The following is a 57,351-nucleotide window of genomic DNA, read 5'->3' as shown; positions in this document are numbered from 1 at the left end:
CCATAGCTTCTGGGTCACCGGGTACTTCGAGGAAACCAAGTTGTCGGGGATTCGGGTCGGTGCCACGGCATCGATCAAGCTCATGGGGTTTGCGACGCCGCTTGAAGGGCATGTGGCGAGCATGGGCAGGGGCATCGCTGACGGCAATGAGCTGCGCAGTAGCAACGGCTTGCCTCAAGTGGCGCCAACGTTCAGCTGGATACGCCTGGCCCAACGGGTGCCGGTGCGGATTGAACTGGACAAGGTGCCGGCGGATGTGGAATTGGCCGCCGGGATGACTGCCAGCATCGAGGTCGCCGAGGCAGGGGCCGCGCCACGTTGGAGGCTGACGCAGTGGCTTCAGGCTTTCCTGTGATGGCCCGCGGGTTGCAAATGCTCGGGGCACGGCTCGGCGCATGGAACCTCCAGCCTTCGGGCTACCTGCTGCGCAGCCTCGCGGCGGCCACTCTGGCGCTATGGCTGGGCTTCCAACTGCACCTGGAGGCGCCGTTCTCGGCGGCTTCGACGGTGTTGTTGCTGATCCATCCGCTCCAGGGCGCGGTGGTCGGCAAAGGCTTCAATCGGGTGCTGGGAACCGTGGTGGGACTCGTTGTCGCGTTGCTCCTGACCGGTCTGTTCGCCCAGAAAATGCTGCTGTTCATCCTCGGGATCGGGGTATGGCTGGGGCTCTGCGTCGGCGCAATGACCCTGCTGCGGCACTACCAGGCCACGGCAGCCGTGGTTGCCGGCTACACCGTCTGCCTTGCCCTGGGGCCGGCCATCGTCGCGCCGCAGTTGGGTTTCGATCATATCGTGGCGCGGTGCACGGCGGTCGTAGTGGGGGTGTTGAGCCTGAGCCTGGTGGCCACCTTGTTCAGCCGCAAGACCGTCGAGCCGAAACTGCGCCTGGCCCTCCAGGACATCTGTTCCCGCACGCTGCAGTGGCTGGCCATGCAGCTCAAGGCGGAGCAGGGTGCGCACCCGGCGATTACGCAACGCCAGCTCGCCCTCGACATCAACAAGGTGGATGAGCTGCTCGGGGTCGGTCGAGGCGAGTCCTTTGTGATTCGCGCCAGGCAGGCGAACCTGCAGGCGGGGCTGGCGTACCTGCACGCCGTGGTCCTGGACGAATGCACGACCGATCGGTGTGTCTCACCTGCCTTCACCCAAACGGGCATGGCGTTGCAACAACTGGCCGACGCGCTACCCGGCTTTCGCGCAGCGGCCGATCGTGTCCGGGCGCTGCAAACTCGCCTGGCGCAAGCACCTGACCACACGACGAGCCAGCAGCGCTTGGAGGACCAACTGGCTGACCTGTCCAGCGCCTTGGTGAGCTTCGCCAGCCTTGAGCATGCGCCCCAGGCGCCTGCTCGCGCGGTGGGTTTCCATCGTCACTATGCAGACGCGTTGCGTAACGGCTTGCGAGCGCTGCTGGCGACGTTGGCAACCGCAGCGTTCTGGTACCTGTCTGCCTGGGACCAAGGGCCGACGCTGTTGGCGGTGTTAGGGCCGTGCTGCACGTTACTGGCCACCAGCCCGGCGCCCACCCAAGGCCTGGCGCGCTTCTTCGAGGGCACTGTCTACGGAATATTGGCGGCAGCGGCGTGCAAATTCCTGGTGCTGCCACACCTCAGCGGCCTGGCGCTGCTCACGGTGGTGATGATCGCGTTCTGGGCCGTGGGCATTCAAGCCACGACCCGCCCGCGTCACGCCCTGCAAGGCATCGCCTACCTGATTGGCTTCAACACGCTCGTCAGCACAGGCCTGGCTGCCCAGTACGATTTTGCCGACTTTGCCAACCAGGCGCTCGCGTGGCTCGTGGCGCTTGCCCTATGCGTGCTGGCCTTCCAACTGGTGCCGGGAAAACCCCACCGCCACCCACACGTGTTGAGGAAGGCGATTCACCAGGACACCCACCGACTGCTTCGTCATGGGCACCGGATTGACCTGTTCAAGTGGCAGGCCAGGCAGCAACACCGATGGGTGACCTTGCAGGCGTTGGCAGCGGCCGATGAATCGCAGACTGCCCAGGCCGACGCCACGGCCCTGCAACTGAGCCGGCAACTGATTCGGCTGCAACGCAAAACCCGCGACCTGGCTCCCGAGTCATCGACTGGTCAATGCGCGCGACGGGGCGATCGACGGATTTCGACCTCTGCCTCCGACCCGGCGATCAGCGCGGCCCAGGCCCGTCGAACCGCAAGCTCACTGACCCGCCTCGGCGCCCACGACCTGGCTGCCGATTATCGGGAGCTGGCGAGGCTGCTCGAAACGTACGCACACCTCGTCAGCGCGGATAAGCGCAAACGCTTTCGTTAACACAACCCAGGTGAAATGAAATGAAGCCACTTCTTGTTCCAATCCTATTCGGTTTGATCATGTCTGTTCCATGGAGCGTCCAGGCTTCGGACGGCGCTGATGCGCTGGAGCGTCGCCAGCAGGCCCTCAAGCAAGAGCAGACGCGCCCGGCGGGCAACGAGGACTCAACGGCCCGAGCGCCCAAGGCACAGAAACAGAAACCGTCCTTGGCGAGCTGATCACAACGCCGGCCCTGATGAATCAGGATTGCCAACGCGGGCGCCCGACCATTGCCCTTGGTTTTAATACATACAAAGCATATGCTCTTCATATACGAAACGTATGGAGTGAAACCAATGGGCATCGTGAACATCGACGACGAACTGCATGATCAACTGCGCCGCGCTACCAAAGTGTCTTGCCGTTCCATCAACGCGCAGGCGGCTTTCTGGATCAAGGTCGGACTGCTATGCGAAATGAACCCCGATCTGAGCTTCAACGAAGTCATGCGCCGTGAGCTCGGCAGCGCGGGTGTGCGGGCCCAGCCACTGGTGATGAGTTGAGCATGATCAAGAATCCGCAGCAGATCGCGCTGATGGCGGAGTCAGGGCGACTGCTGGCGTTGGTGTTCGAGCGGCTGGACCAAACCCCGCTCGCAGGAATGTCGACCCTCCAGGTCGATGCCATGGTGGAACGGTTCATCGTCGACGATCTCAAGGCCCGACCGGCGAGCAAGGGCCAGTATGGCTTTGGGTTCGTGCTCAATTGCTCGGTCAACGAGCAGGTTTGCCACGGCGTGCCATCGCCCTCCAGGATTCTGCGCGATGGCGATATCGTCAATCTCGACATCACCCTGGAAAAGAACGGCTATATCGCCGACTCCAGCAAGACCTACCTGATCGGCAATGTCAGTGCCGCTGCGCGGCAACTGGTCCAGGTCACGTACGAGGCGATGTGGCTCGGCATCCGCGCGGTACGCCCAGGCGGGCGGCTGGGTGACATTGGCGCGGCGATCGAGCAACACGCCAGGCGCAATGGTTACTCGGTGGTGCGTGAATACTGCGGCCATGGCATCGGCCAGCAAATGCACGAAGAACCCCAGGTGTTGCACTTCGGCAAGCCAGGCACCGGCCTGGTGCTGCGCGAGGGGATGGTGTTCACCATCGAGCCCATGCTCAATCAGGGCAGCAGCCACGTCAGGACCCTGGCCGATGGCTGGACGGTGGTGACCCGGGACGGCGCACTCTCCGCGCAGTTCGAACACACCGTGGCGGTGACGTCATCTGGGGTGTCGGTGCTGACGTTGCGCTCGGATGAGTTGGACGGGCGTCCGGTGCCGGCCCTGTAGTCTGGGTGCCGTTAGAGGCGCTCGCCCTGGAGGTGCTCACGAATGAGCTCGGCCAGTAGCCGTGCCGGTTTGGTCAAACCCTGGCCAGAACGATGGATCAACCCGATATCACGGTGAAAGGTGTGCACGCCGAGGTCCAGTGCTCGCACGCCCGCCGGCCAGGGCGGGTTCTGCGTCGTTTGCGGTACCAGCGCAACCCCGACGCCGTTTTCGACCAGTTTGACGATGGCCTCCAGCTCATCCAGTTCGAAGACTTCGTGCGGAGTGACGTGCATCTGGCGCAGGAAGCGATCGACCTGCCTGCCACCGAAGGAGGATCGGTCGTAGCGAATGAAAGGGTGGGTGGAAAGCAGCGCCGCCCAATCGTCCCCTGGCACCTGGCGCGGCACGATCAGGCGGTAGGGCTCAAGCGCCAGGGTCGTCCAGCGCAGATCGCTGTGCAGCGAAAAGGGCGGTCGAATGATCACGGCCAGGTCGATCTCGCCAGCGTCGACCAGGTTTACCAGTTCCATCGACAGTCCCGGGATGACACGCGTGCGGCACAGTGGACTTTGCTGGTGAAACCGGGCCAGGGCATCCGGCAGGTAGGAGCGCTGCACGGACGCGATCGCACCGATGTTCACCCGCACGCTCGCTGGTTGCCCCACCGCCGCGGAGCCCAGGTTTTCGTAGAGCTTGAGCAGTTCCTGGGCCTGCAGGAGTACCTGCTGGCCAATGGGGTTGAGATGGGCCGTGCGGCCTTTTCTTTCGAACAGCTCGAAGCCGAGCTCGGCCTCCAGGCGCTGGACCTGTGCGCTGACAGCGGCCTGCGTGAGGCCGATTCTGTTCCCGGCAGCGGCAAAGGTGCCTTCGCGCGCCACCGCAATGAGCGTCTTGAGTTCTTTGATCATTCACAAATATTAATTGTGCTTCTAAGAAATATATATTGATTTTTCTGGTTGGTTTTACCCGCTACGATGCGTTTGTTCTCCCCGACAACCGCTGCCAGGCGCCATGACGATGGCGGTGTTCGCCCATCACAACAACAGTATCGGAGCCCCTGATGAGCCTCTCGCCCTTTCACCTCGCCATTCCTGTCTACGACTTGCCCGGCGCGCGACGTTTCTATGGAGAAGTCTTTGGTCTTGAAGAAGGACGTTCCAGCAGCCAGTGGGTCGATTTCAATTTCTATGGTCACCAACTGGTGATTCACCAGCAGCCGAAGACCGCCGCCCAGGAAAGTGTTCACAGCAACCCGGTCGATGGTCACGATGTGCCTGTCCCACACTTCGGCATCATCCTGGGGTGGGAACAATGGGAGGCGTTGGCCGAGCGCTTGAAGTCGTTTGGCGTCTCCTTCGTGATCGAACCCTACGTTCGCTTCAAGGGCCAGGTCGGCGAGCAAGCCACCATGTTCCTGTTCGACCCATGCGGCAACGCCCTTGAATTCAAGGCATTCAAGGACATGAGCCAGATCTTCGCGAAATAGAGGGCACGCGCCCGGCAGATCACTGCACCGAAAGGGCCGCGGTCGTGGAGCGGGCGACGTCGATTTGCCATAACCGCCCCTGATGATCGAACAGCACGCATTCGCTGCCCACGAAACGCAGTTGCGCATGCTCCAGCGGCCAGTCCATGACGGCGCAGAGCCGGTCGCTGCTGCGGTGTATGAAGTGCCAGCGGGCCTCATCCTCGCCGACCCTGAAACCTATCACCAGCCACTGCGCGAAGGGGTAGACGTGCAACGGGTCGGCGGACTCCGTATTGAAGCCGGGCAGGCGATAGCGCTTGCTCGTGACGCCCTCGTACACCATCAGCGCGGGATCGTCGTCGACGCCGTCTTCGATCCACAATTCGACGGTTCGGCCCACCGCGTCGAACACTTGCCAGCTGTGCGCCCGACGCCGGACGGGCAGCGGTTCACGGCGCAGCAATCGGCGCTCGGGCAAGCGGTAGTGCCAGAGCAGCGCTTGCTGCGGGGTCTGCAGGAAGACCGATTCATTGTGCTCGTCATCCCGAATCGACGTGATCTGCCCAGGCAGGTCACCGACGTGCCACAGGGTTTCGAGTCGGCGACCCACGTCCACGACGCGCAACTCCGTGCCGCGGCCAACGGTCCAGGCCGTGCCGTCGAACGTCCTGGCGAAGGCGTCCAGCATCAGCACGCCCAAGTCGCTGGCGCTGCGATTGACCAGGTCCAGCTTGCAGATGCGCCAGACGTCGCCGCGCCGTGCCAGCGCCAGCGCGACCTGGCGGCTGTGGCCCAGCACAATGACCTGGGTCGGCACCGGGAAGTGGAAGGCGCACTTGCCGTGGGCTTCGACGACCGACGCACCGGCTTCGCCCAGCGCCAGCAGGTAGCGTCCATCCGTCAACGGCACGGCATCGCAGATCGCCCGAACGCCCCTGTCTGGCGCGGTGAATGACAACGGGTCGCTGACCCGCTCAAGGCCTTGGTTGAGGCGTTTGTTTCGAGGTAGGCCGTTGCCGGGCAGGTCTGCCTGGAGCAATTTGTCCTTGCTCATTTTAACCAGCGCCTGGAGCTGGTTCTGGGTCAGGTGGGCCTGTGGCCCGGCCTGGTCACAAATGATTGCCCGCACGGTCGCGGCTGCCAGCCAGGCCAGCGCTGGGCTGTAGGCCTTGTGCGCCAGCAGCGCCTGGGCGAGGGTGGCGCGGTCCATGACCCGCTCTGGGTCGCTGCGCAGTTTCTCGACCCAGGTTTCATAGGCCGTGAGCGTGTCGGGGAGCAGGATGGCGCGTTTGACCAAGGCGCCAATGGCCAGGCTGCCGCCTGCGGCCTCGGCGGCGAGCAGCCATTTTGCGGCGCGTTCGCGCTCTGCCGGCAGGCTCCAGATGACGTCCACCGCCTGCAGCCACAGGCCTTTTTCAGTCAGGGCCAGCGCCCATTCCAGGCGCAGGCGCGCAGCAGCTTCGGGCCATTTCTTTTCGAGCAGGATAACGGCATCGGCGAACGCATTGTCGCGCCGGGCGACTTGTAGCGCTCGCTGCCAATCCCCGGCCAGGCATAGCAGGCGCACGATGGTCGAGGCGGACATGTCCCAGGCCAGGGCCAGGTCGGCGGCCTGTTGATGGCGTTGGTGCTTTTCCAGGTAATCGAGCGCTTCCTGTCGTGCCCTCAACAGTTCGGCCAGCACGAACACGGCTTCCTCGATCCGCCCCTCGCGATCCAGTCGCTCGAAGGACTGCCGGTAGACCTGCTTGAGGTGGCTTTCCAGATCGGCCTCGAACAGCAAGCGGGTGCCGGGCGCTGAGTGCTGGCTGAGCGTCAGGTCCTGGCGCCGGGTGGGGGTGCCGAATGCCTGGCCGGCATCGCCCTGGCCGCCGCCCAGCGGAATGGCATGGCGCAAGGCTTCTTCCAGGTTGCCGTTCTCGAACATGTCCAGCATGCGTTGCATGTAGGCGGCCTGTCGTTTGCCATACAGCGCTGACAGTCGCGAGTGACGAGTCAGTTGGGTCAACCAGCGTCGCCACCTGGCCGGGCCTCGCGGCCGGCCCGAGGCCCGCGGTGGCACGCTCGGCTGCACGGGGCGGGCGGCATCGGCAACATGGGTGGCTTTTCCAGTCGTCGTCCTCACGCCGTCGCGCCGCACCCAGGCACGCCCGGCCATCAATGCCAACATGAAGAGTACGAAAAACACAGTCCCGATCAGCGCCCACGCCAGGGCATTGTCCAGGTCGAACCCGGAAGGATCCACCGCTCGCGGTGGCTTGACGGTTTCAGCAGGCGGCGCGGTGGTCGGGGACCGCGTACCGTTGAGGGCATTGATGGCGAAGATACCGGTGCCCACGGCCACCCCAATGAAGCCTGGCAGACCATCTTTCAACGGGCCTCGGCCCTGCGAGTGAGACGCGGAGGCGGGCGGGCGGTGGGCTGCCGTTGCCTTGTCGACGGCAGCCTGACGCTGGCGCTCCAACAGGGCCCGCATCACCCCCTCGCGCTCGGGGCTGACCGGCGCCAGTGAATCCCCGAGGATCTCCCGGATATCGGTCTGCACACCCAGCGGCTCGGCGTGGGGTTCTGGCAATGCATCGCGGCAGTCATAAGTGGCGAGCAGGGCGTACTGACTGACGTCGATCCATTGGCCGGCGGCCAATGCCGTGGCGTCGCGCAGGTGCAGCGCACTGACCTGGGTGCCGCGTACCAGCCAGACATCGGCGGGTGCCAGGTGCTGCATTTCCTCGTTGCTAAGCCGCGCCGAGCACAGCGTTCGCCCCTGGCGAATCAACGGCCAGCCGGCCAGCCCCTCGCACAGCCGTGCACAAGCCTTGGGAAAACGCAGCAGGTCGCCGTCGGCAAAGCGATAGGCCTTGGCGTCGGTTTGCCAGTGGGAGAGGATCAGCCGAGCCCGTTCATGCTCACTGAAGCGCTCGGCGGGAAACCACAATGCCTCGATCGGTTGATAGCCGCTCAGCACCGGCCGGCGGATCATGACGATATCAGGACCGGACATAGGTGCTTAGCTCCGAATATGGCTGCGGCGGATTGCACATGACCTGCAGGACCCTGCGTTCCTCTCGGACCGCATACACCACCAACTCGCGAGCCTTGGTCAGTGCAGCGACCAGCCCGCTCATCGGGCAGAAGGTAATCCTGGCAATGGGGTCCTGGGTGGTGAACAGCGCCTGCTGCTCACCCTGGCAGTACAGAGCGACCGTCTGCTGGTGAGGGCTGAGCAGGACCATGGAAAAGACTTCGTCGTCACCGATCAGCAATCCCAGGCCTTTCCAGCCAGGCGCCAGGTCGACCTGCTCGGCCTGAAGGTTGGGGGCGACCAGCTGCCACTGCTGGTGGCCGTCGACCAGGCGCATCCAGGCACAGCCGTGAAAGGCCCGGTTCCAGCATGCACTGGCCGGGAACAATACCTGAGCGACGTCGTTCGCCGTGCCCACCAGATCGCTCGCGGGCTGGCTGAGCCAGGCATTGAGCCGATGGACATACAGCCGACCGGCTTCCTGGCGCAGATAGACCAGCATGTCGCGACTGACCTGCGCCATGCCCACCACGTTATCGGCCATCGAATGCGTCATCCCCGACGCGCGCTGCGGCGGCAGCTTGCCGTTGTCGGTCACCCAGAAGGCCAGGTGTCCCTTGTTGTCGAGCAGGAAAACTGCGCCGTGGGTGCCGTTGTGCAACCAGACCATGGGCAGCAGCGTGGCCGTGCCCACGGGGATCTGCAGTTGATTACGTTCAGGCCGGGCGGCCGCCTTGACGAAGTCCATGTTCCAGAAGACCAACTGCTCGTCGAAGCTCAGGATCGCACCGGGCATGCGCCCTGGGAATGTGATCGCCAGCGGCGTGCCACGGCTGTTCCAGAGAGTCTTGCGAACCTCGAGCGGTTTTTTCTGCCGTGGCGCCGGGAGCTTGATCACCACGAGCCCGGGCTCGTCGAGCATTTTCAGGGCGACATGGGAGCCGCTGCTGGCGATGATCGGCGCCAGGGTCAGGACCACCCGGGCAATGGGGGTCTTGACCGGCGTGCGCGCCAACTGTCGAGCGGTGTCGAACTCGCCTTTGATCAGTTGCAGGGCCTGGCGTTTGTCGGGAAAGGGCAGGGCGATTTGCCGGGTGGTTGCGGCCTGCAGCGAGAACATCAGGCTGCGGCCATCGAGGCTGTCTTGAATCTGCACCCGGTGGGTGCACGAACGGCTATCGGTGGGCGGCAGGCGCTGACCGACGAGCCAGCGTTCGCCGCTGTCGTACGCCTGTTCCGACAGCCAGGCGCACCAGGTGCGCCAGTGCTCGTCACTGACGGTCTGATAGGTACGGGCGCTGAGTAACTGCTTCAAATGCGCGGCGCCCTTGAACTCGTTCAGTCGAGGCGCTTCCTGCAAAATGCCCCAGCGCAATTCGGCCCCGGCTTCGCTGGCACGGCGGGCAAGCAGGATCATCAGGGCCAGGTGCACCAGTCGCGGGCCGCCCAGTTGCAAGGGGCCGGCGTCAAAGAGCACGACAATCATGCGGTTGGCGTGATGCGTGCGGTAGCGCGGCGCCAAAAACAGATGCTCGCCCACCACCGCCCTGCGTAGAAACTCGTCGGGCAACTCATCGGCCAGCAACCATTCGCTGGTCAGCAGTCGTTCATAGGGGCCGCGCCGTTGCAGGTCGCCCAGGCCGTCGGGTTCGGGGTCGCCGCCCGGCTGCATGCCGCGTAACGGACCCAGCAACGGGTTGAGACGGGTGAACAGGTCGGTCAGCACCGGCAGTTGTTCGGGGGCAAACCATTGCAGCCAGTCCCGCCAGGGTTGCAGGGATTTGGGTAATTGCATCAGTGACCTGCCCACTCATCCTGAATACGTTGCAGATGCCGGGCCGTGACGGGCAGGCAGCGGTCCAGGGGCAGCACCGCCCTGGGCGCGTGCCACAACAGCAACGGCGCGCGGGCGAACCTGTCGAGCAGCGCCTGGCCCATCAGGTCCACCGGCATATCGGGTTCCCAACTGGTGGGCAGCCAGAGGCCGGGAGCGGCGGGCTCGCTACAGGCGTAGTCGACACCCTCGACCCACGGCAGGTCATCCACATGGCCGGTGACGATCAGCACGTCCCGGTTGGCCGTGGCTTGCAGGCGAGCGGTTTGATCCTCGGGCATGCGCAGCAGGCGTGCGTGCAGACGCGCTGCGACATCACCCCAGGCCACGGCCGCCTGGGGTTGACCGGCCTCATGCCGCGCTCGCCAATGCCAGTCGAGGGCCGGTGTGACCCTGTTCGTCATGCCTGGGCGCTCAGCAGGTGAGCCACTTTTCCGCGCACCTCATGCAGCCGCTGGGGGATGGTCTGGCTGTTGAAGTTGGCGTCGATCTCACGCAGCAGCGCTTCCAGCAAGGGGCTGGCCGGCGGCTCGCTGCGCCCCAGGTAATCCTCGGCCGTTTCCAGCAGGCGATGCAGGCGAGCCATCGGTTGCAGCGTCGCTTCTTCGACGGCACTGAACAGATGGCTGTTGTTGCACTGGGCCAAAAGGTCTTTCAGCACCTCGCGACCGTGCTGCTGGGTCTCGCGGGTCGGCAGTACGTAGAGCAGCGGCCAGAGGTCGGCTTCGCTGGCTTCGCGGTGGCCACGCAGCAACGCGGCGGCGGCGATCAGGCGCTGGGATTTGACGATACGGCGGTCGGACAGTTGGATTCCGGCCTCGCGCAACCGGCGAATGGCCTGGGCCAGCGCTGGGCGCACCCGGGACAGGTCGACGTCCTTGAGCGCCTGGCCCAGCGTGTCGAGCGGCGTCAGCCCCAGCAGTTGCGGGACCGGGCGTTGTTCGGACTGCCAGCCGCCGGCCAGCATCGCTTCGAGCTGGTTGTCGGGGACGGCATCCACGAACAGGTGCAGCAGGAATCGGTCGCCGAAGGCCGCCAGCGATTCGTCGTCGGGCAGGCCGTTCGCCGCAGCGACGCAGACGCGCAAGGGGCACTGGACCTGGGTGTGGCCACGGCGGAACCGTCGCTCATTGAGCACGCCGAGCAGGGTGTTGAGAATGGCCGTCGAGCCCAGGAACACTTCATCCAGGAACACGATGTCGGCTTCGGGCAGCATGCCGCTGGTGTCGGTTTCCACCGTGCCTTCGCGCAGTTTCTTCAGGTCCACCGTGCCAAACAGCTCCGAAGGCTCGGTGAAGCGTCCCAGCAGGTATTCGAAATAACGCCCGCCCATGGACTGGGCGACCCGACGCACCACCGCGCTTTTCGCCGTGCCGGGCGGCCCCACGACCAGGATGTGCTCCTGGGCAACCGCCGCCAGCACGATCAACTCGGCCAGTTGCTCACGGCCGACCAGGCCTTCGGTGGCGGCGCGTACGGCCTGACGGATCTGGGTGGCGGCGAGGTCGAGTGAAGCGGACATGGGGATCTTCCCTGAAGCTGAAAGGGCCTATCTTGCCTGAAGGCGAGGGCGAACTGGGAAGTTGATCGGCATGCAAGGCCCAAGCTTGAGCCTCGTGGGGGAGCCAGCCACGGAACATGCGCCGCCATTGCGTTGCACAATGGCGGCTGCGGCAGGTGTCCGTCGCTCACGCCGCCCCCCACGAAGGCACCTGCCTAGCGGATCGGCAACAACGCCCCAAACGCCACGAAAAAACCGCCACAGATGCGGTTGAAACGCCGGCCCATCCGCGCCAGCCACGGCCGGACCCGGTTCGCCGCGCTCGCCACGCCGAACTCCACGGCGAATTCGACGAATGCGTAGGTCAGCGCCATGATCGTCGCCTGCAGGATCAGATTGCGCTGGGCGTCGATGAACGGCGTGATGAATGCGGTGAACAACAGCAAGGCCTTGGGGTTGGAAATCGCCGACAGCAGCCCCTGGCGAAACAGCGACCAGTCGGCCGAGCCGCTCACGTCGTTGACCGCCAGGGTCATCGCCTCCGAACGCCACAGGCTCAGCCCCAGCCAGATCAGGTAGAGCCCTCCGATGATCTTCAGCGCGGTCAACCAATGCAGCGACGCTTGCAACAAGGCGCCCAGGCCGAGGACGCACAAGGCGATCACGATGACGAAACCGAGGACGCCGCCGGTGATGGTGAACAGTGTCTTGCGGTGGCCATGGATCGCCCCGTGGGTCAGCACCAACAGGGCATTGGGGCCGGGCACCAGGGCGATGCCACAGCAGGTCAGCAGGTAGAACAGCCAGGCGTCGAGGGACATGGGGGCTCCGGTGCACGATGACAGGCGCCGATGTTGACGCGAGAAGGCCTGGACGAAAAGCGCATATTGTGGCACTCAGGTATTCGATTATCGAATGCAGGGTTTTCCACCATGACACCCAGGGATCTTCAGATCGATTGGCTCAAGTGCTTCGTCGCCGCCGTCGATACCGGCTCGCTGTCGAGCGCCGCCCTTGAGATCAACAAGTCGCAGTCGGCCGTCAGCATGCAGCTCAAGAAACTCGAGTCGGCCTTGGGCCGCCAGGTCCTGAGCCGCGGCCCGCGACACTTCCAGCTCACCAGTGACGGCGAAGCACTGCTCGGCTACGCCCGGCGCATGCTGGCCTTGCACGCAGAAACGCTGGGGGCCTTCTGGGGCGAACAGCTGAGCGGACGGATCCGCCTCGGCGTAGCGGAGGATTACGCCGCGCCTTACCTCACGCCGGTGTTGAAACGGTTCTCGGCGCGCTACGCCAGCGTCGACATCGAGTTGACCTGTGAGCAATCCACCGCACTGATTCCCCGGGTGGCCAGCGGTGAACTGGACCTGGCCCTGGTCTCGCGCGACAGTCCGCGTCGCGGCGCCTTTCTGTTCCATGAACCCATGGTCTGGGTCGGCTCGCCGCAGTTCGAGCTCTGGCGTCGGGATCCGCTGCCGATCGCGGTCTACGACGAAGAAAGCCTGGCCCGCCGCACCGCTGTGGAAACCCTGGTCCGCCATGGGCGCCGCTATAAGGTCGTCTACAACAGTTCGAGCCTGGCCGGGCAGATCGCCGCGGTGGAAAGCGGGGTCGCGGTGGCGGTGCTGACCCGCTGCTGCACCCCGGCCAACCTTCAGGTGCTGGGCCAGGAACATGGCCTGGGCGCGCTGGAATCCATGAGCGTGGCGGTCTATCGCAGCCGGGCCTCGCAAGGATCGATCGCGGTGGATGGACTGCGCAGCTTTCTGATCAAGACCCTGGGCGCCCCTGCGCAGGCCTAGCTTGTCGGCCGGGCTAACGTGGACGGCGCCGACACCTGCCGGTTCGGGCGAAAAAGCAACACTCATTCACGCAATCTGCACGGCTATAAGTGACATCCAGGCAAAGTTAAAAAAATTACGAGCATCAAGGACTAAGCCCCTGTAAATTCCCGAAACAACTACCCAAACTATTTCTGATGGCCAAGGTCATTCATTCGCGCCGGTCGTTCTCAGTCACCGGTTTCCCCTACGTTCAGGAGCAACTCACACATGGCAGCACTGCAGAACACCACGTTCGAGGCGATGAAAGACAAACAGGCGCAGGTGCTGGGCGAATGGATCAACGGACTGGAAACCAGTGGCGCGACCCGCAACCTCAAAAGCCAGGACCTGCAGCAACAAACCAGTGAGTTCCTGCAACTGGTGATCAATGGCCTGCAAAACAACAACGGCACCAACATCAATACCCCGGGCTGGGAGTCCACGCGCCAGTTCCTCGAAAAGCTCTCCCAAAGTCGTGCCCAACTCGGGCAGGATTCGCAACAGACCGCCAGTTTCATTTTCGCCCTCAAGGGGCCGCTGTTTGCCTTGCTGCAAGCTCATTACCGTGAGCAACCGGCGCTGCTGGCCGAGCAACTGTGGGAAATCTCCGAACTGTTCGATGCGTTCGGGATGCACACCATCCGCACCTTCCAGAAATCCCGCGAGGCGGTGATCAAGCGTCAGCAGGAGGAACTGCTGGAGCTGTCCACCCCGGTCGTCAAGCTGTGGGACGGCGTACTGGCGCTGCCGATGATCGGCACCCTCGATTCGCAACGCACCCAGGTGGTGATGGAGTCGCTGTTGCAGCGTATCGTCGACACCGGTTCGGAAATCGCCATCATCGACATCACCGGTGTGCCGACCGTTGATACGCTGGTCGCCCAGCACCTGCTCAAGACCGTGACCGCCATTCGCCTGATGGGCGCCGACTGCATCATCAGCGGCGTGCGTCCGCAAATCGCCCAGACCATCGTGCACCTGGGCCTCGACCTGCAAGGCGTGGTCACCAAGGCCAACCTGGCCGACGCACTGAAACTGGCCTTGACCCGCTTGGGCGTCAGCCTTGGCAAGACGGTCTGAGCCGATGGAGCGTATCCCGATTCTACAGATGGGCGACTTTCTGCTGGTCACGATCCAGGTCGACATGCATGACCAACTGGCCCTGACCCTGCAGGACGATCTGTCCGAGCGCATCAGCAAGACGTCGGCCCGCGGGGTGTTGATCGACATTTCCGCACTGGACATGGTCGATTCGTTCATCGGCCGGATGATCGCGACCATTTCCGGCCTGTCGAAAATCATGGACGCCGAAACCATGCTGGTGGGCATGCAACCGGCCGTGGCGATCACCCTGGTTGAACTCGGCCTGACGCTGCCCGGCGTCAGCACCGCGCTGAACGTCGAGCGCGGAATGAAACTGCTGCAGGAACGAGTACGCCATTCATGACCGTGCGCAGCAGCGGCACTCAACCGATCAACATCGAACAGGACGTGGTGCTCGCCCGGCAAACGGCACGCAAACTGGCCACCGAATGCGGCATGCGCCTGATCGACCTGACCAAACTGGTGACCGCCGTCAGCGAGCTGGCGCGTAACACCATGGTCTATGGCGGTGGCGGCAACATGGATTGGCAGATCCTCGACGAGGGCGACAGGGTCGGCCTGCGCCTGGTCTTTCGCGACGAAGGGCCGGGCATCGCCGACATCAAGCTGGCGATGACCGACGGTTGGACCTCCGGCGGTGGCCTGGGGCTTGGGCTGACCGGTGCCAAGCGACTGGTCGATGAATTCGAGCTCGACACCGAGCCCGGCAAGGGCACGCGAATCACGATTACCCGATGGACATGACGATCGCTGGGTCACTGACCCAGGTGCTGCTGATCGAAGACAGCAGCCAGGTCGGCCATGCCCGGCGTACCGCGCAAAGGCTCGCCGAGCAACACGGCTTTGATGCCACCGATGCCGGACGCGTGGCCCTGGTCGCCACCGAACTGGCCAGCAATGTGCTCAAGCACGCCAGCCGCGGCGAGCTACACCTGCGCCTGTTACCTTGTCCCGACGGGTTTGGCATCGAGATGCTCGCGGTCGATCGCGCCCAGGGCTTCAATCTGGACGCCTGCCTGACGGATGGGTATTCCACCGGAGGCACCCAGGGCATCGGCCTTGGGGCCGTGGCGCGCCAGACCGAAGTGTTCGATGTGTACGCCGATGCCCGTGGTGCGGTGTTGCTGGCGCGGCTGTATCCGCGCGGCAATCGCCAGCCGGACTTGCGTTACGGCGTCAGCCAGCATTCGCTGAACGCCGATCCGGCGTGTGGCGACACCTGGCACCTGGCGTACAACGGCGCCAACATCAGTGCTCTGGTGATCGACGGCCTCGGCCACGGTGAGGATGCCGAGCGCGCGGCCAAGGCGGGGGAGCGGGCGTTCGCCCAGACCCCGTTCGCCAGTGCGGTGCTGTTGATGGAGGACATGCACCGCGACATGATTGGCACGCGTGGCGGCGCAGCCGCTTTCGCCCAGTTCAATGCCGCGCGCGATGGCCTGACGTTTACCGGTGTTGGCAACATCGGCGCCACCCTTATCAGCGCGGACAAGTCGCGGGGCCTGGTGTCGAGCCCGGGCATCGTCGGCAGCCAATACCGCAGAGCCCAGCCCTTTGACTATGCTCACGTGAACGGACATTTATTGATCATGTACAGCGATGGCTTGCAGTCCCGTTGGAATCTTCAAGACTACCCCGGCCTGGTGCACCGTCATCCCGCTGTGGTCGCCACTGTCCTGCATCGCGACTTTTGCCGTGGACGCGATGATGTGACCGTGCTGGTCGTTGCCTTGGAGGCCGCCCATGGCTGAGCCGTCTACCCTGAACCCTGCCGAGCAAGCCGCGTTGATCGCCCAGTTGCAGGGCGAGAACGCCGCCCTGCGCGACGAACTCGATGAAACCAACCAGGGCGTGCTGGCGCTCTATGCCGAACTCGACACCCAGGCTGAGCAACTGCGCCAGGCCTCGGACCTCAAGAGCCGCTTCCTGTCGTACATGAGCCATGAGTTCCGCACGCCGCTGGGTTCGATCCTGAGCATCAACAGCCTGCTCGCCGATGAACTCGACGGCCCGCTCAGCCCCGAGCAGCACAAGCAGGTGGCGTTCGTCAGCAGCGCTGCCCGCGAACTCAGCGACATGGTCGATGACTTGCTCGACCTGGCGAAAATCGAAGCCGGACGGATCTCCATTTCCCCGGCATGGTTCGACATGTTCGACCTGTTCTCGGCCCTGCGCGGGATGTTCCGACCGATCGTCGATGCGTCCGCGGTGGACCTGATCTTCGAAGAACCCGTCGGCCTTCCGCGCCTGTACACCGATGACAAGAAACTCGCGCAGATTCTGCGCAACTTCATTTCCAACTCATTGAAGTTCACCACCCGCGGCGAAGTGCGGATCTCGGCCCGCCTGGAAGGACCGGACCGGGTGCGCTTCGCTGTCAGCGACACCGGAATAGGCATCGCGCCGGAACTGCACGGTGCATTGTTCGAGGACTTCATCCAGGTCGACTCGCCCTTGCAGAAACGCCTGCGCGGAACCGGCCTGGGCCTGTCGTTGTGCAAACGCTTCGCGGCGTTGCTGGGGGGCGAGGTCGGGATGGACAGTACACCGGGGGTCGGCTCGAACTTCTTCGTGACCATTCCATTGGCGCTCGCCTTGGAGAACGCCGATGAATCGTGACATTCGTCTGTTGATCGTCGACGACAACATCGCCACCCGCTATGCCTTGCGCCGGCGACTGGAGAGCCACGGCTACGTGGTGCTGGAGGCCGGTACCGGCAGCGAGGGTCTGGCGCGGATCGCCGGCGAGCCCATCGACGCACTGATCCTGGACGTCAACCTGCCGGACATGAGCGGCTTCGACATCGTACGTACCTTGCGCGCCGATGCACGCACCGCGTTGCTGCCGGTGATCCACGTATCGGCCGCGTCGATCCAGACCGGCGACATCATCACCGGCCTCAACGCCGGTGCCGATGCCTACCTGATTCACCCGGTGGACCCGGACGTGCTGCTGGCGACCCTGCGCACCTTGCTGCGGGTGCGCGACACCGAAAACGCGCTGCGCGAGAGCGAGGCGCGCTTTCGCGAGATTTTCGTCAACGTCTCGGCGCCAATTGCGGTGCTTGATGCTCATCTGAAAGTGCACGAGTGCAACCATGCTTTCGCGCAGATGATCCAGGACAACCATGCCCCGGAAACCCTCAGCGAATGCTTCGACGAGGACCAGGGCGCGGTTCTCGACGAGTTGCGCCAACGCCTGGCCGATGGCGAACGCTGGAAGGGCACGTTGAACATGCGCGTGCAGGGTGAGATTCGTGAGACCGAGTGGCAGATATCACCGTACCGCACGCCGCAACTGAGCCTGGTGTTCATCGAGGACGTCACCGAACACCGCCACCGTGAGCGTTCTCACCTGGCACGGCTGGACGACACCACCACGCAACTGGCCAAGGAAGTCGCCGAGCGGGCGCGCGCCGAATCACAATTGCTGCAAGTGCAGAAAATGGACGCACTGGGCAAGCTCACCGGCGGCATCGCCCATGACTTCAACAACCTGTTGACCGGCATCATCACCAGCCTGGAACTGATCCAGAAACGCATGGCCGATGCGCGTCCGGACAAGGTTCAGTTTTACGCCGAGGCGGCACTGAATTCGGCAATGAGCGCGGCCTCCCTCACGCATCGACTGCTGGCCTTCGCTCGCCAGCAGCCCCTCGACACCCGTCCGGTGGACATCAACGAGCAAGTGCGCTCGCTGGAAGAGCTGCTGATGCGCACCATTGGCGAACGCATCAACCTCAAGCTCGAGTTGACTACCAAACCGGCGATTGCGCTGGTCGACCCGGTGCAACTGGAAAGCGCGGTACTGAACCTGGTGATCAACGCCCGGGATGCACTGCCCAAGGGCGGTAACATTTGGCTCAACACCTATGCGGCGCATTCCCATGGCGCCCCCAACCTGGCCGATGGCGCGTATGTCGCGTTGTCGGTGCGCGACGACGGCACCGGCATCGATCACAGTGTGATCGACAAGGTATTCGAGCCCTTCTTCACCACCAAGCCGCTGGGGCAGGGCACCGGGTTGGGGCTGTCGATGATCTACGGCTTCGCCCGTCAGTCTGGCGGCGATGCGCACATCCGCAGCGTGGCGCGGTGCGGCACTGAAGTGACGATCATGCTGCCGGCCACCAGCGACTCGACACAGGCTTACGTCGCCCCGCTCATTGTCGATCCGCAGGCTTCTGGCGAGCATGTGCTGATTGTCGAGGACATGCCTTCGGTGCGCCTGTTCGTGACCGAAGTGCTGGAGGATGCGGGCTATCGCTGCACCCAGGCACCGGATATCGAAACCGCGTTGGAGCGCTTGCAGAATGATCCGACCATTAACCTGCTGCTGACCGACGTCGGCCTGCCACGCATGAGCGGCCGGGAACTGGCCGATGTGGCGCGAGGCTGGCGTGAAGGTTTGCCCATCCTGTTCATGACGGGCTACGCCGAAACCGCGCTCAACCGCCAGGTGTTCCTGGGCAGCGGCATGGAAATGCTGGTCAAGCCCTTCCAGATCAGCGAGTTGCTGGAAAAAGTTCGCCTCACGCTGGATGCTCAGTAACCCCCCGACATCGGCGGGGTCCCGGTAGACCAGGCATTCAATTGTGCCTACAGGAGCGAGCCTCCAGGTGTGGCGTGGCCTGGGCATGCCATGGCGCCAAGGAATTTCAGGCCAGCCTGTTCAGGTTTGCGCCAGACGGTCGATACCCTGATAGACGCCCAAGTGCGTGATTGCCGGTGCCGCCGTGAGGGGTGTGTCACCCAGATCCTTCACCCATCGTTTTCAGTGGAATTGGCATGGCCAAAAAAATCTCCCTTTTCGCCTTGCTATTGCTGCTTGCTGCCCCGGTCGGGTGGGCGGGTGTGGCGAAGCTTGATGTCGAGATTCTCGAGGGCACGGGCAAGCGGTTACCCGATGCGGTCATTACCCTCAAAGGCCCTATCGATAGGCCCTCAACTGACTTGGCCGCCAGCATGGACCAGCGCAACCAACAGTTTGCGCCTCACGTACTGGCAGTGCACACCGGCTCCCTGATCAAGTTTCCCAACAGCGACAACATCCGCCACCAGGTCTACTCGTTTTCACCCGCCAAGCGTTTCGAGCTGCGTCTGTACGAGGGCACGCCCTCCGAGCCGGTCCTGTTCGACAAGCCTGGCGTGGTGGTCCTGGGCTGCAACATCCACGACCGCATGCTGGGCTACGTCTTCGTCACCGACGATCCGTTCTTTGCCGTCAGCGATGCTCAAGGCAACGTGACGCTGGACAAGCTCGCGGTCGGTGAATACCACGTGACCCTCTGGCACCCGCAGCTCAAAGGGATGCAGCCGATCGATGCCGGCACGCTGAAACTTCCTGCCAGCGGACTCCAGCAGCACTACACGCTGACACTCGAACCGTTACCTGAACAGATGGCGCCCGCGACCAGTGCCTTCGGTGATGCCTTCAAGCGAGCCACTCGTGAAACTGCGCAATAGTTTTCAGGCGCAAGTCGCGGCAGTGATGATCTTGCTGTCGCTGCTGGTGATCGGCTTGTTGTATTTCAGCGTCAATGCGGCGACCCGCACGGCCGTGCGAGGGCAGGCCGACGCACAACTGGACGTCGGCACGCGCATCTTCGAACGGCTGATGGAAGTCCAGGGGCGGCGCCTAGCAGATGGCGTGCAGCTGTTGGCGGCCGACTTCGGCTTTCGCGAAGCGGTGGCCAGCCGGGACGCGGCAACCATCCGTTCAGTGCTGATCAACCATGGCAAGCGGATCAATGCCAGCGACATGATCCTGCTGAGCATGGATGGCACGATACTCGCCAGTACCCTTGACCATACGCCCGATGGATCGCTGTTCCAGTACGACGGCGCGCTGCGCCTGGCACAACGTACGCGCCAGGCCATGGTGATCGTGCCGTTGCAGGGCAAGCCGCATTTGTTGGTGGAAACGCCCGTGCTCGCGCCTCTGCCGGTGGCCAGGGTGGTGATGGGGTTCAGCATGGACGAGGCCTTTGCCCGTGAACTGCGCTCACTCACCAACCTGCAAGTGTCGTTTCTTGCCGTCGATCGGCAACAACCAGGGGGGCTGGTCAGCACTCAGCCAGAGGTATTGCACGGGCCAATATCCCGCTTGATGCTCGGCTCGTCCATCCGCAGCGGGGCCATGCCGACGGAACACCTGAATCACAACTACCTCAGCCAGTTACTGACGCTGGCCGACGGTTCGGGTGAGTACGATGGGCAAGTGATCGCCTTGCTGCAAAGCCCGCTTGACGCAGCCATGCAGGCCTTCGCGCCGCTGGATGAAAAAATCCTGGTGATTAGCCTGATGGCGCTGATCGCCTCGCTGGTCGGTGCCTTGCTGTTGGCCCGGGGGGTGTCGCGGCCGGTCAAGTCGCTGGCCTTGGCGGCGGAGCGCATCGGGCAGGGCGATTACCAGACCCCCGTGGTATTGCCGCGCGCCGATGAACTCGGCTTGTTGGCCAGCGCCGTCAACGCCATGCAAAGAGGCATTGCCGAGCGTGAGCAACAACTGGCCCACAATGCGTTGCATGACCCGGTCACCGACTTGCCCAACCGGGCACTGGCCATGGAGCGCCTGGGCAGTGCGATCAGCGCAAAACGGCCGATGGCATTGATCTTCCTGGGCATCGAGAACCTGCGCGGCATCAACGAAACAGTGGACCCCGAGACGGTTGACCGGTTGCTTCGTCAAACCGGCCAGCGCATCCAGGCCCTGTTGCAACCTGGCGACACCGTGGCGCACCTGATCGCCGAGGAATTTCTGATCCTGCTCGACGGGATGGACAGCGACGCGGCGGTGGCTATCGCCGACCAACTGCAGCAGTTGCTGCTCAAGCCCCAGCAAATCAACGGCCATCATTTGGCCTTGGATTGCCGCCTCGGGATCGCGGCGTACCCGGTGGATGGCGAAAACGCCCAAAGCCTGCTGGAGCGCGCATCGATCGCGATGAAGGATGCGGCTCAGATGCCAGGGCATCTGCAGGTTTACCAGCACGGGCGCGACCTGGCGCACCGTCGTCAAATCACGTTGATTCGTGACCTGCGCCATGCGGCGAACAACGGTGAGCTGGTCCTGCATTACCAGCCCAAGCTGGACATCCTCAAACATCACGTGCGCCAGGCCGAAGCCTTGCTGCGCTGGCACCATCCCCAACTGGGCTCGATCTCGCCTGGCGAGTTCATCCCGTTGGCAGAGCGCACCGGCAGTATCCAGGCCCTGACCTATTGGGTGATCAACGAGGGCATGCGTCAACTGGCCGAGTGGAATGAACGGGGCCTGTGCCTGGAACTGTCGTTGAACATCTGCGCCGAGGACCTGATCAGCGATGAGTTGCCCAACCGGGTCGCGGTGTTGTTACGCACTCACCGGTTGCCAGCCGAACAGCTGGTGTTCGAAGTCACGGAAAGCGCGGTCATGCGCGAACCCGAGCGGGCCTTGAAGAACCTTCATCTGCTGCGCGATTGCGGCATCAGCCTGTCGGTGGATGATTTCGGCACTGGCTATTCGTCCTTGGCGCACCTCAAGCGATTGCCGGTGCAAGAGCTCAAGATCGACCAGTCTTTTGTCCGCGACCTGGACGAGGCCAGTGAAGATGCGGTGATCGTGCGCTCGACGATCGAGATGAGCCACAACCTGGGGCTCAAGGTGGTGGCTGAGGGCGTCGAATATGCCCACAGCCTTCGGTTACTCGAGCGCTGGCATTGCGATACAGCGCAGGGTTACCTGATCAGCCCGCCGCTCAGCGCCGCAGCCTTCGCGGCCTGGGTGGCGTTGCCTTTGAATATCCGTACAGCGCTGGTTCATTGAACATGATGGCTTCACGTTTTTTCCTGTCGATCGGCTGCTGCATGGCCTTGGCCTTCCAACACGTTTGCGCCGATGGCGGGCGCTTGATCGCGACAGGCGGCGCCAGCAGCCTGGAAGGTGCCGCGGGCGGCGGGATCACGCCCTGGGCGATGCTGGCCGGGTACGGTGAACAGAACGAGTGGGGCGCGACCGCGTTCGCGACCTCTGTCAACCTGCCGGATTATCGGCTGGATGTGGCGGGGTTGGCCGTGGCCTATGACAACCGGGTGGAGCTGTCCTTTGCCCGGCAACGTTTCGACCTGGGGTCGCTGGTGAACAAGCTGAACCTACCGGACGACCATCTCGACCAGGACATCTACGCCATCAAGGTGCGCCTGTTCGGTGACGTGATCTATGACACCTTGCCGCAGGTCTCCGTCGGCCTGCAATACAAGCACCAGAACGATTTTCTCATCCCCAGCCTGGTGGGCGCCCGGCGCGACAGCGACACCGAGGGCTACCTGGCTGCGAGTCGGCTATTCATGGGCGCGGCGTTTGGCTACAACCTGCTGGTCAACGGCAGCCTGCGCTACAGCCGCGCCAACGAACTGGGGCTATTGGGGTTCGGCGGCGATCGTCGCGATACCCGCAGCGTGCTGAAGGAAGGCTCGCTGGCCGTGTTGCTCAATCCGCGCTGGGCCTTGGGTATCGAGTATCGCCAGAAACCGGACAACCTGTCCTTCAGCGGGGAGAGTGACTGGTCTGATCTATTTGTGGGTTACTTCCCCAACAAACACGTATCAATGGTACTGGCCTACGCGCGACTGGGTGAAATCGCGACGCTCGATCGCCAGAACGGCTTGTACTTGTCCATTCAGGGGGCTTCTGATGCGTGGGGTCCTGTTGATGATCATCGTGCTGCTGGGCGCGTGCACACAACCCTTGCCCAAGGACGACAGCCTCTATCAAAACCTCGGCGGCCAGCCGGGAATTACCGCGATCGTCGAGGGCATGTTGCTGAACATCGCCCGTGATGACCGTATCGTGGAGCGCTTTCGCAGAATCGATATCCAGCGGTTGCGCGACAAACTGATCGAACAGTTTTGCGTGGAGGCGGGCGGCCCCTGCACCTATACCGGCGACACCATGGCCGAAAGTCATAAGGGACAAAAGGTCAGTCGCAGTGACTTCAATGCCCTGGTCGAGGACCTGATCGCTGCGATGGATGAGCAACGCATACCGGTGCCCGTGCAGAATCGCCTGATCAAGCGCCTGGCACCGATGCGCGGCGACGTCATCGAAAAGTGATGAACCGGCGCCATGACATCAGCAGGCGAGGGCCTGTTCGATATTTTGATTGCCGTCTGCATGGGCAGCCTGCCCGGTAGCCGCTATAGTGCGCGTTTTACGCCACTCCGGCGCTGACACGGCAGTCACAGGAACCTTCCACATGTCCCATGGCGAAATCGCTACCCGCCCTGAAATCACCCACGTCCCACTTTCGGCAAGCGTTGAACAGGCCCGCCAACTGATACCACCCGCCGAAGCACGCCTGGCGCAGCGCAAGCGCGTGGTGCTCAAGCCGTTCATGATCGTCCAGGGGCTGGTCTGCGGGTACTTCCTGATCAAATGGGTGGGGCAGGGGCACTACATCGGCGGTCCGATTCTCGCGGGGCTGCTCTGGTGCGTGACCTGGGTCTTCAGCCTGCCGCTGGCGCTGTTCTGGCGCCAGGAAAGCCGCGAACTCAAACGCGTTCAAGACAATGTCGGCGTCGTCCTGCACAAGACCTGCACGGACTTCCTCGCCGAACAGGCACTGGGGCCGTATCGCTGGATCTCCCGCGGGGAAAACATGCTCGGGTTGTTTCCGGAAACCGGCGTGCTCTATCTCTATGCAGAGGAGTCCGGCTACCAACATGCGCTGATCGATGCGCCGCAAGTGGTTCGCCAAGTGCGGGTCGATGAGAAAGTCCAGACCGTCCACACCTCCAACACCCATACCACCCACAGCGAGCGTCGGGTCAGCAGCACGCACTTTGGCGGCGAGATCGGCAAGGGCACGTCGAACTCCACCACCTACACGTCCAGCACGACCCACCACACCTTTACTTTGCAGATTCAGTTCCAGATCGGTGCCGGCACGCCGTGCTGGACCACCTGGTCATTCGGCAACGACTGGCAGGAAGCGGAAAACTGGCGGTTGCAGATTGCCCAGGCGGCGGGGTTGTAGACCCGCGCTCACGGCAACAGGCCCGAGCGATCCTGGTTCAAGCAGACAGGGCCCCTGAGGAGCCCTTGTCGTTGGGAAGTCCTGCCGTGCTATGCTCACTGCCAATATAGGGTAGGGGGGATGCTATGGCGCATACAAAAGCAGGCAAAGAACAGCTACTCAAGCGTGTGAAGCGTATCGCCGGGCAGGTGCAGGCGATCGAGCGTGCACTGGAGGGTGACGCCGACTGCGCCAAGACATTGCATCTGGTCGCGGCGACGCGGGGTGCAATGAACGGTTTGCTCGACGAAATCATCGAGGACCATGCCCGGGAGCATGTCGCCAAGCCAGGCCTGACCGATCAGGAGCGGGCACAAGGCGTAGAAGAACTGCTCGAAGCCATCCACCGGTATTCAAAGTGAGCACTGCATTGAGCACTCATTCCGTTCATAGCCACAATTTCCTGGGGGCCGCCCACGATGCCAATGCCAAGCGCACCTTGTGGGTGGTGACACTCACGGTGGTGATGATGGTAGGGGAGATTGCCGCCGGCTACATCACCGGCTCGATGGCGCTCCTGGCTGATGGTTTCCACATGGCAACCCATGCCGGCGCGCTGGGCATCGCGGCGGCCGCCTATGCATTCGCCCGCAAACATTCGCAGAGCCCTGCCTACAGTTTCGGCACCGGCAAGGTGGGTGACCTGGGAGGGTTCGCCTCGGCGTTGATCCTCGGCTTGATCTCATTGGGCATCGGGGTCGAATCGGTGATTCGGCTTTTCGAGCCGTCCCAGGTGCAGTTCACGATGGCGATCCTGATCGCGGTCATCGGGCTGATCGTGAACATCGTCAGTGCCTTGCTGCTGAGTGGAGGCGGCCATGACCACGGGCATTCCCATGACCATCACGCTCACGGTCACGCCCATGGCCAGGACAACAACCTGCGCTCCGCCTATGTCCACGTGCTCGCCGACGCGGTCACGTCAGTCATGGCCATCGTGGCGCTGCTGGCCGGCCGGTTTCTGGGCTGGGTATGGCTCGACCCGCTCATGGGCATTGTCGGGGCGCTGGTCATTGCCCGCTGGGCGTGGTCGCTGATCAAAGACACCGCGGCGGTGTTGCTGGACAAGACGGATGAGCACGTCGCCGAAGAAATCCGCGCGCTGCTTGATCAAGCCAGCCGGCTCCAGATCACCGACCTGCACGTGTGGCGGGTAGGGCCGCAAGCGCGTGCAGCCATCGTCAGCGTGCAGGGCCCGCGAGCGTTTTCCGCGGAGGATGTACGGGCGGCGTTGAGCGCGGTACATGAAGTGACTCATCTTACGGTGGAGTACCGGGCGGTGGAGAACTAGCCCCGTCAGGTCTTGAGCGGCGTTGCCTTGGCATTGCCGCTCGCCATCTGTCTGTTCACTTTGGATCCAATCATAGTTTTTGCAAATTAATTTTGGATGAGCGTTGTCGCTGGCGGTCACTGTGCCGGGAGCCGAAACGTTGCCGGCCGCATCGGTCAAGACGACCTCAAGGGTCTGGCCATTGGTCTGCGGGCTGCTCAGTACCACCTCGAACCGGCCATCAGTGCCAACCGTCCCGGTGCCCAGTAGGTTGCCCAGTGCATCACGTATGGTGAGCAGGCTCCCGGCTTCCCCCAGGCCGCTCAGCGTCAACCCGTCACTGCTCAGTGCCAGCCCTGTGGGTGCGTCAGGCGCCGTCGTATCGACCGTCGCGCCGTTGCCGCCACCACCGCCACTGGCGACCGCGCCGGCCGCGGCCGCGGTACCGCCCACCCCGAGCAAGCCGAGACCAGCAAAAGCCCAGACCGGCGTCGCACCTTCGACGACGCCGGCACCGGCAATCAACTCGTCCAGCGAGGAGACTTCTTCGAAGGTAAAACCGTTGAACGGCTCGGCGCTGTATCGGGCTTGCCACAGGGTGCTGGCCTCGCCCTGGAAAACCATATCGCTGGTGCTGCCATCGGTGCCGTTGTTTTTACTGGGCGCTCTAGATAGGGTCTTTTTGACAAGACCGCTGGTCGGTTTTACAAAAATGAGCTTCTTGTACAAGAATCCCCAGGCAACGCTGCCGCATGGGGGCGGCGGCGATTACGCGATTGCGAAGGACAGGACAGGAACTGTCAGAACTAGTCTTTTTTAACGGAGAGCGGGCCGGGGTATCAGCGCAACAGGGCGGACCGATAGGCACCAGGGCCGATCCCGAACGCCTGCTTGAATTGCCGGGTCAGGTGGCTTTGATCGGTAAAAATTCGTCGGTCAAAAGGAACCCGAGGCCCAGTCGCCAGCGTGGAGACAGGGGGGGCGGGAGTGTACATCGCCAGCGGACCCTAGCCGGGAAAGGGGACGACATCCAGCCTGCTCGGTGCAGCGCTCTTCAAGCTACTGGTGTATCTCCGCCACGGACATGGTGAACAACAGCCTGGATTTGCCTGCGTTGGAGTAGGCATGAGGGACGTCGGTTTTAGCCACCGCCGAACTCCCCGCCGGGATGATGAGTTCTGTTTCTCCGATCACGCATTTCAGCGTTCCCTTCTCCACATGAAACAGCTCAAGTGTGCCCTTGGGGTGCCCAGGTGAGGTGAAGGATTCGCCTGGGTGCATTTCCCAGCGCCACAGCTCGATCATGTTGGGGCCGGAAGTGCCCGCCAGCAGCCGCGCCGTGCCACCCAACTCGCCGGTCCAGAGGGTGGGGATGTCCTGGCTGTCGATGACATGGGCAGAGGGGGCTTCGGTCACATTGACGATATCGGCTACGGACAGCCCCAGCGCGGCTGCGATTTTGCAGAGGATCCCGATACTGGGGTTCGCCGTGCATTTCTCTATTTCGACGACCATGCCTTTGCTCACGCCTGAGCGCCGTGAAAGCTCATCCAGCGTGATCCTTTGCGCCTTGCGTGCTTGCTTGAGTGTGCGGGCGACGGCCAGGCTGACGGCTTGAGCATCAGCACCCGGGGTAGTCGACAGGCTGGTATTGGTGGTCATTGATGAGCGTCATGAGAAAAATGAGCTGGAATTCTCAGCCCTTACCAACGGTGCCGTCAATCAGCCCGCCCTTTATAGTGGATGATATTGGTCATTATATTGACTTTGACGGTCGTCGCTGACTAGCATGAACTGACATTTAAGGTGCTGGAGGTTTTGATGCTGTCTGTACTGCCGTTAATCGATCAAGCCGTTGCAGAACTGGCTCCGCAATTCAGGGCGCTGAGCATCGTCGTGCAAGCTGCGCCTCTGACTCATCCCGAGGTTGCCCGGGCAGCCCTGGAACGTGCCTGCAAGGCAGTGCTGGCAGGTGGACCCGGCTGGGGAGAAGCCCACCTGAATGCTTGGGCCGACACATTCCGAAAGTTCGGTGCCAAGCCGCAGCGCACGCCGTGTTCCGCCGAAGCATTGCGCAAGCGGGTTCTACGCGACGGTAGCTTGCCGAGCCTGGACCCTATCGTCGATCTCTACAACGCCATCAGTATCGAATACGCCATCCCTGTGGGCGGGGAAAACATAGAGGCCTATGTTGGCGCTCCACGGCTGGTGATCGCCGATGGCAGCGAGCCCTTCGACACGATGAAAGAGGGCGCACCGGCCTTCGAGTATCCAGACGCAGGCGAGGTTGTCTGGTGCGATGACAAAGGCGTCACCTGCCGTCGCTGGAACTGGCGGCAAGGTGTCAGGACGCGTCTGGGCGCGGACGCCACGTCCATGTGGTTCATTCTGGAGAGTTTGCCGGCGATGCCGCTCGAAGCCTTGACGCAAGCGGGCGACAAGTTGATCGAAGGCCTGGAGCAAATGATGCCAGGCGTCCTGATCGAAAGCTCATTGATTGGTCCTGGGGCCAGATAATCGAGGATGACGAAGATGTTTACTGGCCTTGGTGCGTTTCCCTTGACCCCCATGAATGAGCAGGGCGTGGACGAAAAAGCGTTCATGGGGCTCGTGCAACAACTGGCGCGGGCGAAAGTCGACACCATCGCAGCCCTCGGATCCACGGGAGGCTACGCGTATCTTTCTCGAGCCGAACGCACTCGCATTGCGCATCTGGCAGTGGAGGCGGCCGAGGATGTGCCGGTCATGGTGAGCATCGGGGCGCTGCGCACACGCGAGGTTCTGGCGCTGGCAGAAGAGGCACAGAAGGTGGGCGTCAAAGCCTTGCTGCTGCCCCCTGTTTCTTACCAGAAACTGTCTCAGGACGACGTGTTCTCGCTATACGAAACGGTCACGGCCAATATCTCGGTCCCGCTGTGTGTCTATGATAATCCGGGGACCACCCATTTCGAATTTACCGACGAGCTGCATGGACGCATCGCAGCGCTGCCAAATGTCGGGTCGATCAAAATCCCGGGCGTTCCCGAGTCGCCCGACCTGGCCTGCGCGCGCGTTGAGCGCCTGCGTGAGCTGATTCCAAGTCATGTGACGATCGGAGTCAGCGGTGATGTGTTCGCCGCCGTGGGCATGAATGCTGGCTGCGATGCCTGGTACTCCGTTATGGGAGGTCTGTTTCCCCATACGGCGTTGGCAATCACGCGAGCGGCGTTGTCAGGTGACGCCGATGAAGCTACACGCCTTTCTGACGCCTTGAAGCCGCTTTGGGCGTTGTTCCGCCAATTTGGCGGCAGCTTTCGCGTGATTGCGACAGCGGCGGAGCTTCGCGGCCTTACCTGCTTTCCGAGTGTCCCGCTGCCACTACGGACTGTTACCGGGGAAGGGCGCGATCAAATTGCCGCCGTGATCGACGCGCTTGAATTGAGCTGAACATCGCACTGTTCTCCTGCCTCCTTCTCGCGGTGGGAGGCAGCAGCGCTTATGCCAGCAGTCCCAACCATTTGGAATATTGTCAGGTCAGTATATTGACTTTTATAGTCGGTAGACTGAAGCTGGACAGGAGGCGTAGAAACCGCCGCAATGAATTCCAGCCGAGCGCCGCCCCCTTGCGGGCTGGTAGCTCACAGATGGCTTGAGGGTGTCTTGGATCATGAAATACGTCAGCACGCGGACGCCTGGAAGAACATTCGAATTCAGCGAAGTGCTGATGGGCTCGTACGCACCGGACGGTGGCTTGTACGTGCCGCGCAAGGTACCCCGCTTCAAAAAGGAAGCGCTCACCCGGCTAGAATGGTTGCCCTTTCATGAGTTGGCTCGACACGTGATTGCGCCCTTTGTCGGGGACTGGATTGAGCAAGGACAACTGTCTCATCTGCTTGAAGAGACGTTTGGCGGCTTTAAAAGCAACGCCGTTGCACCGCTGCACCAGACAGCAAGCAACGAGTGGGTACTGGAATTGTTCCATGGCCCTGCCGGTGTCTATCAAGACCTTGGGCTCCAGTTAATGTCGCGTTTTGTTCAGCACGAGTTACTGAAGAGTTCAAGGGAGGCGTTGGTTCTAGGTTGTACAGGCGGGGACACGGGCGCTTCGGCTATAAAAGCTTTTTCGGGCATCAAGGGTGTCACTCTCTTGGTGCTGCACCCCTTGAAAGGAATAACCCCAGCCCATCGTCGTCGGTTACTGAGTGCGAGTGCGGAAAATGTGGTCAATATAGCGGTTGACGGGGACTACTCCGATTGTCATCGCTTGTGCGAACAATTCTTCCGCCAACGTCACGATTCAAAGCGGCCGATCATTTCGTTCAACTCTGTGAACTGGGTTCGCGTACTGGCGCATCTGTCGTTCTATTTTTATTCCGCGCTACAACTCGGTGCGCCTAAGCGAGAAGTCGCATTCAGTGTACCCACGGCAAATTCTGGCGCGCTATACGCCGGTTATATGGCCAAGGAAATGGGGCTGCCCATACGGCAGTTGGTTGTTGCCACTAACGCCAACGCCGGCCTGCACCACTTCCTGCAGTCAAACCTCTACAGCCGCAGTGAAATCCGCACCACCAACACACCCAGCATGAATGTTTCACTGGCTTCGAACTTTGAGCGCTTGCAATGGAGCATGCTCAATCGATGCACAGAAAAAGTCGTTCGGAACATGGAATTGTTGGAGGGCAGCGGCGCGGTCCAGTTGGAACAGGATGAATGGTTGGGCGCACGAAAGTTGTTCGATTCGCTGGCCGTGGACGACGCCGATGCATTGACTTGCATTCATGAGTTGTTTGCGCAGAACGGGTATCGGATCAGCGCCAATACCGCTGTCGGCTTGCACGCCGCCCGGGTGAGCAGGCGCAGCCTGCTCATCCCCATGATCTGCCTGGCAACGACCCATCCCTCGGACCACGGCCGCCAGGAGGATGCAGCAGGCTCGTCGGCACCTGAACCAGGCTGCCTTTGCATCGCTAATGACAGTAGGGCGCTGGCTGAGTGGGTCGGGGTCTTATCCAAAGACACGGAGTCTCACTTGTTATAACGTCGGAGCCAGAGATGAAACGTGTTTTAGATAAGGTGGATGAAAAAATCCTGGAAGCATTGACCCGTAATGCACGACTGTCTCATAACGACATTGCCATGAAGGTCAACTTATCCAGAAACGCCGTCAGGTTGCGAATAGAACGCCTGGAGCGCGATGGTTATGTCAGAGGGTACACCATCGTCAAAGGCATGCCTTCTAACGATACCGGGCCTATCAAGGCACTCATCTTCGTCTACCGTAAAGAACGCATGCGTGATGCTGAAGTGGTTCGCTGTGTAGTGTCCATGCCGGAAGTTATTTCCTGCAATGTCATGAGTGGTGATTGGGACTTGGTATTAACCGTCGAAGCAATCAACGCCGATCGCATTCACAAAGTATGGGCAGAGATATCGGCACTTCCTGGCGTCTTGAACACCGTCACCTCTTTCGTCTTGTCCAGCGCCAAATAGCAAGTTGTACGGTGATGCGAGCAATTTGCTCGCGACAACGTTCTATTTGCCATATTCGTAAAGTTAAATCACTGGATTACCATTTCAGCACCACATCATAACAATGAGAACCCTGTCGTGACTGAATATAAAGTAGCCTTGCTTGGCTTTGGTGGCGTTAATCGCGCCTTGACTCAACTTATTGCCGATAGGAACTCACGTTGGGCAGATGAACTGGGCTTCACGTTGAAGGTTGTCGGTGTCAGCGACCTTTACCTGGGTTCGATCATCGACAAAGACGGCCTGGATGCACAGGCGTTGGCTGCCGTGCCGGCTGTCAAAGGCAGTTTCGCCACGTTGCCAGGTGGTAACGCCGAACCGGCAAACGAAACCGTGATCCGCTTTTCGGGTGCGGACATTGTCGCTGAGGCAACCTTCACCAATCCTGTGGACGGGGAGCCTGCCACCACGTTCTGCCGCTGGTCCCTGGAAAAAGGCGTCAGCGTCGTGACCACGAATAAAGGCCCCGTGGCGCTTCATGCGCAAAGCTTGAAAGCATTGGCTCAAAGTACCGGTGCCCGGTTCGAGTTCGAAGGGGCTGTCATGAGCGGAACCCCGGTCATCCGATTGGCCAAGGAGTTACTCGCCGGCTCGCAAATCACTGGGTTCAAGGGGATCCTCAACGGTACGTCCAACTTCGTGCTCTCCAGCATGGAAAACGGGTTGGACTTTTGCGGTGCGGTCGCTCAGGCCCAGGCGCTGGGTTATGCCGAAGCCGACCCAACAGCCGATGTGGAAGGGCACGATGTGCGCCTGAAGGTTGCCATCCTGGCCAACGAACTGTTGGGCGCCCAGCTCAAGCCTAACGATGTTGTGTGCAAAGGCATCTCGCAGATCACCGCCGGGAACATCGCTGAGGCGGCCAAGGTGAATGCCCGTTGGAAATTGATCGGCAGCGCGGAAAAACAGGCCGACGGCTCGATTTCAGCTTCCGTGAGCCCCCAGTTACTGCCCGCCGATGATGCGCTCAGTGCTGTCAGTGGCGCCACCAACGCAATCACCTTCGCCACGACCCTTCTGGGTCCCGTCACGGTGGTGGGGGCGGGGGCCGGTCGTGTTGAAACCGCCTTCGCCTTGCTCGCCGATATCGTGAGCATCCACAACCACAAGACAGCGTCAGGTAAGTCATCATGAATAGCTTGAGTCTTTCGCTCGCTGCTGATTACAAGGCCATAACGGTGTTCAACCCGTTCGACGGCAGCACCGTGGGAGAAGTGACGGACATGCCTGCCTCCTCGGCCACTACGATTGTCGACACGGCTCTCCTGGGTGCTTCAGTGGCCAAAAACCTTGCCCGCCATGAACGCGCGAGCATCCTGGAAAAGGCCGCGCATGCGGTCGAGCGTGACAAGGACGCTTTTGCCCAACTCATCGTCGCGGAGTCAGGCAAGACCCTGAAACAGGCACGAAAAGAAGTGCTGCGCTGCGTCAACACGTTGAAGCTGTCAGCCGAAGAAGCCAAGCGCAATGCCGGTGAAGTCGTACCTTTCGACGCTTATGTCGGCTCCGAATCGCGCCAGGGCTGGTTCACTCGCGAACCACTGGGGGTAATTCTTGCAATCACGCCCTACAACGACCCGCTGAACCTGGTCGCACATAAACTGGGGCCCGCCATTGCCGGTGGCAATGCAGTTGTTCTCAAGCCGTCGGAGCTCACGCCGTTATCGGCGATCAAGCTGGTGGAATGCCTTGTCGACGCGGGCCTGCCGCGGGTCGTGGTGACGGTCGCTACCGGTGGCGCCGCGCTGGCCAAGGCCTTGGTCGCCCATCGCGCCGTGCGCATGGTGTCGTTCACGGGGGGCTTTGTCACCGGTGAGCAGATCTCGCGTACCGCCGGCCTGAAGAAACTGGCCATGGACCTCGGGGGCAACGCACCGGTCATCGTAATGGCCGATTGTGCACTGACTGAGACGGTCGATGCTTGCGTATCGGGGGCTTTCTGGGCCGCCGGTCAAAACTGCATAGGGACCCAGCGAATCCTCATCGAGGCCCCACTCTATGAAGCTTTCAAAACACGCTTCGTCGAAAAGACCCGAGAGCTGATCGTGGGCAACCCGGCCGATGAGCAAACCGATGTCGGGCCGATGATCACCGAGGCATCTGCCAAGCGCACCGAAGAGGTGGTCAATGACGCCATTGCCCAAGGTGCCACCCTGTTGTTCGGCAACACGCGCAGGGCCTCACTTTACTCGCCCACGGTGCTGGAGGGCGTCGACCGCCAATGCCGGTTGTGGTGCGAAGAGGTATTCAGCCCGGTGGTCATCCTGCAGCGCGTCGCGTCTTTGGATGAGGCGTTGGCGCTGGCCAACGAACCCGAGTACAGCCTGCATGCCGGGATTTTCACCAGCAATCTGAATGTGGCGATGACCGCTGCCAAGCGACTTGAAGCCGGTGGCGTGATGATTAATGACTCTTCCGACTATCGCTTCGATGCAATGCCGTTTGGAGGGTTCAAGTACGGCAGCATGGGCCGTGAGGGCGTACGTTTCGCCTATGAAGACATGACGCAGCCCAAGGTGGTTTGCATCAACGATGCCGGTGGCCGCTAGGCCGCTCTTCGGCTTGAGCACGACACACAACAATAAAGGAATCGACATGCGCCCCGACAAGCACAATCTCTCGACCCTGTCTGCAGCGACATTGGCCGTTCACGGCGGGAATGTCGCCGATGCCACCAGCGGCGCGGTCCGCACGCCATTGGTCATGGCCAACTCCTACCTGTTGCCGGAGGACCCGGCGACCATGGACTGGTCGAGCCCCGATGGTCTCGTGTACACCCGCAACCAAGGCCACAACCAGGTCTGCCTGGAGAAAAAACTGGCCGCCCTTGAGGGCTGTGAAAACGCCGTGGTGTTCGCCACCGGTGTCGCGGCGTTGCACTCGGTGTTTTTCTCGTTCTTGAAAAGTGGCGATCATGTGATTGTCAGTGACATTACCTACCAGGCGGTCTGGAAGCTTTTCGCCGAGCTTCTGCCTGAGCGCTACGGCATTGAAGCAACGTTCGTGGATGTCGGTGACCTGGAATCGGTTCGTGGGGCCATTCGGCCCAACACCCGGTTGATCCATACTGAAACCATCGCCAATCCCACCACCAAGGTGGCGGACATTGCGGCATTGGCCGACATTGCCCATGCGCACGGCGCACTCATCTCGGTGGACGCCACGTTCACGCCTCCGCCATTTTTTCGGGCGAGCGAGCACGGTGTCGACTTCGTCGTTCATTCATTGACCAAGTACATCAACGGCCATGGCGATGCCATGGGTGGGGTAGTGATCGGCTCCCATCAGTTGATCAACAAGATTAAGAATGATGCGTTGGTTGACCTGGGCGCGACTATTTCGCCGTTCAATGCCTGGATGATCATGCGCGGCTCCGTCACGTTGCCATTGCGCCTCAAGCAACTGTTGAGCACCGCCGAAAAGCTGGCTCAATTCCTGGACAACGATGATCGGATTGCCTACGTCTACTACCCAGGCTTGCCGTCCCACCCGCAACACGAGTTGGCACGCCGGCAATTCGAGGGCAAGGGCTATGGGGCGGTAATGGCTTTTGCGGTAGAGGGCGACCCTGACACCCAGAACCGCTTTGTTTCGAACCTGCGCATTATCACCTCGGCCGTTTCACTGGGACATGACGAATCGCTGATCGTGCATGTGGGGGCAGAAGGGCGGGGCGGCTTTGACAAGTATCCCGAGGAGTTTCGCAAGTATGGTCACTTGCGTTTTTCGGTGGGCCTGGAAGATCCAGAAGACTTGATCAAGGACATCACATTCGCGTTGGACGCAACGTTCAAGTGATGTAACGACTGTTGGCATGTAACAGGGTTTGGTCAACCCGTCTTTTACCCCCGTGCTCGCGGGGGTCTTTTTAACAAGGTCAGCCTAGTAGTTGTCGCTCAAGCGAACGACGGGGTTTGCCATTGGCTTGGGAATTATTCATGGCTTGGGTCAGTTTGTTCATTGCCGGTTTATTGGAAGTGGTCTGGGCTTTTTCGATGAAACAATCCGAGGGGTTTACGCGGTTAGTTCCCTCGGTCATCACATTCATCACGGTCATCACCAGTTTCGCGCTGCTGTCGTTTTCGATGAAGAGCTTGCCGCTGGGCACCGCTTACATGATCTGGACCGGTATCGGTGCGGTCGGCGCCTTCGCTGCGGGCATCTTTTTCATGGGGGAGCCCGTCACGCTGCTACGGATCCTGGCGGCAGTCCTGATCGTCGGCGGGCTGTTGTTGATGAAACTGGTGTCTGCCTGAAACGCGAGCATTTTGCTCGTAATTACGTTCACTTTGCCATATTCGTAAAGTCGTCGCAGTCAGGTAACGTTTGAATTGAAGCACTGAAGTGCCCTACTAACAATGTGCTGCTCGCTGTCAGGTTGTCCGCTGTTCACTGCCCTTAATCCAACTACAATATCTAGGGAATTACGTATGATCTCGCTAAAGAAACTTTCTTTTTTGATATGCCTGGCTGTGTGTGCAGGCAGCGCTTCGGCCAAAGAATACTCCACCCTGCGTTTCGGCGTGGATGCCAACTACGCGCCGTTTGAGTCCAAGGCTGCTGATGGCAGCCTTAAAGGCTTCGATATTGACTTGGGTAACGCGATCTGCGCAAAGCTCTCAGTCAAGTGCATCTGGGTGGAAAGCGATTTTGATGGTTTGATTCCAGGTCTCAGGGCCGGCAAGTTCGACGGCATCCTGTCTTCCATGACCGTGACACCCACCCGGGAAAAAGCCATCGATTTTTCCAGCGAACTGTTCTCCGGGTTCACGTCCTATGTGTTCAAGAAAGGTTCAGGGCTGAGCGCGGACGTCGCGTCACTCAAAGGCAAGCGGGTGGGCTACTTTCAAGGCAGCATCCAGGAAGCCTACGCCAAGGCTGTGCTGGACAAGGCAGGCGTAAAAATCCAGTCCTATCAAAATCAGGACCAGGTGTATTACGACCTGGTAGCAGGACGGCTGGACGCCTCCCTGCAGGATACGCTGCAAGCACAGTTGGGCTTTATCAACTCGCCCCAGGGCGCCGATTACGAAATGAGCCCGCCCGTGGAGAGCCCTTACCTGCCATCCAAGACGGCTATCGGCATCGTCAAAGGCAACTCAGCACTCAAGGCCATGCTGGACAAGGCGATCCAGGCCCTGCATGAAGACGGCACCTACGATTCGATCCAAAAGCAGCATTTTGGCGACCTGAATCTTTACAGCGGCAAATAACCACCCGGCGCCCGTCCGCCGGATGGGCGTTCCTCGCGATAGGTTGTTGATCATGTTCGAAACACTGTTAGGCGCACTCGGGCTCTCCGCATTCAGTTTGCAGGGGTTCGGCCCCTTGCTGCTGGACGGCGCCTGGATGACCGTCAAGTTGTCCCTGTCTTCCTTGGCGCTCAGCGTATTGCTCGGGCTGATGGGGGCCGGCGCCAAGCTTTCCGGCCTCAAGCTGCTGCGTTTGCCGGCGCAGCTCTACACCACACTGATCCGTGGGGTCCCGGACCTGGTCCTGATGCTGCTGATTTTCTACAGCCTGCAAACCTGGCTGACCGTCATCACAGGGGCGCTGGATTGGGAGTACATCGAAATCAATCCCTTCGTCGCCGGGATCATCACCCTCGGGTTTATCTACGGCGCTTATTTCACCGAAACTTTTCGCGGTGCCATGCTGGCGGTACCCCGTGGGCAGGTCGAAGCGGCGACAGCCTATGGCTTGAGTCGTGCGCAGCGCTTTCGCTTCGTAGTGTTCCCGCAAATGATGCGGTTCGCCCTACCGGGACTTGGCAATAACTGGATGGTGATCCTTAAAGCCACAGCACTGGTCTCGATCATCGGCCTGGCTGACTTGGTGAAAGCGGCCCAGGATGCGGGAAAGAGTACTTATCAGCTGTTCTTTTTCCTGGTGCTGGCCGCCCTCACGTACCTGGTCATCACCAGCGTTTCCAATGTCATCCTGCGCATTCTCGAAAGGCACTACGCGGCGGGTTCACGGGAGGCGGTACGATGATCGAGTTACTGCAAGAGTACTGGAAGCCTTTCGTCTACAGCGATGGCCAGCAGGTGACCGGCCTGGCCATGACATTGTGGCTGCTCAGCGCTTCATTGCTCATTGGCTTTATCGCCTCGATCCCTCTGTCCATCGCTCGTGTATCGCCCAGGTTCTACGTACGTTGGCCGGTGCAGTTCTACACCTACCTGTTCAGGGGTACGCCGCTCTATATCCAACTGCTGATCTGCTACACCGGGGTCTATAGCCTGGCGGCCATACGGTCCCAGCCACTGCTGGACGCGTTTTTCCGTGACGCGATGAACTGCACCATTCTGGCCTTCGCCCTTAACACCTGCGCCTACACCACGGAGATATTCGCCGGCGCCATTCGCAACATCCCCCATGGAGAAATTGAAGCGGCAAAAGCGTATGGCCTCTCAGGTTGGAAACTCTATGCATTCGTGATCATGCCGTGCGCCTTGCGTCGTTCACTGCCGTACTACAGCAACGAAGTGATCCTGATGCTTCATTCGACAACCGTGGCCTTCACCGCAACGGTGCCAGACATTCTCAAAGTCGCCCGTGATGCAAACTCGGCGACTTTCCTGACCTTTCAATCGTTTGGGATGGCTGCAGCGATTTACCTGGCGGTGACTTTTGCATTGGTTGGCGTGTTCAGAATGGCCGAACGTCATTGGCTGGCTTTTTTAGGGCCGACTCACTGAGCCCGATAGGGCCAATCCCAATCCGCGTTAGAGGATGATTGCGAACATGTACAAATTGACGGTTGAAGGTCTGTACAAACACTACGGTAACCATGAAGTGCTCAAGGGCGTTTCCCTGCAAGCCAAGACGGGTGATGTCATCAGCTTGATCGGCGCCAGTGGTTCGGGAAAGAGCACGTTCCTGCGCTGTATCAACTTTCTCGAAACCCCCAATGACGGAACCATGAGCCTGGACGGCAAGCCGATCCGCATGATCAAGGGCCCGGCGGGCTTGCAGGTGCAGGACGATCGCGAACTGCAACAACTGCGCACGCGCCTGGCCATGGTGTTCCAGCATTTCAACCTGTGGGGGCACATGACCGTGCTGGACAACATCACCATTGCCCCGCGGCGGGTGCTGGGGGTCAGCAAGAAAGACGCGCAAGAGCGGGCCCGCCGGTACCTGGAGAAAGTCGGACTGCCGGCCCGGGTCGCCGATCAGTTCCCGGCATTTCTTTCCGGAGGGCAGCAACAACGGGTGGCGATCGCCCGGGCCCTCGCCATGGAACCTGAGGTCATGTTGTTCGACGAGCCCACATCGGCACTCGACCCCGAGGTCGTGGGCGAGGTGTTGAAAGTCATCCAGGGGCTGGCTGAAGAGGGCCGGACGATGATCATGGTGACCCATGAAATGGGCTTTGCGCGAAAGGTCTCCAACCAGTTGCTGTTTCTCCACCAGGGGCTCGTGGAAGAGCAGGGCGGGCCTGAAATCCTGGATAACCCTCGAAGCGAGCGCCTGCAGCAATTCTTGTCCAATGGGTTGAAGTGAAACGCTAAAAACCTTAGGCATACGAGTCTGCGGGCATTCGAGAGGCTGACGGCCTACCACGGTGTGGCCGTCATCAAGCACTCATCGACGCATCTTGGGCACCGAATAACAACGACAACACTCTCGGCCTTCGGATACAACATGATGATTGCCAACCTGAAGTTCAGTCATAAGGTCTTGCTTGCGGCATCGCTCGTGGTGGTCGCGGCATTTTCCCTCTTTACGCTGTACAACGACTCGATCCAGCGCAGAACCATCCGCACGAACCTGGAAAACCACTTGGAAGAAATGAGCCAGATCACCGCCGCTAGCGTGCAGGCCTGGCTTTCGGGGCGCCTACTGCTGGTTGATCATGTTGCCCAGACGCTAGCCAACGATCCCGCACCGGAGAGCGTCACACGGCTGCTGGAGCAGAAATCATTGCTGTCGACATTCACCTTCACTTATCTGGGCCGTCGCGACGGCGGTTTCGCCATTCGCCCCAAGGACGATTTGCCCGCTGACTACGACCCGCGCACGCGTCCCTGGTACATCGACGCGATGGCTGCCGGGGGAACCACCTTGACCGAGCCCTACCTGGATGTAACGACGGGGCAACTGATGATGACCATCGCCACGCCGGTCAGCCATGGCGGTCAGGCGCTTGGGGTGGTAGGCGGCGACCTGACGCTCGAAACCATGGCCAACATCGTCAGCTCACTCGATCTAGGCGGCATCGGCTATGCCTTCCTGGTCAACGCTGATGGCAAGGTATTGGTTCACCCGGACAAGGGTCAGGTGATGAAACAGCTGAGCGATATCTATCCCCAGAAGACGCCGACACTCAGTACGCACATCAGTGAGACAGAACAGGAAGGAAAACCTCGGATCCTGATGTTTTCGGCGATCAAGGGGTTGCCTTCGGTGAACTGGTACGTCGGCTTGTCCATCGACAAGGACAAAGCCTATGAGGCGCTGGGCGATTTTCGCGCCTCGGCGATTCTGGCCATGGTCATCGCCGTGGCACTCACGCTGCTCCTGCTGGGCATCCTGATTCGCGTGCTGATGCAGCCCTTGAGGCTGATGGGCAAAGCCATGCGGGATATCGCCCAGGGGGAGGGCGACCTTACCCGTCGACTGGATGTGCACTCCAAGGATGAGTTCGGAACCCTGGCCGGCGACTTCAATCTATTCGTGGAGCGTATCCAGCACTCGATACGAGAAGTCTCTTCTGCCACCACACATGTCAATGAGGTGGCCAGGCGCGTGATGCAGACCTCCAGCGCTTCCATGGCGAACTCGGACGAACAGGCCAATCGCACCCACAGCATCGCGGCGGCGATAAACGAGCTGGGGGCGGCCGCCCAGGAAATTGCACGCAATGCGGGGATTGCGTCTCACCAGGCGTCGGATGCCCGTGTTCAGGCTGAAGGCGGGCGACAGATCGTGACCCGGACGATCCATGCCATGGACGAGTTGTCCGGAAAGATCCGCCTGTCGTGCAGCAATATAGAAGCGCTGAATGGCAAGACGGAGAACATCGGACGGATCCTTGAAGTCATCAAAGGCATTTCCGAACAGACCAACCTGCTGGCGCTCAATGCCGCGATTGAGGCGGCGCGGGCGGGCGAGGCGGGGCGTGGTTTTGCCGTGGTAGCGGACGAAGTGCGCAGCCTGGCCTATCGCACCCAGACGTCAGCCCAGGAAATCCATACGATGATCGAAGAGCTTCAGGTAGGCGCACGTGCAGCGGTTCAGACCATGAGCGAAAGCGAGCGCTACAGTAAGGATGGCGTGATGATCGCCTACCAGGCTGGCGAGCGGTTGAGCAGCGTGACGGATGGCATTGGCCAAATCGACGGGATCAATCAGTCGGTGGCGGCTGCAACGGAGGAACAGACGTCGGTCATTGATTCGTTGAACGTGGACATCACCCAGATCAAGACCCTCAACGAGGAAGGCGTGCAAAACCTCCAGGCCACGCTGCAGGCGTGTGACGACCTTGAGCGACAAGCCACGCGGCTCAAGCAGTGGGTGGACGGCTTTCGAACGTAGGTCAAAAACCATGGCCAGCCGCGAGGGCTGGCCTTGAATCACGGGCGAGAAAACAACAATTTCAGGCCTGCCGCGCCAAACACCAGTCCAAGCGTGCCTTCGATCCAGCGACGTGCCCGGCGATAGCCCCGAATCATCGGTGCCGTGGAGAAAACGACCGCATAGCCACAGAAAATGGTGATGCTCAGCACGGCACAGCCCGCCAGGATGATCACCACCGTTTCAGGCGTGGACTGCGGCCCCAGTCCCAGCGTCATTGTCGCCATCCAACCCAGCAAGGCCTTCGGGTTGGTCAGGTGCATCAGCAAGCCGCGCCGATAGAGATCGAAACCCGACACCGCTGGTGCGGCCGCCAATTCCTTTTCCAGCCGCTCATCGGGCGTCAGGGCAGAGCGCCCAGCCTTGACGGCAAGGAACAGCAGGTAAAGCCCACCGATCAGCTTGAGCGCGAAGAGCGCCTGCGCGAACTGGGTCAGGATGGCCGACACGCCGGTAGCGGCCATCGATCCCCAGAAAAAAGAACCACTGATGACCCCGGCGGCGAGCATCAGCGCCGGCTGCCGGCCCTGATGCATGGCCACCCCCATGATCCGCATATTGCTCGGACCGGGGCTGGCCGCACCGACAATGTAGGCTGTGAAGACGAGCAGCAGGTGGTGGAAATCAACTGACATGTGCATTCCTTGAACGTTGTCTGCCAGACAGCTTAAGTGTTCGGACGCTGAACGTCACCACGCTAGGACAGTCAGGTCTTGAAACGCAGCACCAGATTGTTCAGGTTCACAGCGAGGTGCGACAGCTCGTTGCTGGCGATGAGCGTTTGACGGGTGCCCTCGCTGCTTTGCGCTGCCAGATCGCGAATGCTCACCAGGCTTCGATCCACATCCCGCGCCACATGCGCCTGTTGCTCGGACGCCGTGGCGATTTGCAGGTTGCGTTCATTGATTTCCAGTACCGCATGGGTGATCTGTTGCAAGGATTGCCCGGCGTCTTCCGCCGTTTTCCGGGTGCTGTGCACCTCCTGGGTGCTCTTTTGCATCGACTCCACGGTGGCAGAAGAGCCGGCCTGTATCGCCGAGATCATCTGTTCGATTTCCTGGGTGGAGGTTTGCGTACGGTGTGCCAAGGCCCGCACTTCGTCGGCTACCACTGCGAAGCCTCGACCTTGTTCGCCGGCTCGCGCCGCTTCGATGGCGGCGTTGAGGGCCAGAAGATTGGTCTGCTCGGCGATGCCCCTGATCACGCTCAGCACTTTGCTGATGTCCTGGGCCTGACCGGCCAGGGCCAGCACCTGCGCGGATGAGCCTTCCACCAGGCTCGTCAGGCTGCGCATGGCCGCCAGGGTTTCAGTGACACGTTCGTTGCCCAGGTCTGCCGACAGACTCGATTGTTGCGCGGCCTGGGAGGTGGACGTCGCGTTGCGGGCCACTTCTTCAACCGCCGCGCTCATCTCGTTGACGGCCGTGGCGGCTTGTTCGATCTCGCTGTTCTGTTGTTGCAAGGTTCGGTCAGCGTCTTCAGTGATGGACGTCATTTCGACGGCAGCGGTGCTCAGTTGCGTAGACGCACCGGCGATTTCCAGGACCGTTCGCCGCAGCCTCTGCGACATGACGTTCAGCGCCTGCATCAAGCGGGACGCTTCATCCTTCCCGGTGACTTCAAGCTGCCGGGTGAGGTCGCCTTCGGCAATGTCTTCAGCCAGTTTCAGCGATGTGTTGATCGGCTCGACAATGCTGCGGGTCAAGGCGATAGCGAGGATTACCGTCAGTACCAGCGCGACGACCACGACGATCAGCAGGACGTTGACGCTATGGTTGTACACGGCCGTCGCCATGGCGCCCGACTGTTCCGCCGCTTTGGTATTGAGCTCACGCATCAGCGTCAGCTTTTCCTGATAAGCGCTGGCGCGATTGGCCTGCTCCGAGTTGGCGAAAGCAACCGCTTTGTCATGGTCAGCGGTGTCCATTTCAATGACTTGCTTCAACCCCTCGATGTAGGTGTTCATCGCGCTGTGAGCGTCATCGAACTTGGCGTGGTCCTTTTCGTCGGAGATCAGGTTCTGCCGATAGAACTCACTGCGCGACTGCAACGTATCCATGGCTTGTCGCACTTTGGCTTGCGACGCGCTTTTGACTGAGGGATCTGTGCTGGCGAGCATCCGGATGCTTTCGAGGCGTGCGTGTAGAAGCGCTATTTGGATGTCATCGACCACTTGAACGCTGGGCAGCGAATTCTCTTCTATGTTTTGTTCCGCAGCACGCAAGTGGTCGATTTGAACGTAGGAGAATCCTCCCAGCCCGATCAGCAGCAACGTGATTGCACCGAAGCAGAATGCAGCTCTGCGCGCGATATTGAGGGATCTCAGATTCATGTTTGGCTCCAGTGGCGCGTTACGTAACGCCTTGCGGAGCTGGCCCTTTGCCAGCCATTACAGAGTTGGCCAAAGCGGATGAAAATTCTGTGAGCTGTATGTGGTTTTTTTGAGAACGATGGGACAACTGGAGAGAGGGGGGCATTCAGATGAGCCTCGACTCTCTCACTCGCACCATCATTTGACCTTTACGACGACCTTGCCCCTCGCGTGCCCTTGAGCCAGGTACTCAAGGCCCTGCTGGGCTTGTTCGAAAGGGAAGACCTTGTCAATGACGGGCTGGACGCGCCGATTTTTGATCAGGTTGCCAATCTCATCGAGTTGAGCCCCATCCGGTCGGACGAACAGGAACGAATAGTTCACATTGTGTTTTCTCGCCAACTGCATGATCTTGCGACTCATCAAGCTGAACACAATGGTGAAGAAGACATTCATGCAACGCGCTTTTGCGAAGGCTTTGTCCAGTGGACCGATGAGGGAAATGATCTGGCCGCCTGGCTTGAGTATACCCACCGACTTTTCAACGGCATCGCCTCTGATGGTGCCTAGGACCAGGTCATATGAACTCAACACCTGTTCAAATGCCTGTTTTTTATAATCGATCACTTCATCTGCACCCAAACGGCGAACCATCTGGACATTTCCAGTGCTGGTAGACGTACCTACCTCGGCCCCGAAATGTTTGGCCAGCTGAATCGCGAAGGTACCGATTCCTCCTGAGCCAGCGGGTATGAACACTTTCTGCCCGGTTTTAAGGTTGGCGCGCTCTTTCAGGGCCTGCCAGGCGGTCAGGCCGACCATGGGGAGGGCGGCTGCCTGGACAAAATCCAAATTGTCGGGTTTTGCCGCTGCAGCACTTTCCGGCACGGCTGCAAACTCGGCAATCGAACCTCTTCCGAGGTCAAATAGGCTGGCAAAGATGGCATCACCCACCTTGAAGCGAGTCACCGCGCTGCCGACCTCTATCACGATGCCGGCAAGGTCACTGCCCAAAGTGGCGGGCAAGTCGAATTTCAGGACGGGCTTGAATGTTCCTGTGGGGATCATGTTGTCAATCGGGTTCAAACCTGCCGCGTGAACTTCAACCAATAATTCATCGGGTTTGATTGTGGGGCGAGTGACCTGCGTGAACCCGACATCAGGCGACTTGCCATAACGTTTGAAGGTCAGCGCTTTCATATTGATCTGGTTCCGAGATATTTGAGGAATGTCAGGGGTTGGTACGTGTTTGCTCAATGCTCCCTACGGCAACAGCCGTTGGGAGCATTTGCTCAAAGAGAACGCCACTAAGACACCGGTCAGGCCTTGGTTTGATAGCGCTCGGCGGCGTTAGCTTGACGAATATCGGATATCAACCCTAGCCGGGCCTGGTCCAGAATCTCCCATCGGGCTTCTGCATGCAGCGGCGGGATAGTGACCAGTTCCCGACGATCAAAGCCCAACAAGGCAGCATCGACCAACTCCTCGACATCCATCATTTCCGGGATTGCATTGAGATCGATCCCGGCACGCTCCCAGATTTCTGTACGAGTGGCAGCCGGTAATACGGCCTGGACGTATACGCCCTTAGGCGACAACTCCAGATTCAGGCCCTGGGAGAGAAACAGCACAAACGCTTTAGTCGCCCCGTATACCGTCATGCCGAACTCGGGCGCCAAACCTACCACCGAGCCGAGGTTGACGATCGCCCCTTCACCTGACTGCGCGAAACGGGGGGCCGCCGCCGCGGCCAGGCGGGTAAGGGCGACAATATTGAGTGAGATAAGCTTTTCGATACTTTCGGCGCTCTGCTGAACGAACCCACCGGATTGGGCCACGCCCGCATTGTTGATCAACACGCCAATACGTTCGTCCTCGCGCAGACGAGCTTCAATCGCCGCCAGGTCTGCCGTGTCGGTCAGGTCGGCTTGATGCACCTCGACAGCAACGCCGTACTCTCCACGCAACTGAGCGGCCAAGGCATCGAGGCGGACTTTGTCGCGGGCCACCAGTACGAGGTCATGCCCGCGACGAGCAAAACGTTTGGCATAAGTGGCGCCGATGCCTGTTGAAGCGCCGGTAATAAGGACAGTCGCAAGTGTGTTCATTTGCATTTCCTGATTAAAAGATTCTGGCAAGAGAGAGAAAGGACGAAGCTTCAACCGGCGAATGTCGGGTAGTCGGTGTAGCCTTGTGCACCGCCGCCGTAGAGTGTTGCCGGGTTTAACGGTGCCAGAGGCGCGCCGGTTTTCAACCGCTCAACCAGATCCGGGTTACTGATAAAGGGCCGGCCGAAGGCAAAGAGGTCCGCTTTGGCCTCGTTGAGGGTGGCGCTGGCGAACTCCAGGTCGTAACCGTTATTGGCCAGGTAGGTTTGCTTGAACCTGCGGCGCAATGAGGCGTAGTCGAAGGGGGCAATATCACGCGGCCCACCCGTCGCACCTTCGACCACGTGCAGATAGGCAATACCCAGGGCACTGAGCTGGTCAGCGATGTAATCGTATTGCGCTTGGGGATCGCTGCTGGCGACGTCGTTGGCTGGCGATACCGGTGAAACTCTCACCCCAGTGCGGCCTGCACCGATCTCATCGGCTACCGCGGTAACGACTTCGATTAAAAGGCGCGCACGGTTTTCGACTGTTCCACCGTACGCATCGGTGCGTTGGTTGGCGCTGTCTTTGATGAACTGATCAAGCAGGTAGCCGTTGGCTCCGTGAATCTCTACACCATCGAAACCTGCGAGCACCGCATTCGCCGCGGCCTGACGGAAGTCATTCACGATGCCGGGTAGCTCACTCAAATCAAGAGCGCGAGGCTCTGAAACGTCGACGAAGCCATTGTTGACAAAGGTTTGGGTCTGAGCGCGCACCGCAGAAGGGGCGACGGGTGCTGCGCCGCCCGGTTGCAGGTCAACGTGGGAGACACGCCCCACATGCCAAAGTTGAACGAAGATGCGACCACCTTGTGCATGCACGGCCTCCGTGACCTTGCGCCATCCCTCGATTTGTTCAGCCGTGTAGAGCCCAGGGGTGTCCTGGTAGCCCTGGGCCTGCGCGGAAATCTGCGTGGCCTCGGTAATGATCAGGCCTGCGGCGGCGCGTTGCGCGTAATAGGTCGCTGTCAGCTCGTTGGGAACCAGACCGGCACCGGCACGGTTGCGAGTCAGCGGCGCCATCACTATGCGGTTAGCCAGCGTCAGATCGCCCAGGGCATAGGGCTCGAAAAGCGTTTTTGAGGTCATTTCTTTCAGCTTCTGGTGGGGAGGTGCTTCCAATGATTATGGTCGAACTCTAAAATGTCAACACTTTGATGTCGGTCGACATCAATGTATATTGCAGCCATGTGTAAGCCATGTTGGATGAACGATGAAAGTCACTAAGCAGCAGGCGCAGGCGAATCGGGCGCACATCGTCGAGACCGCCTCCGCGCTTTTTCGAGAACGCGGCTACGACGGCATCGGTATTGCCGAACTGATGGCTGCCGCCGGGTTTACCCAAGGCGGGTTCTACAAACACTTCAAATCCAAGGCCGATTTGATGGCGGAGTCGTCGTCTTCCGGTATAGCGCAATCCGCGGCGCTGACGGCCGGGGCGTCGGTACCCGAATTTGTGAACGCGTACTTGTCTCGCGAGCACCGTGATGACCGGGCGACCGGATGCACCTTGGCTGCCCTGTGCGCTGATGCCGCTCGAAAAGAGGATGAAGTCAAGGCCGCCTTTGCCGCAGGCATCGAGACCCAGTTGGCGGTGTTGCTCAACGGAGCAGGGGAACTGGACGAGCCCGGCTTAGCCGATGCCCGTGCAAAGTACCTTGCCATCATGGCTCACTCGTTGGGCGCAATTATCCTGTCGCGTGCCTGTCCCGACGATTCGCCGCTGGCCGATGAAATCCTCGCGGCTTGTCGCGATGAAATCCTCAGGGCCGCAGGAGAGGTTGAGCCAGAGGGGGGCCGTCTGGACCTGGCCGGCGCATAGAAGTGATCGGCTTGCCGCAACGGCAAGCCGGGCCGGCATAAGTGTGGGCCCTCCTTGTTTGTATGGTTACAAAAGGTTTTGTTTTGTCGGGTGATTCGCCTGTTTCTTCAAATAGTCGATCTGCTGGATAAGTCTGGTGATCGCTGCATCCTTTCAAACGCCCCTTAGCACGTTTGTGCTATAGCCTCGTTCCAGATAGGCATTCTAGACTTCGAGAACGGCGAACGTCGCGAACTCGCTGCCAGGAATATAGCGTTCATTACCTGCAAATTCTGACCACACCTGTATTCGAGAGCAGCAAATTGTCGTTCTTGTAACATTTGGACTGATCTGATTTTTTCAGGGAGCTATTGAATGTCTTTACAAAAAAAACAATTACTCACAGCACTCTCGCTGACCTCATTGTTGTTAACAGGGTGTTCTACCATCGCCCCTGAGCGCTCCGCTGCCAACGAGCTCATGGGGAAAAATATCCAGGAAGCCTATAAGAAATTCGGCAATCCTTCGCTGATTCTGACAGAGCATTCAGTCAAGCCAGGTCACGAGCTGTATGGGCAGAAAGTTTATGTATTCGATAAAAACGGGGTCAATTACAACCAGCAAACGGTTGTCGATTCATACATGGACACTTCTTCTGGGCAACTGGTGAATGTGCAGCAGATCGAAACGAGAAACGTCCAGGAACGCTGCACGGTCGCATTCTGGGCTAAGAACGACAGCAATGTAATTGATTACTACGAAGTAAAAGGGAATTGCGGGCTGTGGGGGTCAGGATTAGGAAACACTGGGGCCCTTCATTACTTGGGCATTAACTGAACAACGCCCACTGACTCAACCTGAGCCCTCAGGCAAACAGTCAATGGGCTATATCGATCACCCAACATTTCAAGCCCCCGCAAGCCGCCTCCCTTGACGACTCATCCCGGGCGGCTGCCCGGTGACGCGCTTGAACGCGCGACTGAATGCCGCCTGCGACGTGTACCCCAGCCGCTGGGCTACTTCTTCTATCGGGAGCCGCTCAAGCGTCAGCCACTGGCTTGCCAGCCTCATCCGCAATTCTGTGGCATATCGCAAGGGCGCAATGCCAAGCGTGGCGTGGAAGCGCTCGGCGAATGCCGAGCGCGAGGTGTTGCATTGCTGCGCCAGTTGCGCGACGGTCCAATCGCGCCCCGGGTCCTGGTGCAAGGCCAGCAGTGCCCGGGCCAGGCGCGGATCGCGCAGGGCCGCGACCAATCCCGAGGCGTTGCCACAGGCGCACTCCACCCATCCGCGAACGATCATGGCGGTCACCACATCGGCCAGCCGCGCGAGGATGCCGGCAAAACCGATGCGGGCGGCGCTGACCTCGCGCTCCATGGTTGCCAGGATCGGCATCAGCCCCGGATAACGCTGGCCCCCGGCGTCGATCACCATCAAGCCCGGCATCAGTTTGCCAAGACCGTGAATGCTGCGCAGCTCGAACGCCATGCAGCTGTTGAAAATGATCGTGGGAGAGGCGGTGTCGGACTCGCCGCCGACATCCACCGCGCAGACGGTGTCCCCAAGCGACGCGGCGTCCAGGCTGTCGATGTCCTGGACGGGCACGTCAACGTCGGAGAGCAACTGATGGGCGGCGCCATGGGAGATGAACACGGCGTTCCCTGCAGACAACGCGAAGCAGGTTCCATCCTCCATCCGAAGCACGGCGTTGCCGACTGCAACGAAATGGAACCAGGCATGGCCAGGTTGGGCCGCGAAACCCAGGCCGAAATCAGGTCCGGTCTGGATGCGGCGGTACTGGACGCCGCGCAGACGCATGCCACGCAGCAACTCGTCAATGAGATCGGAAGAAAGGGGAACGGGATCGGACATGGGCATTCCGGAGTTTCGGTCAAAAGATAGAGACGCTGCATCATAGATCATCCATTTTCACGCGCCTAGACTGCGGGTCGCGATGAAATGTGGAGATCTGCAATGACTAAATGTGTATGTGACGCCGTGTTCGACAGCCGTCACGCGGTGGTAGACGAGGCGCCGACGTCACCGGCGTGGATGGCCGTGTTTTCGCTGGCCATGGGGGTATTCGGATTGCTGACCGCCGAATACCTACCGGCCAGCCTGCTGACGCCGATGGCGACTCAGTTGGGGGTTTCAGAAGCCCTCGCCGGGCAGGCGGTGACCGTGACGGCGGTGGTGGCGTTGTTCGCCGGCTTGCTGGTGCCGGGCCTGACCCGCGCCATCGACCGGCGCTGGGTTTTGCTGGGGTTTTCCATGTTGATGATCGCGTCCAACCTGTTGGTCGCTTTTTCCTCGAGCCTGGCCGTCCTGCTGGTGATGCGGGTCTTGCTGGGTATCGCCTTGGGTGGTTTCTGGAGCATGGCGGCGGCCGTGGCGATGCGCTTGGTGCCGGCGGCGCTGTTGCCTCGTGCACTGTCCATCATCTTCAGTGGCATCGCGGTAGGAACAGTGGTCGCGGTTCCCCTGGGTAGCTACCTGGGCGAGCTATACGGCTGGCGCAGCGCATTCATCGCGGCAGCGGCGGTGGGCACGGTGACGCTGGTCTTCCAATCACTCACCTTGCCGCCTCTGGCACCGCGACGGCCCGCACGTCTGCGCACCGTACTCGAGGTCTTGCTGCGCCCGGGCATTGCCTTGGGCATGCTGGGTTGCATATTGGTGCACAGCGGCCACTTTGCCCTGTTCACCTATATCCGGCCGTTCCTGGAAAGCACCACGGGAGTAGGGCCGCTGGGCTTGTCCCTGATGCTGCTCGGTTTCGGTGTGGCGAACTTCATCGGCACCTTGCTGGCCGGTTGGCTGCTTGAGCGCAATCCACGTGGCGTTTTGGTCCTGATGCCGATGCTGGTAGGGCTCGCGGCCCTGGCCCTGGTCATCTTGCCAGCGTCTGTGCCAGGGCAGGCGGTGTTGTTGGCTGTCTGGGGCATGGCCTTCGGCGGTGTGCCGGTCGCGTGGTCGAACTGGGTTGCCCGCGCGGTGCCGGACCAGGCGGAAAGTGCCGGCGGGATGGTCGTCGCTTCGGTGCAGTCCGCCATCGCCGCTGGCGCTGCCGGAGGTGGTGTGATGTTCAGTTTCAGCGGCATCGACGGTGTGTTCATCGCGGCCGCGGTGCTGATGTTTCTGGCGGCGCTGCTGATCGCCCTGCGTGTGCGCGTGGAGGCACCCGCGCCAGGTGCCGCGGCTGGGGCTGCTTTACACCTCTGAGCCAGCCCCTTCGGGGCATCCCCCCGTCTCCCTTGCTGAACCCATGATCTGGAGAAGTGACATGAATAATTCGACGTCCCATCAAGGACGCCTCGCTTCGTTGCGCGCGGCCGGTATAGGCAATGCACTCGAGTGGTTCGACTGGACGTTGTACGCGACGTTCTCGGTCTACCTGTCGCGCAATCTGTTCGACCAGACGGATCCGCGCTCGGCGATGCTCGCGACCCTTGCCGTGTTTGCGGTCGGCTTCGTCGCCCGGCCCATCGGCGGACTGCTGTTCGGTCGTCTGAGCGACCGCCTCGGACGCCGGACCATCATGGTGATCACGATGTTGCTCCTGGCGGTCAGCAGCCTGGGTATCGCGATCATCCCGGCTTACTCAAACGTCGGCTTGTACGCCTCCGCAGGCTTGCTGTTTTTTCGGTTGATGCAAGGCCTCGCCCATGGCGGCGAAACGGGTGTGTCGTATACGTACGTCGCCGAGATCGCGCCCAGCCAGCACCGCGGATTATGGTCCAGTTCGGTGTATGTCGGGGTGACGTTGGGGGTCATGGCAGCAACCGCAGTGGCGGCGGCACTGACCTGGCTGCTGGGGCCCGAAGCCATGAATGACTATGGCTGGCGCATCGGATTCGCCATCGGTGGGGTGCTCGGCATCTACGCATTGTTCCTGCGCCGCAGTGCGCAGGAATCCCATGTGTTCGAGCAACAGCAAGGGCAGACTCATGCGTCGCGAACGCTGTCCAGGGGCGAGGTGCTACGCATTGCTCGTAACATCGTGATGCTCGCGGCGGCCGCAAATGTCACCTATTACGCCTGGGTCACCTTCGGTGCCGCGTCGGCCATTGCCCGAGGCATGGATGCGACGGGCGCATACGTAGCGAGCCTGCTCGCGCAGATCATTTGCGTGTGCTGGTTGCCGGTATGCGGAAGATTGTCTGACCGGGTAGGGCGCAAACCCATGGTCATTGCCTGGGGCATTTGCGTGATGCTGCTGACCTACCCGCTGTCGATCATGGTCACCACCGAGCCCTATACGCTGTTCCTGGCCCAACTGCTGGGGCTGAGCGCCTGGGCCCTGATTGCGGCGATCTTTCCGGCGGTTTTGTCGGAGCAGGTGCCGACCCAGGCGCGTGCCCAGGGTGTCGGCTTCGTCTCGTCCGTCTCGGTGGCCGTTTTTGGCGGCACTGCCCCTTATCTGCACAGCTATCTCAACGGCGCCGACCTTGGCTACCTGTACATCGGTTACGTGATGGGGCTGGGCCTGCTCACGGTGGTGGCCGGTTACTTCATCGAGGAAACGGTGGGTATCGATCTCGCCGATATCCAGGCGCCGGGTGCCCGGATGACCACGAGCACGGGAAGGTCGGTCGCGTCCCAGCCATGAATGCCAGGCGTGTCGATCCGCAAAGACCATTGAATACAGGCGATAACCCCATGAATCCACCCGAATCGAAGCACACGGCCGCCCGCGGCGAACGGCCCGGCGCCGGCGTAACCCCCCTCCAGACTTCCGGCCCACGCCAGGGCGCCAGGGAGATCTGGGTCGAAGTCCCTGCCGAGGCGGGACCGCTGGCTGCCTGGTGCTACTCCGACCGACGCTCCTACAGCCCGGGTGAAACGGTGCATCTGCACTTGTCTTCAAACAGCCCTCAAGTAGCGCTGAGGATCTATCGGGACGGGCCGCTTGCCCACACCGTGCACAACACCAGCGCTCTCGCTGCCGGTTTCCATCCGCTGCCCGAACGTGTCTACGAGCAGGGGTGTCAATGGCCGGTGTTTGCGCACTGGGCAATCCCAGCGGACGCCGAGCCCGGTGGCTACGTGGTGGAGGTGCACGATGGCGCCGGTCACGTGCTTGGGCATCACTTGTTCATCGTCAAGGCGGCGCACAAACGCGCTGACGCGCTGGTGCTGGTGGCGGCGACCTCTACTTGGGCCGCCTACAACGACTGGGGAGGCGCCAACCATTACTTCGGTATCCACCCCGACACACCGCGCGGGCGCTCACCGCTGTTGTCGGCACAACGACCCTGGGCACGTGGGCAGGTCTGGCTGCCAGAGGACTCGCCACGCTCGATCAACGCCTCGCGACCCTGCAAGCCAGGCCCTGCGCGTTATGAGTTCATCGAGTGGGCCGCTTTGAATGGCTTCAGCAAGTATTACGCGTTGGCGGGCTGGGCCTCTTACGAGCGGCTTTTCATAGTGTGGGCCGAGCAACAGGGCTATACGGTGGACATCCTGACCCAGGATGACTTGCATCACGACCCGCACGCGCTGGAAGGCTACGGTTGCGCTGTCTTCGTGGGACACGACGAATATTGGACGCAAGAGATGCGCGACCACGTCGACGCCTTTGTCGAGGGTGGCGGCAACGTGGCCCGCTTTGCAGGCAATTTCATGTGGCAGATTCGCCTGGAGAACGGAGGGCTGCGTCAAGTGGCCTATAAGTATGACGCCGCCGAACTCGACCCTTTGGCGGCCATCGATCCCGGCAGGCTAACCGGTGCCTGGGAAGATCCGCGGGTGGGTCGTCCCGGTGCCAAGACGTTCGGCGTGAACGCGTTGCGAGGGATATACGGCGCATTTGGCGGCATGGCCCGGCGCAGCCCGCGCGGTTTCACAGTATTCAGGCCACAGCACTGGGCGTTCGCCGGCACGGGGCTGGGTTACGCGGATATGTTCGGTGATGAGGCCAACCTCTTTGGCTACGAAGTGGACGGGCTTGAGTACACCTTCGTCAAAGGCCTGCCGGAACCCCTTGGCACCGACGGTGCTCCGCCAGGGTTGCAGATCCTCGCCATGGGCTGGGCCAGCGTCGCCGAGCAGGGCCGGCCCCAGGATGCGTATTCGTTCATGCTGGGGGATGGCGACGCTCGGTTTCGTGCTGCGTTGCTGGCGCCCGACCTCAGCGATGCTAGCGTCGGCGAGCATAGCCGCGGGACTGGCATGGTGGTGTATTTTCAAAAAGGCAAAGGTGAAGTTTTCACCGCCGCGACGTGCGAATGGGTGCAGGGGCTAGTGCTGGGTGATGTCTATACCGTCATGATCACCCGGAACGTGCTGAGTCGGTTTTTGCTGGGGAGAACGTGTGCTGGATAGCTGTTCAAAGGGGAGGGGCAGGGGAGGAGGGGGAACCAACGATTATTGTTCAGGCGGCAGTCAAAAGTTTCTGTAGTTGGGCGTACTCCCAGGTGCTCAAGAGTTCTACGGGGTCGGTGCCGAATTGCTGGTGAGCGTCGAAGACGTACGCCCGACCGTCCGGGCTGTAACAGCTGTCGCAATAGTCAAGCGCCCCGCAATCGTTGTAGAACCTGATGACCCATCCATCTGCTTCAACGGTCATTGGACCGCTGTGAATGTCCATCCAGGATTGTTCATCCAAGCGGCGCAGGATGCGAACGCCCAAAGCGATGTCGCGCAACACTTGGTAAGCCTCACGGGCGGTTAGAGGTTGGGTTGCCAAACGAGACGCACCTTAGTAGAGGTTGGACTGAGCCAATCATAGGGTAAATGAGGCTTTGCGTATCATCTCTGCTATCGCAGTGCATCCGTCCTACCCCTCTGTGCTCGCCAGATTCAGGCCATGCGCCGCAGCGCTATCGCCATGCCGATACCGAGCACGGCCATTCCCACCAGCAACGCGGGGAAGGACAGCCACCAGGGCGTGCCGGCGGTCATCATGCTGAACTCGGACATGCCTCCAACGCTGGCGATCAGATTCAGCGGCAGAAACACCACATTGATCAAGGTCAGGTTGCGCAAGGCGAGGTTCATGCCGTTGTTGGCCAGGTTACCGCGCGCTTCAATCAGGTTGGCGAACACCTGGGCGTGGATTCTGGCCTGCTGGTAACTTTGCTCGTTCTCGATGATCAGGTCATTCAGCGACCCCAACTGGTCGGGGCCAAAGCCATGCTTCTGGCCATGGCTGCGTAGCAGGCCGAGCACGGCGCCGTTGCTGTGGATGGCGTTGACGTAATAGACCAGACTCTCGCTCAGGCTGTACATCTGCATCAGATGCTCGTTGTCCAGGGGCCGTGTGAACCGTTGCTGCAGCTCCCGGGCGACCTGCTTGACCACACGCAAATGGCCGAGGTAGTGGTGCACGCTTTCGGCCAGCAAGGCCATGAGTACGTCCAGCGGGCTGCTCATTTCAGTGACCTGGTCGAGGCCACTGAGCAGCGAGTTGCTGGCGCAGATCACCGCCAGCCGCTGCTCGCTGAGCACCACGCCGAACGACGACACGTTGAACACCCGACCATCGAAGCTTTCAGGGCGCTTCCAGATGAGAAACAGGTGGTCGGGCTTGATTTCGATACGCGCCACTTCGTCGGGGTCGAGCGACGATTCCAGCGTCTGGGCACTGATGCCCAGGCGTTGCTGGAGGAACGCGCGTTCACCGTCGTCCGGGGCGATGCTGAGCCACACCGTCCCACGATCGACAGAGGCCTGGCACAAGGTGCCTTGTTCGATGCGGTAGCCTTCGATCATCGTTCAGTTCGCCTGGCCGCGATACTTGAGCTCAAGGCGCTGGACGAAAGCCAGCAGCACCCGCCGGTACAACTCATCGCCCAGCACCGCGTCCTCGGTGCCGGCATCCAGGTTGGGGTTATCATTGACTTCAATGACCATCACCCGCTCGCCGACCTGCTTGAGGTCGACACCGTAGAGCCCGTTGCCGATCAGTCGGGCGGTGTCCACCGCAAGCTTCACCACGGCTTCGGGCACTTGCTGTACAGGCACCGCGCGGCACTTGCCGTTGATTTCGCCGGCGTCGGCCTTGTGGTTGTAGATTTGCCAGTGCCCTTTGGACATGAAGTATTGGCAGGCGTACAACGCCTCACCGTTAAGTACGCCGATACGCCAGTCGTACTCGGTGTAGCAGTACTCCTGAGCGAGCAGCAGGACGGAATGTTCGAACAGCTCCTGGGCCGCAGCGGTTAGGGCCTTGGCATCGGCGACCTTGATCACGCCCCGTGAAAAGCAGCCGTCAGGAATTTTTAGAACCAGCGGAAAACCCAGCCGCAGCCCAACCTGATCGAGCTCTTGAGGGCGATCCTTGTAGAGGATTTCCGTGGCCGGCATGCCCAGCTTGCGGCGCTTGAGCAGGTCGGCCAGGTAGACCTTGTTGGTGCAGCGCAAGATGGACGAAGGATCATCAATGACCACGAGGCCTTCGCCTTCTGCTTTTTTGGCGAAACGGTACGTATGGTCATCCACGCGAGTAGTCTCTCGGATGAACAACGCGTCGAATTCAGCGAGGCGGGCATAGTCCTTCTTTTCGATGAGTTCCACATCGATCCCCAGCGCTTTACCGTTTTCGACGAAACGACTCAATGCTTCGGCATTGGAGGGCGGCAGCGTTTCAGCGGGATCGTGGAGGATAGCCAGGTCAAAGCGTGCCACGCGCTTGGAATCTGGCTGACGCCAGGTGCGGCGATTGAATGCATCCAGGGCGTCGGCGAACACATGTTGCTGCTCGTCACGCAGTTTATGCAGCGCGCCAGCCCTTATCCCGGCGATCTGCCAAGTCTCGGCCCGGCGAAACTCGACCAGAAGAACAGGGCAGGGGAAGGCCTCGAAAAGCTGCCGTCCCAGGGTTTGCAAGGGCTCGATGGGCGTTTTGCCGAAGTAAAGATTCAGCGTGAAGGCTTCGGTGCTGCCGTACGGATGGTTAGCCAAGGCCCGTTCAAGGGGGCGCTCCAGGTCGTCCAGCCCAACGCCGTAAAGTGCCTTGCGCGACAGCTCGCTGATCGTGCGTACCGACGGTATGACCTTGTGCCCGCGGGCCTCGGCCAGCAGCGAGCAGTAATAACCTTGGCCCAGGTATTTATAGCTGCGACACAGATTGATCACCTGGGTGCGGCCAGCGACCTCATCGGTGCGCTCCAGGTAGTCCTGGGCCAGCATCAGGCTCTCGCTGGGCAGGTAGCTGGCCCAGTCTTCCTTGCGCTCGACCACGATCAGCAGTCGGCTGCCGCCACGCTGCTTGCCGGGAGGTTGATCGTCGAGGGTGATTGTGCAACGTTCGGATTTGGCCAATACTTCGGCCCTGTTGGCTTGCACCGCTGACATGAGTAATTGATCCCTGTTGAAGAATACGCCGCTTCAATAAATCACGGGTTTTTCGCCCTGTCCCGGTTCGTTACTCAAACATTACGGTGTTGCCATGCCTTTTGATTTTCGCTTTGCATCGATGCCCGATATCGATGCGCTGGCCGCTCTGGAGCAGCAGTGCTTCGCGCTCGATCGCCTGAGCCCGCGCAATTTTCATTGGATGATCAATCGGGCCAACGCCAGCCTGATCCTGGCCGAGCAGGGAGGGCAGTTGGCCGGTTATGCGCTGCTGTTATTTCATCGCGGCACATCGCTCGGGCGTCTTTACTCCATCGCGGTCAGCCCTGCATGGCGGGGCCATGGGCTGGGGCAACAATTGCTGGAGCAGGCCCAGGCCGGCGCACTGGCGCGCAATTGCGCCTGGCTGCGCCTGGAAGTACGCCCTGATAATCCGGCCGCCATCCGCTTGTATGAGGCCAACGGTTACCGGCGCTTCGCGCTGGTCGAGGACTACTACGAGGATCACGCCCAGGCACTGCGCTATGAAAAGCGCATCCTGCGCGACGCGCCACCGCCCGCACGACGGGTCCCGTATTACCCGCAAACCACAGAGTTCACCTGCGGCGCCGCCTGCCTGTTGATGGCCATGGCGGCATTGGACAACCAACGTGCACTTGAGCGCAAAGAAGAGATTCAACTCTGGCGCGAAGCAACCACCATCTTCATGACCGCCGGCCACGGTGGCTGCAGCCCTCAAGGCTTGGCGCTCGCGGCTTGGCGACGTGGCTTTGCCGTTCGCTTGGTCCTGAGCCAGTCAGGCTCGCTGTTTCTGGACGGCGTGCGCAGTGCAGAAAAGAAAGCTGTGATGCAGTTGGTAGAAGAGGGCTTCGCCGAAGCATTGGCCGACACGGGCGTGGAGCAAATCACCGCGGCCAGCCTGGACGTGCGTGCAGCCTTGCTGGCGGGCTACAAGCCGTTGGTGCTCATCAGTAGCTATCGCTTCACACGCCTGAAGGCTCCTCACTGGATCG

At 60.9% G+C, this 57,351-nt stretch carries 54 protein-coding genes and 2 pseudogenes (2 of these 56 only partly in view); 39 read left to right on the top strand and 17 right to left on the bottom strand.

What is annotated here, in order from left to right; translation table 11 throughout:
* The 5 genes from KI241_RS13155 to map all read left to right on the top strand — a co-directional run.
* Positions 1-355, top strand: partial view of an HlyD family secretion protein gene (locus tag KI241_RS13155; protein WP_212803816.1) — the end only. It extends 554 nt beyond the left edge of the window; only the last 355 of its 909 coding nucleotides appear in the window; the start codon falls outside the window, past its left edge; the stop codon is at positions 353-355.
* Positions 355-2,298 (top strand): FUSC family protein, encoded by a 1,944-nt coding sequence (locus KI241_RS13150; protein ID WP_052497356.1) that lies wholly within the window; start codon positions 355-357, stop codon positions 2,296-2,298. The genes KI241_RS13155 and KI241_RS13150 overlap by 1 nt, the downstream gene beginning before the upstream one ends.
* A 59-nt stretch (positions 2,299-2,357) precedes the next feature.
* On the top strand, positions 2,358-2,516 hold the full coding sequence (locus tag KI241_RS13145; RefSeq protein ID WP_185057671.1) for a hypothetical protein: 159 nt from the start codon (positions 2,358-2,360) through the stop codon (positions 2,514-2,516).
* Between the two features lie 117 nt (positions 2,517-2,633).
* On the top strand, positions 2,634-2,840 hold the full coding sequence (locus KI241_RS13140; protein WP_042728600.1) for a ParD-like family protein: 207 nt from the start codon (positions 2,634-2,636) through the stop codon (positions 2,838-2,840).
* 2 nt (positions 2,841-2,842) lie between these two features.
* The gene (gene map / locus KI241_RS13135) at positions 2,843-3,625 is read left to right on the top strand and encodes a type I methionyl aminopeptidase (protein ID WP_042728601.1); all 783 of its coding nucleotides are present in this window, start codon (positions 2,843-2,845) and stop codon (positions 3,623-3,625) included.
* A gap of 11 nt (positions 3,626-3,636) precedes the next feature.
* Here the strand turns inward: map and KI241_RS13130 are convergent, their stop codons facing one another.
* Positions 3,637-4,515 (bottom strand): LysR substrate-binding domain-containing protein, encoded by an 879-nt coding sequence (locus KI241_RS13130; RefSeq protein ID WP_212803815.1) that lies wholly within the window; start codon positions 4,513-4,515, stop codon positions 3,637-3,639.
* Positions 4,516-4,667: 152 nt separating this feature from the next.
* On the opposite strand from KI241_RS13130, the gene KI241_RS13125 reads away from it, so the two are divergent.
* The gene (locus tag KI241_RS13125; protein WP_042728603.1) at positions 4,668-5,093 is read left to right on the top strand and encodes a VOC family protein; all 426 of its coding nucleotides are present in this window, start codon (positions 4,668-4,670) and stop codon (positions 5,091-5,093) included.
* A 19-nt stretch (positions 5,094-5,112) separates the two neighbouring features.
* On the opposite strand, the gene KI241_RS13120 is transcribed toward KI241_RS13125, so the two are convergent.
* From KI241_RS13120 to KI241_RS13100, 5 genes are all read right to left on the bottom strand, one after another.
* Positions 5,113-8,076: a bpX6 domain-containing protein gene (locus KI241_RS13120; protein ID WP_212803814.1), complete on the bottom strand. Its 2,964-nt coding sequence runs from the start codon at positions 8,074-8,076 to the stop codon at positions 5,113-5,115.
* Positions 8,063-9,892, bottom strand: a complete 1,830-nt coding sequence (locus tag KI241_RS13115) for a hypothetical protein (RefSeq protein WP_042728605.1) — start codon at positions 9,890-9,892, stop codon at positions 8,063-8,065. Before KI241_RS13115 ends, KI241_RS13120 begins: the two co-directional genes overlap by 14 nt.
* Complete coding sequence (locus KI241_RS13110; RefSeq protein WP_052497357.1) at positions 9,892-10,335, bottom strand: hypothetical protein; 444 nt, start codon at positions 10,333-10,335, stop codon at positions 9,892-9,894. The genes KI241_RS13115 and KI241_RS13110 overlap by 1 nt, the downstream gene beginning before the upstream one ends.
* Entirely contained in the window at positions 10,332-11,453 is a 1,122-nt protein-coding gene (locus tag KI241_RS13105; protein ID WP_047738561.1) for an AAA family ATPase, read from the bottom strand. The genes KI241_RS13110 and KI241_RS13105 overlap by 4 nt, the downstream gene beginning before the upstream one ends.
* A 194-nt stretch (positions 11,454-11,647) precedes the next feature.
* Entirely contained in the window at positions 11,648-12,253 is a 606-nt protein-coding gene (locus KI241_RS13100; RefSeq protein WP_212803813.1) for a LysE family translocator, read from the bottom strand.
* Positions 12,254-12,364: 111 nt separating this feature from the next.
* Between KI241_RS13100 and KI241_RS13095 the strand changes: the two genes are divergently transcribed.
* The 14 genes and pseudogenes from KI241_RS13095 to dmeF all read left to right on the top strand — a co-directional run bounded on the left by KI241_RS13095 (position 12,365) and on the right by dmeF (position 25,705).
* Entirely contained in the window at positions 12,365-13,234 is an 870-nt protein-coding gene (locus KI241_RS13095; RefSeq protein WP_042732010.1) for a LysR family transcriptional regulator, read from the top strand.
* Positions 13,235-13,483: 249 nt separating this feature from the next.
* On the top strand, positions 13,484-14,335 hold the full coding sequence (locus KI241_RS13090) for an STAS domain-containing protein (RefSeq protein ID WP_042732011.1): 852 nt from the start codon (positions 13,484-13,486) through the stop codon (positions 14,333-14,335).
* Positions 14,336-14,339: 4 nt separating this feature from the next.
* On the top strand, positions 14,340-14,702 hold the full coding sequence (locus KI241_RS13085) for an STAS domain-containing protein (RefSeq protein ID WP_042732012.1): 363 nt from the start codon (positions 14,340-14,342) through the stop codon (positions 14,700-14,702).
* A complete protein-coding gene (locus KI241_RS13080; protein WP_212803812.1) occupies positions 14,699-15,103 on the top strand; it encodes an anti-sigma regulatory factor in 405 nt (134 codons plus the stop codon). Before KI241_RS13085 ends, KI241_RS13080 begins: the two co-directional genes overlap by 4 nt.
* Complete coding sequence (locus KI241_RS13075) at positions 15,100-16,110, top strand: ATP-binding protein (RefSeq protein WP_212803875.1); 1,011 nt, start codon at positions 15,100-15,102, stop codon at positions 16,108-16,110. The genes KI241_RS13080 and KI241_RS13075 overlap by 4 nt, the downstream gene beginning before the upstream one ends.
* Positions 16,103-16,978, top strand: a complete 876-nt coding sequence (locus KI241_RS13070; protein ID WP_042732014.1) for an ATP-binding protein — start codon at positions 16,103-16,105, stop codon at positions 16,976-16,978. The genes KI241_RS13075 and KI241_RS13070 overlap by 8 nt, the downstream gene beginning before the upstream one ends.
* Positions 16,968-18,911 (top strand): response regulator, encoded by a 1,944-nt coding sequence (locus tag KI241_RS13065; protein WP_212803811.1) that lies wholly within the window; start codon positions 16,968-16,970, stop codon positions 18,909-18,911. Before KI241_RS13070 ends, KI241_RS13065 begins: the two co-directional genes overlap by 11 nt.
* 236 nt (positions 18,912-19,147) lie before the next feature.
* Entirely contained in the window at positions 19,148-19,825 is a 678-nt protein-coding gene (locus tag KI241_RS13060) for a methylamine utilization protein (RefSeq protein WP_052497402.1), read from the top strand.
* Entirely contained in the window at positions 19,809-22,166 is a 2,358-nt protein-coding gene (locus KI241_RS13055) for an EAL domain-containing protein (RefSeq protein WP_042732171.1), read from the top strand. The genes KI241_RS13060 and KI241_RS13055 overlap by 17 nt, the downstream gene beginning before the upstream one ends.
* A gap of 5 nt (positions 22,167-22,171) precedes the next feature.
* Positions 22,172-23,026 (top strand): annotated as a pseudogene (locus KI241_RS13050) (DUF3034 family protein); the annotation flags it as partial.
* A 7-nt stretch (positions 23,027-23,033) separates the two neighbouring features.
* Positions 23,034-23,453 (top strand): group 1 truncated hemoglobin, encoded by a 420-nt coding sequence (locus KI241_RS13045; RefSeq protein WP_212803810.1) that lies wholly within the window; start codon positions 23,034-23,036, stop codon positions 23,451-23,453.
* A gap of 142 nt (positions 23,454-23,595) precedes the next feature.
* On the top strand, positions 23,596-24,375 hold the full coding sequence (locus tag KI241_RS13040; protein WP_042732173.1) for a hypothetical protein: 780 nt from the start codon (positions 23,596-23,598) through the stop codon (positions 24,373-24,375).
* Between the two features lie 125 nt (positions 24,376-24,500).
* Positions 24,501-24,776, top strand: a complete 276-nt coding sequence (locus KI241_RS13035) for a metal/formaldehyde-sensitive transcriptional repressor (protein WP_042732174.1) — start codon at positions 24,501-24,503, stop codon at positions 24,774-24,776.
* Positions 24,777-24,784: 8 nt separating this feature from the next.
* Positions 24,785-25,705, top strand: coding sequence for a CDF family Co(II)/Ni(II) efflux transporter DmeF (dmeF, locus tag KI241_RS13030; RefSeq protein ID WP_212803809.1), 921 nt, complete (start codon positions 24,785-24,787; stop codon positions 25,703-25,705).
* An 818-nt stretch (positions 25,706-26,523) separates the two neighbouring features.
* Here dmeF and KI241_RS27810 read toward each other — a convergent pair.
* Positions 26,524-26,610, bottom strand: a pseudogene (locus KI241_RS27810) (AraC family transcriptional regulator); the annotation flags it as partial.
* A 133-nt stretch (positions 26,611-26,743) separates the two neighbouring features.
* The gene (locus tag KI241_RS13025) at positions 26,744-27,346 is read right to left on the bottom strand and encodes a helix-turn-helix domain-containing protein (protein ID WP_212803808.1); all 603 of its coding nucleotides are present in this window, start codon (positions 27,344-27,346) and stop codon (positions 26,744-26,746) included.
* Positions 27,347-27,505: 159 nt separating this feature from the next.
* On the opposite strand from KI241_RS13025, the gene KI241_RS13020 reads away from it, so the two are divergent.
* From KI241_RS13020 to KI241_RS12960, 13 genes are all read left to right on the top strand, one after another.
* The gene (locus KI241_RS13020) at positions 27,506-28,201 is read left to right on the top strand and encodes a B3/4 domain-containing protein (protein ID WP_042731159.1); all 696 of its coding nucleotides are present in this window, start codon (positions 27,506-27,508) and stop codon (positions 28,199-28,201) included.
* Between the two features lie 15 nt (positions 28,202-28,216).
* Positions 28,217-29,110, top strand: coding sequence for a dihydrodipicolinate synthase family protein (locus KI241_RS13015; protein ID WP_042731160.1), 894 nt, complete (start codon positions 28,217-28,219; stop codon positions 29,108-29,110).
* A 220-nt stretch (positions 29,111-29,330) separates the two neighbouring features.
* Positions 29,331-30,704, top strand: coding sequence for a pyridoxal-phosphate dependent enzyme (locus KI241_RS13010; RefSeq protein WP_212803807.1), 1,374 nt, complete (start codon positions 29,331-29,333; stop codon positions 30,702-30,704).
* A gap of 14 nt (positions 30,705-30,718) precedes the next feature.
* Entirely contained in the window at positions 30,719-31,156 is a 438-nt protein-coding gene (locus tag KI241_RS13005) for an Lrp/AsnC family transcriptional regulator (protein ID WP_042731162.1), read from the top strand.
* Positions 31,157-31,273: 117 nt separating this feature from the next.
* Entirely contained in the window at positions 31,274-32,329 is a 1,056-nt protein-coding gene (locus tag KI241_RS13000; RefSeq protein WP_042731163.1) for a homoserine dehydrogenase, read from the top strand.
* On the top strand, positions 32,326-33,744 hold the full coding sequence (locus KI241_RS12995) for an aldehyde dehydrogenase family protein (RefSeq protein WP_042731164.1): 1,419 nt from the start codon (positions 32,326-32,328) through the stop codon (positions 33,742-33,744). Before KI241_RS13000 ends, KI241_RS12995 begins: the two co-directional genes overlap by 4 nt.
* Complete coding sequence (locus tag KI241_RS12990; RefSeq protein ID WP_244868276.1) at positions 33,728-34,993, top strand: aminotransferase class I/II-fold pyridoxal phosphate-dependent enzyme; 1,266 nt, start codon at positions 33,728-33,730, stop codon at positions 34,991-34,993. The genes KI241_RS12995 and KI241_RS12990 overlap by 17 nt, the downstream gene beginning before the upstream one ends.
* Before the next feature lie 140 nt (positions 34,994-35,133).
* Entirely contained in the window at positions 35,134-35,451 is a 318-nt protein-coding gene (locus KI241_RS12985) for a multidrug efflux SMR transporter (RefSeq protein WP_042731166.1), read from the top strand.
* Positions 35,452-35,625: 174 nt separating this feature from the next.
* Positions 35,626-36,408, top strand: coding sequence for a transporter substrate-binding domain-containing protein (locus tag KI241_RS12980; RefSeq protein ID WP_212803806.1), 783 nt, complete (start codon positions 35,626-35,628; stop codon positions 36,406-36,408).
* Between the two features lie 52 nt (positions 36,409-36,460).
* A complete protein-coding gene (locus KI241_RS12975; protein ID WP_042731169.1) occupies positions 36,461-37,189 on the top strand; it encodes an ABC transporter permease in 729 nt (242 codons plus the stop codon).
* The gene (locus tag KI241_RS12970) at positions 37,186-37,896 is read left to right on the top strand and encodes an ABC transporter permease (protein WP_042731168.1); all 711 of its coding nucleotides are present in this window, start codon (positions 37,186-37,188) and stop codon (positions 37,894-37,896) included. Before KI241_RS12975 ends, KI241_RS12970 begins: the two co-directional genes overlap by 4 nt.
* A gap of 46 nt (positions 37,897-37,942) precedes the next feature.
* Positions 37,943-38,704 carry an ATP-binding cassette domain-containing protein gene (locus KI241_RS12965; RefSeq protein WP_047738544.1) on the top strand — a complete coding sequence of 254 codons (762 nt, stop codon included), beginning with the start codon at positions 37,943-37,945 and terminating at the stop codon, positions 38,702-38,704.
* A gap of 144 nt (positions 38,705-38,848) precedes the next feature.
* Positions 38,849-40,738, top strand: coding sequence for a methyl-accepting chemotaxis protein (locus KI241_RS12960; protein WP_042729686.1), 1,890 nt, complete (start codon positions 38,849-38,851; stop codon positions 40,736-40,738).
* Between the two features lie 38 nt (positions 40,739-40,776).
* Here the strand turns inward: KI241_RS12960 and KI241_RS12955 are convergent, their stop codons facing one another.
* The 5 genes from KI241_RS12955 to KI241_RS12935 form a co-directional block, all read right to left on the bottom strand.
* Positions 40,777-41,412 (bottom strand): LysE family translocator, encoded by a 636-nt coding sequence (locus KI241_RS12955; RefSeq protein WP_047738541.1) that lies wholly within the window; start codon positions 41,410-41,412, stop codon positions 40,777-40,779.
* 71 nt (positions 41,413-41,483) lie between these two features.
* The gene (locus tag KI241_RS12950; RefSeq protein ID WP_212803805.1) at positions 41,484-43,109 is read right to left on the bottom strand and encodes a methyl-accepting chemotaxis protein; all 1,626 of its coding nucleotides are present in this window, start codon (positions 43,107-43,109) and stop codon (positions 41,484-41,486) included.
* Between the two features lie 177 nt (positions 43,110-43,286).
* Positions 43,287-44,288 (bottom strand): NADP-dependent oxidoreductase, encoded by a 1,002-nt coding sequence (locus KI241_RS12945; protein WP_047738539.1) that lies wholly within the window; start codon positions 44,286-44,288, stop codon positions 43,287-43,289.
* A 119-nt stretch (positions 44,289-44,407) separates the two neighbouring features.
* Complete coding sequence (locus KI241_RS12940) at positions 44,408-45,196, bottom strand: SDR family oxidoreductase (protein WP_042729681.1); 789 nt, start codon at positions 45,194-45,196, stop codon at positions 44,408-44,410.
* A 50-nt stretch (positions 45,197-45,246) separates the two neighbouring features.
* A complete protein-coding gene (locus KI241_RS12935) occupies positions 45,247-46,329 on the bottom strand; it encodes an alkene reductase (RefSeq protein WP_212803804.1) in 1,083 nt (360 codons plus the stop codon).
* 124 nt (positions 46,330-46,453) lie between these two features.
* On the opposite strand from KI241_RS12935, the gene KI241_RS12930 reads away from it, so the two are divergent.
* On the top strand, positions 46,454-47,062 hold the full coding sequence (locus KI241_RS12930; RefSeq protein WP_042729679.1) for a TetR family transcriptional regulator: 609 nt from the start codon (positions 46,454-46,456) through the stop codon (positions 47,060-47,062).
* Positions 47,063-47,416: 354 nt separating this feature from the next.
* Positions 47,417-47,878 (top strand): hypothetical protein, encoded by a 462-nt coding sequence (locus KI241_RS12925; RefSeq protein ID WP_212803803.1) that lies wholly within the window; start codon positions 47,417-47,419, stop codon positions 47,876-47,878.
* 69 nt (positions 47,879-47,947) lie between these two features.
* Here KI241_RS12925 and KI241_RS12920 read toward each other — a convergent pair whose 3' ends face one another.
* Positions 47,948-48,919: an AraC family transcriptional regulator gene (locus KI241_RS12920; protein WP_212803802.1), complete on the bottom strand. Its 972-nt coding sequence runs from the start codon at positions 48,917-48,919 to the stop codon at positions 47,948-47,950.
* 96 nt (positions 48,920-49,015) lie between these two features.
* Here KI241_RS12920 and KI241_RS12915 point away from each other — a divergent pair, with 96 nt between their 5' ends.
* The 3 genes from KI241_RS12915 (at position 49,016) to KI241_RS12905 (ending at position 53,365) form a co-directional block, all read left to right on the top strand.
* The gene (locus KI241_RS12915; RefSeq protein WP_047738533.1) at positions 49,016-50,263 is read left to right on the top strand and encodes an MFS transporter; all 1,248 of its coding nucleotides are present in this window, start codon (positions 49,016-49,018) and stop codon (positions 50,261-50,263) included.
* A 61-nt stretch (positions 50,264-50,324) separates the two neighbouring features.
* Positions 50,325-51,650 carry an MFS transporter gene (locus KI241_RS12910; RefSeq protein ID WP_042729676.1) on the top strand — a complete coding sequence of 442 codons (1,326 nt, stop codon included), beginning with the start codon at positions 50,325-50,327 and terminating at the stop codon, positions 51,648-51,650.
* 50 nt (positions 51,651-51,700) lie between these two features.
* On the top strand, positions 51,701-53,365 hold the full coding sequence (locus tag KI241_RS12905) for a N,N-dimethylformamidase beta subunit family domain-containing protein (RefSeq protein WP_212803801.1): 1,665 nt from the start codon (positions 51,701-51,703) through the stop codon (positions 53,363-53,365).
* Positions 53,366-53,414: 49 nt separating this feature from the next.
* Here the strand turns inward: KI241_RS12905 and KI241_RS12900 are convergent, their stop codons facing one another.
* The 3 genes from KI241_RS12900 to KI241_RS12890 all read right to left on the bottom strand — a co-directional run bounded on the left by KI241_RS12900 (position 53,415) and on the right by KI241_RS12890 (position 56,338).
* Positions 53,415-53,729: a hypothetical protein gene (locus KI241_RS12900; RefSeq protein ID WP_042729674.1), complete on the bottom strand. Its 315-nt coding sequence runs from the start codon at positions 53,727-53,729 to the stop codon at positions 53,415-53,417.
* Positions 53,730-53,842: 113 nt separating this feature from the next.
* Positions 53,843-54,754: a magnesium transporter CorA family protein gene (locus KI241_RS12895; RefSeq protein WP_212803800.1), complete on the bottom strand. Its 912-nt coding sequence runs from the start codon at positions 54,752-54,754 to the stop codon at positions 53,843-53,845.
* Between the two features lie 3 nt (positions 54,755-54,757).
* Complete coding sequence (locus tag KI241_RS12890; RefSeq protein WP_042729672.1) at positions 54,758-56,338, bottom strand: RimK family protein; 1,581 nt, start codon at positions 56,336-56,338, stop codon at positions 54,758-54,760.
* A 94-nt stretch (positions 56,339-56,432) separates the two neighbouring features.
* Here KI241_RS12890 and KI241_RS12885 point away from each other — a divergent pair, with 94 nt between their 5' ends.
* Positions 56,433-57,351, top strand: the 5' portion of a protein-coding gene (locus KI241_RS12885) for a GNAT family N-acetyltransferase/peptidase C39 family protein (RefSeq protein WP_212803799.1). It continues 176 nt past the right edge of the window; the window shows 919 of its 1,095 coding nt (coding positions 1-919); its start codon is at positions 56,433-56,435; the stop codon falls past the right edge of the window.

The organism is Pseudomonas sp. Cab53 (assembly GCF_018325965.1).
GTDB classification, from domain to species: Bacteria; Pseudomonadota; Gammaproteobacteria; order Pseudomonadales; family Pseudomonadaceae; genus Aquipseudomonas; species Aquipseudomonas chlororaphis_E.
This window is presented reverse-complemented; position numbering and strand designations above follow the sequence as displayed.

Coding starts and splice junctions, on each gene's coding strand:
- KI241_RS12935 (WP_212803804.1), bottom strand. CDS start 46,329: ATGACCTCAAAAACGCTTTTCGAGCCCTATGCCCTGGGCGATCTGACG.
- KI241_RS13105 (WP_047738561.1), bottom strand. CDS start 11,453: ATGTCCGCTTCACTCGACCTCGCCGCCACCCAGATCCGTCAGGCCGTA.
- KI241_RS12995 (WP_042731164.1), top strand. CDS start 32,326: ATGAATAGCTTGAGTCTTTCGCTCGCTGCTGATTACAAGGCCATAACG.
- KI241_RS13080 (WP_212803812.1), top strand. CDS start 14,699: ATGACCGTGCGCAGCAGCGGCACTCAACCGATCAACATCGAACAGGAC.
- KI241_RS13090 (WP_042732011.1), top strand. CDS start 13,484: ATGGCAGCACTGCAGAACACCACGTTCGAGGCGATGAAAGACAAACAG.
- KI241_RS12960 (WP_042729686.1), top strand. CDS start 38,849: ATGATTGCCAACCTGAAGTTCAGTCATAAGGTCTTGCTTGCGGCATCG.
- KI241_RS13040 (WP_042732173.1), top strand. CDS start 23,596: ATGTCCCATGGCGAAATCGCTACCCGCCCTGAAATCACCCACGTCCCA.
- KI241_RS13130 (WP_212803815.1), bottom strand. CDS start 4,515: ATGATCAAAGAACTCAAGACGCTCATTGCGGTGGCGCGCGAAGGCACC.
- KI241_RS12910 (WP_042729676.1), top strand. CDS start 50,325: ATGAATAATTCGACGTCCCATCAAGGACGCCTCGCTTCGTTGCGCGCG.
- KI241_RS13125 (WP_042728603.1), top strand. CDS start 4,668: ATGAGCCTCTCGCCCTTTCACCTCGCCATTCCTGTCTACGACTTGCCC.
- KI241_RS13095 (WP_042732010.1), top strand. CDS start 12,365: ATGACACCCAGGGATCTTCAGATCGATTGGCTCAAGTGCTTCGTCGCC.
- KI241_RS12970 (WP_042731168.1), top strand. CDS start 37,186: ATGATCGAGTTACTGCAAGAGTACTGGAAGCCTTTCGTCTACAGCGAT.
- KI241_RS12930 (WP_042729679.1), top strand. CDS start 46,454: ATGAAAGTCACTAAGCAGCAGGCGCAGGCGAATCGGGCGCACATCGTC.
- KI241_RS13110 (WP_052497357.1), bottom strand. CDS start 10,335: ATGACGAACAGGGTCACACCGGCCCTCGACTGGCATTGGCGAGCGCGG.
- KI241_RS12895 (WP_212803800.1), bottom strand. CDS start 54,754: ATGATCGAAGGCTACCGCATCGAACAAGGCACCTTGTGCCAGGCCTCT.
- KI241_RS12980 (WP_212803806.1), top strand. CDS start 35,626: ATGATCTCGCTAAAGAAACTTTCTTTTTTGATATGCCTGGCTGTGTGT.
- KI241_RS12965 (WP_047738544.1), top strand. CDS start 37,943: ATGTACAAATTGACGGTTGAAGGTCTGTACAAACACTACGGTAACCAT.
- KI241_RS13100 (WP_212803813.1), bottom strand. CDS start 12,253: ATGTCCCTCGACGCCTGGCTGTTCTACCTGCTGACCTGCTGTGGCATC.
- KI241_RS13065 (WP_212803811.1), top strand. CDS start 16,968: ATGAATCGTGACATTCGTCTGTTGATCGTCGACGACAACATCGCCACC.
- KI241_RS12975 (WP_042731169.1), top strand. CDS start 36,461: ATGTTCGAAACACTGTTAGGCGCACTCGGGCTCTCCGCATTCAGTTTG.
- KI241_RS13025 (WP_212803808.1), bottom strand. CDS start 27,346: ATGACCACCAATACCAGCCTGTCGACTACCCCGGGTGCTGATGCTCAA.
- KI241_RS12940 (WP_042729681.1), bottom strand. CDS start 45,196: ATGAACACACTTGCGACTGTCCTTATTACCGGCGCTTCAACAGGCATC.
- KI241_RS12990 (WP_244868276.1), top strand. CDS start 33,728: ATGCCGGTGGCCGCTAGGCCGCTCTTCGGCTTGAGCACGACACACAAC.
- KI241_RS13115 (WP_042728605.1), bottom strand. CDS start 9,892: ATGCAATTACCCAAATCCCTGCAACCCTGGCGGGACTGGCTGCAATGG.
- KI241_RS12985 (WP_042731166.1), top strand. CDS start 35,134: ATGGCTTGGGTCAGTTTGTTCATTGCCGGTTTATTGGAAGTGGTCTGG.
- KI241_RS13120 (WP_212803814.1), bottom strand. CDS start 8,076: ATGTCCGGTCCTGATATCGTCATGATCCGCCGGCCGGTGCTGAGCGGC.
- KI241_RS13140 (WP_042728600.1), top strand. CDS start 2,634: ATGGGCATCGTGAACATCGACGACGAACTGCATGATCAACTGCGCCGC.
- KI241_RS13020 (WP_042731159.1), top strand. CDS start 27,506: ATGCTGTCTGTACTGCCGTTAATCGATCAAGCCGTTGCAGAACTGGCT.
- map (WP_042728601.1), top strand. CDS start 2,843: ATGATCAAGAATCCGCAGCAGATCGCGCTGATGGCGGAGTCAGGGCGA.
- KI241_RS13060 (WP_052497402.1), top strand. CDS start 19,148: ATGGCCAAAAAAATCTCCCTTTTCGCCTTGCTATTGCTGCTTGCTGCC.
- KI241_RS13145 (WP_185057671.1), top strand. CDS start 2,358: ATGTCTGTTCCATGGAGCGTCCAGGCTTCGGACGGCGCTGATGCGCTG.
- KI241_RS13075 (WP_212803875.1), top strand. CDS start 15,100: ATGACGATCGCTGGGTCACTGACCCAGGTGCTGCTGATCGAAGACAGC.
- KI241_RS12955 (WP_047738541.1), bottom strand. CDS start 41,412: ATGTCAGTTGATTTCCACCACCTGCTGCTCGTCTTCACAGCCTACATT.
- KI241_RS13035 (WP_042732174.1), top strand. CDS start 24,501: ATGGCGCATACAAAAGCAGGCAAAGAACAGCTACTCAAGCGTGTGAAG.
- KI241_RS12945 (WP_047738539.1), bottom strand. CDS start 44,288: ATGAAAGCGCTGACCTTCAAACGTTATGGCAAGTCGCCTGATGTCGGG.
- KI241_RS13010 (WP_212803807.1), top strand. CDS start 29,331: ATGAAATACGTCAGCACGCGGACGCCTGGAAGAACATTCGAATTCAGC.
- KI241_RS12925 (WP_212803803.1), top strand. CDS start 47,417: ATGTCTTTACAAAAAAAACAATTACTCACAGCACTCTCGCTGACCTCA.
- KI241_RS13085 (WP_042732012.1), top strand. CDS start 14,340: ATGGAGCGTATCCCGATTCTACAGATGGGCGACTTTCTGCTGGTCACG.
- KI241_RS12915 (WP_047738533.1), top strand. CDS start 49,016: ATGACTAAATGTGTATGTGACGCCGTGTTCGACAGCCGTCACGCGGTG.
- KI241_RS13015 (WP_042731160.1), top strand. CDS start 28,217: ATGTTTACTGGCCTTGGTGCGTTTCCCTTGACCCCCATGAATGAGCAG.
- KI241_RS13070 (WP_042732014.1), top strand. CDS start 16,103: ATGGCTGAGCCGTCTACCCTGAACCCTGCCGAGCAAGCCGCGTTGATC.
- KI241_RS12920 (WP_212803802.1), bottom strand. CDS start 48,919: ATGCCCATGTCCGATCCCGTTCCCCTTTCTTCCGATCTCATTGACGAG.
- KI241_RS12905 (WP_212803801.1), top strand. CDS start 51,701: ATGAATCCACCCGAATCGAAGCACACGGCCGCCCGCGGCGAACGGCCC.
- KI241_RS12890 (WP_042729672.1), bottom strand. CDS start 56,338: ATGTCAGCGGTGCAAGCCAACAGGGCCGAAGTATTGGCCAAATCCGAA.
- KI241_RS13150 (WP_052497356.1), top strand. CDS start 355: ATGGCCCGCGGGTTGCAAATGCTCGGGGCACGGCTCGGCGCATGGAAC.
- KI241_RS13005 (WP_042731162.1), top strand. CDS start 30,719: ATGAAACGTGTTTTAGATAAGGTGGATGAAAAAATCCTGGAAGCATTG.
- KI241_RS13045 (WP_212803810.1), top strand. CDS start 23,034: ATGCGTGGGGTCCTGTTGATGATCATCGTGCTGCTGGGCGCGTGCACA.
- KI241_RS12950 (WP_212803805.1), bottom strand. CDS start 43,109: ATGAATCTGAGATCCCTCAATATCGCGCGCAGAGCTGCATTCTGCTTC.